The 57,671-nt window shown below is 39.8% G+C and carries 55 protein-coding genes and 1 tRNA gene; 29 read left to right on the top strand and 27 right to left on the bottom strand.

The window, feature by feature from the left end; all coding sequences use genetic code 11:
* Positions 1-307: 307 nt before the first annotated feature.
* Positions 308-757, bottom strand: coding sequence for a LexA family protein (locus LKX84_RS09210; RefSeq protein WP_228236876.1), 450 nt, complete (start codon positions 755-757; stop codon positions 308-310).
* Positions 754-2,013 carry a Y-family DNA polymerase gene (locus LKX84_RS09205; RefSeq protein WP_228236875.1) on the bottom strand — a complete coding sequence of 420 codons (1,260 nt, stop codon included), beginning with the start codon at positions 2,011-2,013 and terminating at the stop codon, positions 754-756. Before LKX84_RS09205 ends, LKX84_RS09210 begins: the two co-directional genes overlap by 4 nt.
* A gap of 48 nt (positions 2,014-2,061) precedes the next feature.
* On the opposite strand from LKX84_RS09205, the gene LKX84_RS09200 reads away from it, so the two are divergent.
* Complete coding sequence (locus LKX84_RS09200) at positions 2,062-2,430, top strand: DUF7009 family protein (RefSeq protein ID WP_228236874.1); 369 nt, start codon at positions 2,062-2,064, stop codon at positions 2,428-2,430.
* A gap of 9 nt (positions 2,431-2,439) precedes the next feature.
* Positions 2,440-4,740, top strand: coding sequence for an FdhF/YdeP family oxidoreductase (locus tag LKX84_RS09195; protein WP_228236873.1), 2,301 nt, complete (start codon positions 2,440-2,442; stop codon positions 4,738-4,740).
* A gap of 4 nt (positions 4,741-4,744) precedes the next feature.
* Here the strand turns inward: LKX84_RS09195 and LKX84_RS09190 are convergent, their stop codons facing one another.
* Entirely contained in the window at positions 4,745-5,923 is a 1,179-nt protein-coding gene (locus tag LKX84_RS09190; RefSeq protein WP_228236872.1) for an acyl-CoA dehydrogenase family protein, read from the bottom strand.
* 145 nt (positions 5,924-6,068) lie between these two features.
* Positions 6,069-6,779, bottom strand: coding sequence for a tRNA1(Val) (adenine(37)-N6)-methyltransferase (locus LKX84_RS09185; RefSeq protein WP_228236871.1), 711 nt, complete (start codon positions 6,777-6,779; stop codon positions 6,069-6,071).
* Positions 6,780-6,992: 213 nt separating this feature from the next.
* Between LKX84_RS09185 and LKX84_RS09180 the strand changes: the two genes are divergently transcribed.
* Positions 6,993-7,568, top strand: coding sequence for an OmpW family outer membrane protein (locus LKX84_RS09180; RefSeq protein WP_228236870.1), 576 nt, complete (start codon positions 6,993-6,995; stop codon positions 7,566-7,568).
* A 63-nt stretch (positions 7,569-7,631) separates the two neighbouring features.
* Here the strand turns inward: LKX84_RS09180 and LKX84_RS09175 are convergent, their stop codons facing one another.
* From LKX84_RS09175 to LKX84_RS09165, 3 genes are read right to left on the bottom strand one after another with little or no spacing between them, the layout of a single operon-like run.
* Positions 7,632-9,062, bottom strand: coding sequence for a sulfatase (locus tag LKX84_RS09175; RefSeq protein WP_228236869.1), 1,431 nt, complete (start codon positions 9,060-9,062; stop codon positions 7,632-7,634).
* 37 nt (positions 9,063-9,099) lie between these two features.
* Positions 9,100-9,630: a ribosome maturation factor RimM gene (rimM, locus tag LKX84_RS09170; RefSeq protein ID WP_119638449.1), complete on the bottom strand. Its 531-nt coding sequence runs from the start codon at positions 9,628-9,630 to the stop codon at positions 9,100-9,102.
* 12 nt (positions 9,631-9,642) lie between these two features.
* Positions 9,643-10,209 (bottom strand): 30S ribosomal protein S16, encoded by a 567-nt coding sequence (locus LKX84_RS09165; protein WP_228236868.1) that lies wholly within the window; start codon positions 10,207-10,209, stop codon positions 9,643-9,645.
* Between the two features lie 244 nt (positions 10,210-10,453).
* On the opposite strand from LKX84_RS09165, the gene dnaE reads away from it, so the two are divergent.
* The 4 genes from dnaE to LKX84_RS09145 all read left to right on the top strand — a co-directional run bounded on the left by dnaE (position 10,454) and on the right by LKX84_RS09145 (position 16,472).
* Positions 10,454-14,839: a DNA polymerase III subunit alpha gene (dnaE, locus tag LKX84_RS09160; RefSeq protein WP_228236867.1), complete on the top strand. Its 4,386-nt coding sequence runs from the start codon at positions 10,454-10,456 to the stop codon at positions 14,837-14,839.
* Between the two features lie 100 nt (positions 14,840-14,939).
* Positions 14,940-15,257, top strand: coding sequence for a thioredoxin (gene trxA, locus LKX84_RS09155; protein WP_228236866.1), 318 nt, complete (start codon positions 14,940-14,942; stop codon positions 15,255-15,257).
* 81 nt (positions 15,258-15,338) lie between these two features.
* Positions 15,339-16,268, top strand: a complete 930-nt coding sequence (locus LKX84_RS09150) for a DUF58 domain-containing protein (protein WP_228236865.1) — start codon at positions 15,339-15,341, stop codon at positions 16,266-16,268.
* Positions 16,269-16,395: 127 nt separating this feature from the next.
* Positions 16,396-16,472, top strand: a tRNA-Asp gene (locus tag LKX84_RS09145).
* A 215-nt stretch (positions 16,473-16,687) separates the two neighbouring features.
* Here LKX84_RS09145 and LKX84_RS09140 read toward each other — a convergent pair.
* A complete protein-coding gene (locus LKX84_RS09140) occupies positions 16,688-17,065 on the bottom strand; it encodes a hypothetical protein (protein WP_228236864.1) in 378 nt (125 codons plus the stop codon).
* Between the two features lie 179 nt (positions 17,066-17,244).
* On the opposite strand from LKX84_RS09140, the gene LKX84_RS09135 reads away from it, so the two are divergent.
* The 7 genes from LKX84_RS09135 to LKX84_RS09105 all read left to right on the top strand — a co-directional run bounded on the left by LKX84_RS09135 (position 17,245) and on the right by LKX84_RS09105 (position 25,879).
* Complete coding sequence (locus LKX84_RS09135; RefSeq protein ID WP_228236863.1) at positions 17,245-17,547, top strand: hypothetical protein; 303 nt, start codon at positions 17,245-17,247, stop codon at positions 17,545-17,547.
* The gene (locus LKX84_RS09130) at positions 17,544-18,008 is read left to right on the top strand and encodes an HNH endonuclease (protein ID WP_228236862.1); all 465 of its coding nucleotides are present in this window, start codon (positions 17,544-17,546) and stop codon (positions 18,006-18,008) included. The genes LKX84_RS09135 and LKX84_RS09130 overlap by 4 nt, the downstream gene beginning before the upstream one ends.
* 828 nt (positions 18,009-18,836) lie before the next feature.
* Positions 18,837-20,486 carry a helix-turn-helix domain-containing protein gene (locus tag LKX84_RS09125; protein WP_228236861.1) on the top strand — a complete coding sequence of 550 codons (1,650 nt, stop codon included), beginning with the start codon at positions 18,837-18,839 and terminating at the stop codon, positions 20,484-20,486.
* 76 nt (positions 20,487-20,562) lie between these two features.
* Positions 20,563-20,718, top strand: coding sequence for a hypothetical protein (locus tag LKX84_RS09120; protein WP_228236860.1), 156 nt, complete (start codon positions 20,563-20,565; stop codon positions 20,716-20,718).
* Positions 20,719-20,847: 129 nt separating this feature from the next.
* Entirely contained in the window at positions 20,848-22,389 is a 1,542-nt protein-coding gene (locus LKX84_RS09115; protein ID WP_228236859.1) for a S8 family serine peptidase, read from the top strand.
* 11 nt (positions 22,390-22,400) lie between these two features.
* Positions 22,401-24,584, top strand: a complete 2,184-nt coding sequence (locus LKX84_RS09110) for a peptidase domain-containing ABC transporter (RefSeq protein WP_228236858.1) — start codon at positions 22,401-22,403, stop codon at positions 24,582-24,584.
* Positions 24,585-24,598: 14 nt separating this feature from the next.
* On the top strand, positions 24,599-25,879 hold the full coding sequence (locus LKX84_RS09105) for an HlyD family efflux transporter periplasmic adaptor subunit (protein ID WP_228236857.1): 1,281 nt from the start codon (positions 24,599-24,601) through the stop codon (positions 25,877-25,879).
* Between the two features lie 171 nt (positions 25,880-26,050).
* Here LKX84_RS09105 and LKX84_RS09100 read toward each other — a convergent pair whose 3' ends face one another.
* Both LKX84_RS09100 and LKX84_RS09095 read right to left on the bottom strand, forming a co-directional pair.
* The gene (locus tag LKX84_RS09100) at positions 26,051-26,896 is read right to left on the bottom strand and encodes a thiopeptide-type bacteriocin biosynthesis protein (RefSeq protein WP_228236856.1); all 846 of its coding nucleotides are present in this window, start codon (positions 26,894-26,896) and stop codon (positions 26,051-26,053) included.
* A 10-nt stretch (positions 26,897-26,906) separates the two neighbouring features.
* Complete coding sequence (locus LKX84_RS09095) at positions 26,907-29,099, bottom strand: lantibiotic dehydratase family protein (RefSeq protein ID WP_228236855.1); 2,193 nt, start codon at positions 29,097-29,099, stop codon at positions 26,907-26,909.
* A 220-nt stretch (positions 29,100-29,319) separates the two neighbouring features.
* Between LKX84_RS09095 and LKX84_RS09090 the strand changes: the two genes are divergently transcribed.
* The 4 genes from LKX84_RS09090 (at position 29,320) to LKX84_RS09075 (ending at position 33,132) form a co-directional block, all read left to right on the top strand.
* Positions 29,320-29,838 (top strand): outer membrane beta-barrel protein, encoded by a 519-nt coding sequence (locus LKX84_RS09090; protein WP_228236854.1) that lies wholly within the window; start codon positions 29,320-29,322, stop codon positions 29,836-29,838.
* 218 nt (positions 29,839-30,056) lie between these two features.
* The gene (locus tag LKX84_RS09085; RefSeq protein WP_228236853.1) at positions 30,057-30,956 is read left to right on the top strand and encodes a hypothetical protein; all 900 of its coding nucleotides are present in this window, start codon (positions 30,057-30,059) and stop codon (positions 30,954-30,956) included.
* Between the two features lie 13 nt (positions 30,957-30,969).
* A complete protein-coding gene (locus LKX84_RS09080) occupies positions 30,970-32,547 on the top strand; it encodes a hypothetical protein (RefSeq protein ID WP_228236852.1) in 1,578 nt (525 codons plus the stop codon).
* An 18-nt stretch (positions 32,548-32,565) separates the two neighbouring features.
* Positions 32,566-33,132, top strand: coding sequence for a hypothetical protein (locus LKX84_RS09075; RefSeq protein WP_228236851.1), 567 nt, complete (start codon positions 32,566-32,568; stop codon positions 33,130-33,132).
* Between the two features lie 22 nt (positions 33,133-33,154).
* Here LKX84_RS09075 and LKX84_RS09070 read toward each other — a convergent pair whose 3' ends face one another.
* Both LKX84_RS09070 and LKX84_RS09065 read right to left on the bottom strand, forming a co-directional pair.
* Positions 33,155-33,775: a hypothetical protein gene (locus tag LKX84_RS09070; protein WP_228236850.1), complete on the bottom strand. Its 621-nt coding sequence runs from the start codon at positions 33,773-33,775 to the stop codon at positions 33,155-33,157.
* A 160-nt stretch (positions 33,776-33,935) separates the two neighbouring features.
* Positions 33,936-35,189, bottom strand: a complete 1,254-nt coding sequence (locus LKX84_RS09065; RefSeq protein ID WP_228236849.1) for a site-specific integrase — start codon at positions 35,187-35,189, stop codon at positions 33,936-33,938.
* A 324-nt stretch (positions 35,190-35,513) separates the two neighbouring features.
* Here LKX84_RS09065 and LKX84_RS09060 point away from each other — a divergent pair, with 324 nt between their 5' ends.
* Positions 35,514-36,326: an endonuclease/exonuclease/phosphatase family protein gene (locus tag LKX84_RS09060; protein ID WP_228236848.1), complete on the top strand. Its 813-nt coding sequence runs from the start codon at positions 35,514-35,516 to the stop codon at positions 36,324-36,326.
* Positions 36,327-36,333: 7 nt separating this feature from the next.
* Here the strand turns inward: LKX84_RS09060 and LKX84_RS09055 are convergent, their stop codons facing one another.
* From LKX84_RS09055 to LKX84_RS08995, 15 genes are all read right to left on the bottom strand, one after another.
* A complete protein-coding gene (locus LKX84_RS09055; RefSeq protein WP_228236847.1) occupies positions 36,334-37,761 on the bottom strand; it encodes a potassium channel family protein in 1,428 nt (475 codons plus the stop codon).
* Positions 37,762-37,824: 63 nt separating this feature from the next.
* A complete protein-coding gene (locus LKX84_RS18025) occupies positions 37,825-38,088 on the bottom strand; it encodes a DUF4236 domain-containing protein (protein ID WP_410548875.1) in 264 nt (87 codons plus the stop codon).
* 1 nt (position 38,089) lies between these two features.
* Positions 38,090-38,971 (bottom strand): hypothetical protein, encoded by an 882-nt coding sequence (locus LKX84_RS09050; RefSeq protein WP_228236846.1) that lies wholly within the window; start codon positions 38,969-38,971, stop codon positions 38,090-38,092.
* 37 nt (positions 38,972-39,008) lie between these two features.
* The gene (locus LKX84_RS09045; RefSeq protein ID WP_228236845.1) at positions 39,009-40,274 is read right to left on the bottom strand and encodes an ABC transporter permease; all 1,266 of its coding nucleotides are present in this window, start codon (positions 40,272-40,274) and stop codon (positions 39,009-39,011) included.
* 1 nt (position 40,275) lies between these two features.
* The gene (locus LKX84_RS09040) at positions 40,276-40,680 is read right to left on the bottom strand and encodes a hypothetical protein (RefSeq protein WP_228236844.1); all 405 of its coding nucleotides are present in this window, start codon (positions 40,678-40,680) and stop codon (positions 40,276-40,278) included.
* 10 nt (positions 40,681-40,690) lie between these two features.
* Positions 40,691-40,990, bottom strand: coding sequence for an excalibur calcium-binding domain-containing protein (locus LKX84_RS09035; RefSeq protein ID WP_228236843.1), 300 nt, complete (start codon positions 40,988-40,990; stop codon positions 40,691-40,693).
* Positions 40,991-41,182: 192 nt separating this feature from the next.
* The gene (locus LKX84_RS09030) at positions 41,183-41,410 is read right to left on the bottom strand and encodes a hypothetical protein (RefSeq protein ID WP_228236842.1); all 228 of its coding nucleotides are present in this window, start codon (positions 41,408-41,410) and stop codon (positions 41,183-41,185) included.
* The gene (locus LKX84_RS17995; RefSeq protein WP_317206468.1) at positions 41,400-42,071 is read right to left on the bottom strand and encodes a hypothetical protein; all 672 of its coding nucleotides are present in this window, start codon (positions 42,069-42,071) and stop codon (positions 41,400-41,402) included. Before LKX84_RS17995 ends, LKX84_RS09030 begins: the two co-directional genes overlap by 11 nt.
* Entirely contained in the window at positions 42,043-42,450 is a 408-nt protein-coding gene (locus LKX84_RS17990; protein WP_317206467.1) for a type I restriction endonuclease, read from the bottom strand. The genes LKX84_RS17995 and LKX84_RS17990 overlap by 29 nt, the downstream gene beginning before the upstream one ends.
* A gap of 4 nt (positions 42,451-42,454) precedes the next feature.
* Positions 42,455-42,724 (bottom strand): hypothetical protein, encoded by a 270-nt coding sequence (locus LKX84_RS09020; protein WP_228236841.1) that lies wholly within the window; start codon positions 42,722-42,724, stop codon positions 42,455-42,457.
* 8 nt (positions 42,725-42,732) lie between these two features.
* Positions 42,733-42,882, bottom strand: coding sequence for a hypothetical protein (locus LKX84_RS09015; RefSeq protein ID WP_228236840.1), 150 nt, complete (start codon positions 42,880-42,882; stop codon positions 42,733-42,735).
* Between the two features lie 114 nt (positions 42,883-42,996).
* Positions 42,997-43,377 (bottom strand): PEGA domain-containing protein, encoded by a 381-nt coding sequence (locus LKX84_RS09010; RefSeq protein ID WP_228236839.1) that lies wholly within the window; start codon positions 43,375-43,377, stop codon positions 42,997-42,999.
* Between the two features lie 105 nt (positions 43,378-43,482).
* Positions 43,483-44,148: a DNA-binding response regulator gene (locus LKX84_RS09005; protein ID WP_228236838.1), complete on the bottom strand. Its 666-nt coding sequence runs from the start codon at positions 44,146-44,148 to the stop codon at positions 43,483-43,485.
* Between the two features lie 14 nt (positions 44,149-44,162).
* Complete coding sequence (locus LKX84_RS09000; protein WP_228236837.1) at positions 44,163-45,866, bottom strand: tetratricopeptide repeat-containing sensor histidine kinase; 1,704 nt, start codon at positions 45,864-45,866, stop codon at positions 44,163-44,165.
* A 309-nt stretch (positions 45,867-46,175) separates the two neighbouring features.
* Positions 46,176-46,352 carry a hypothetical protein gene (locus tag LKX84_RS08995; RefSeq protein WP_228236836.1) on the bottom strand — a complete coding sequence of 59 codons (177 nt, stop codon included), beginning with the start codon at positions 46,350-46,352 and terminating at the stop codon, positions 46,176-46,178.
* A gap of 342 nt (positions 46,353-46,694) precedes the next feature.
* Between LKX84_RS08995 and LKX84_RS08990 the strand changes: the two genes are divergently transcribed.
* The 10 genes from LKX84_RS08990 to LKX84_RS08945 all read left to right on the top strand — a co-directional run.
* A complete protein-coding gene (locus LKX84_RS08990; RefSeq protein ID WP_228236835.1) occupies positions 46,695-47,606 on the top strand; it encodes a hypothetical protein in 912 nt (303 codons plus the stop codon).
* Positions 47,607-47,981: 375 nt separating this feature from the next.
* Positions 47,982-48,425 (top strand): GNAT family N-acetyltransferase, encoded by a 444-nt coding sequence (locus tag LKX84_RS08985; RefSeq protein WP_228236834.1) that lies wholly within the window; start codon positions 47,982-47,984, stop codon positions 48,423-48,425.
* A 9-nt stretch (positions 48,426-48,434) separates the two neighbouring features.
* Complete coding sequence (gene rpsU / locus LKX84_RS08980) at positions 48,435-48,632, top strand: 30S ribosomal protein S21 (protein ID WP_228236833.1); 198 nt, start codon at positions 48,435-48,437, stop codon at positions 48,630-48,632.
* A gap of 25 nt (positions 48,633-48,657) precedes the next feature.
* Entirely contained in the window at positions 48,658-48,849 is a 192-nt protein-coding gene (locus LKX84_RS08975) for a hypothetical protein (protein WP_228236832.1), read from the top strand.
* Between the two features lie 27 nt (positions 48,850-48,876).
* On the top strand, positions 48,877-49,683 hold the full coding sequence (gene proC, locus LKX84_RS08970) for a pyrroline-5-carboxylate reductase (RefSeq protein ID WP_228236831.1): 807 nt from the start codon (positions 48,877-48,879) through the stop codon (positions 49,681-49,683).
* Between the two features lie 3 nt (positions 49,684-49,686).
* Positions 49,687-50,457, top strand: coding sequence for a glutamate 5-kinase (gene proB, locus LKX84_RS08965; protein WP_228236830.1), 771 nt, complete (start codon positions 49,687-49,689; stop codon positions 50,455-50,457).
* A gap of 10 nt (positions 50,458-50,467) precedes the next feature.
* Entirely contained in the window at positions 50,468-51,667 is a 1,200-nt protein-coding gene (locus LKX84_RS08960; RefSeq protein WP_228236829.1) for a glutamate-5-semialdehyde dehydrogenase, read from the top strand.
* A 168-nt stretch (positions 51,668-51,835) separates the two neighbouring features.
* A complete protein-coding gene (locus LKX84_RS08955) occupies positions 51,836-52,168 on the top strand; it encodes a YegP family protein (RefSeq protein ID WP_228236828.1) in 333 nt (110 codons plus the stop codon).
* A 605-nt stretch (positions 52,169-52,773) separates the two neighbouring features.
* Positions 52,774-54,924 (top strand): DUF5723 family protein, encoded by a 2,151-nt coding sequence (locus LKX84_RS08950; RefSeq protein ID WP_228236827.1) that lies wholly within the window; start codon positions 52,774-52,776, stop codon positions 54,922-54,924.
* Between the two features lie 480 nt (positions 54,925-55,404).
* Positions 55,405-57,671 (top strand): hypothetical protein (locus tag LKX84_RS08945; RefSeq protein ID WP_228236826.1); only part of this gene is annotated, 2,267 nt, incomplete at its 3' end.

The following is a 57,671-nucleotide window of genomic DNA, read 5'->3' as shown; positions in this document are numbered from 1 at the left end:
TTTTTGAAATCAAGCCTTTTAAATTCAACGTCTATTGTCGGGTCGAGCGCAGTCGAGACCTCACAAAATTGCTGCTTTCAAAAACTATCTCTCAACTGCTCCTTCGACTGTGCTCAGGATGACAGCTCGAGATGACCCATGCCTATCCAACCTCAGAAAGCTATCCAAATATGATATTAGATTTCTCACATTCGTTCGAAATGACAAACCAATCTATGATTGTCAGTAACAAAATTCACTGTTTGTTTCATATACCTAACAACTCCAACGTCATTTCGAAAGAGCTTGCGACTGAGAAATCTATTGGCTATAGTGCTTTTATGACATAAGTGACCACTCCCCAAATCAATAAATCGCTATCCTTGGAGACTTTTATGGGTTTGTAATTTTCATTTTCGGGCATCAATGTGATGGCATTCTTTTCAATATGCAATCGTTTTACCGTGAATTCCCCATCCAAAAAGCAAACGGCTATTTTGCCATGCTCCGCCTCCAAGCTCCGATCTATGACCAAAAGATCTCCGTCATCGAGCCCAGCCCCGATCATCGATTTTCCACTCACCCTCGCATAGAAAGTGGACTCCTTATTTTTGATTAATGTATGATCAAGACTGATCCGCTTTTCCTTAAAATCATCCGCAGGGGAAGGAAACCCTGCAGAAACGGTATTATTGGACAGAGGAATGCCCATTTCCCCTTCCTCATCGGGAGAAAAAAAAGTGAGTGATTCTGTGTTTGTCGGTTTTTTAGGGGTCATTTCACCGTAATAATTTCATTGATGTTTGTGGTGTACCTTGGCGAAAGGTGTTCTTGACGCATTTTCCAGGTTCTTTCCAAATCTTGGTTGGCAATCTTCATCTTGTAACCCCCATACTTATCATTGATACCATCCATCACCTCCATGATCTTATGGTGCTTTGGATTTTCGGACAGAAATAAATCCAATTGCCTTGCACTGGTGGGCACCAAACCGGATACAATGACCCCTGCCCTCTTGTATTTGATTCCTGGCCTGAATATAGAAATCGCAGCCTTAACTGCATAGCTGCTTATGGTCAAGCTTGAATCCGTGGCATAAGGCAATGTAACAATAACACTGCTTCTGTCCTGTGGTTCGTCCTTTTTATGTCTGTCGCTTCTCAAAAGCACCACAATATGGTTGCAACTACTGCCCTGGTTCCGCAATTTTTCGGCACAGCTGCTGGCAAAGGTGGAGATACGCTCTTTGATATTTTCGATATCGGAATAGGTACTTTCAAAACTTCTTGTGGTAGCAATGGCCTTTTTGTCCCGGGTATCATCATCCAAATCCAACGTTGGGATGCCCTGCAAGTCCTTTTTCAACCTCAACCCTATGATCGCCATTTGTTTTCTCACCCATTCATCCGACAATTGGGTAAAGTCATAGGCGGTTTTTACGTTTTGGGTCTGTACCCGTTTTAAATTCCCATGCCCAATTCCCCAAACCGTCTCAATCTTGGTCCATTTTAGTGCTTTTATGCGTCTTTCTTCGGATTGAATCACATATACACCTCCTGTTTTGGACCTCAACTTTTTGGCAATTTTATTGGCAACCTTTGCCAAGGCTTTTGTGGGTGCTATTCCTATACTGATGGGAATTCCGGTACACTTTTGAACGGTTCGTTGGATTTCCCTTCCATAAGCCTCAAAATCATAACTCTTAAAACCATCAAACTTTAAAAAAGCTTCATCCACACTGTACACTTCCATGTCCGGGGTGAATGTGCCCAAAATGTTCATCACACGCGTACTCATGTCACCATACAAGGGATAATTGGAGGAAAAGATCTTGATACCATTGTCCTCACAGAACTTTCGATATTTGAAAGCCGGGGCACCCATCGGCAATCCTGCTTCTTTGGCTTCATCGCTGCGCGAAATGAAACAACCATCATTATTGGATAAAATAGCCACGGGAACGTTATTGAACTGAGGCTGAAAGGCCCGTTCACACGAAGCATAGAAGTTATTACAATCCACCAAGGCAAACATGCTCCAAAGTACTCGATTTTTCCTAAATTACATAGGAAATTTGTTGTAATGAAGATACGAATCAAAGGCAATTCAGTGCGTTTTCGATTGACCCAAAGTGAAGTGAAACTGTTATCCGAAATCGGATCGGTACAGGAAATCACCGAATTTGGCACACACGCTTTTCAATATCGGGTGCAGTTGATGAAAGGGATACAAAACCTTCAAGCGGCCTATGCCCACAACGAAATAGTGCTATCCATACCGGAAACGGAAGGCAGGGAATGGTTCCAAAAGGAGACCGTGGGTTTTGAACATGAAATGCCACTGTCCGAAGGGAAAAAACTCCATCTTCTCGTAGAAAAAGACTTTGCCTGTTTGGAAAACACTGCAGAAGACCAATCGGACAATTACCCCAACCCAAAATTGCAATGCTAAGCCCAACTCATGGATAAAGACATCAAACGGAACATTTCATTGACCGGCGACATTCGGTTCACTGGATTGAAACTTAAGGAACCCATGCATACCGCGGCCGGACTTTTGGGCGTAACCGAAGCGCTTCGGCATAGTTTTAAGGAAATGGGCATTGCCAAATCCATGAAGGCCCTGCTTGAAATGAACCAAGAGGACGGGTTTCGATGTCCGAGCTGCGCCTGGCCGGTTCCAGAACATCCCTCCAAAATTGCCGAATATTGTGAAAATGGGGCCAAGGCCTTGGCCGATGAAGCTACCAAAGAGCATATCGGAGCGGATTTTTTTGCCCAACATTCCGTAGAGGAGTTATCTAAACTTAGTGATTACGAACTGAACAAATTGGGAAGGGTCGTGGAACCCTTGGTACTAAAACCGGGCAGTATTTATTACGAGCCCATTGCTTGGCAAGAGGTTTTTGAGCTGATTTCCGATGAGCTGCACCAACTCAACGATCCCAACGAGGCCATTTTCTATACTTCCGGAAGATCCAGCAACGAGGCAGCCTTTATTTATGGCATGTTCGCAAGGGCATTTGGCACCAATAATATGCCGGATTGCTCCAATATGTGTCACGAATCATCTGGTGTGGCCCTTTCTGAAACCTTGGGAATCGGCAAAGGTTCCGTGACCTTGGATGACCTTTATGGCGCGGAAGTCATTTTAGTGGTGGGACAAAACCCTGGCACCAACCATCCCAGGATGCTATCGGCACTGGAAAAATGCAAACGCAACGGCGGGAAAATTGTCAGCATCAACCCCTTGGCCGAAACTGGTTTGGTCCATTTTAAAAATCCGCAGAGCGTATCGGACATGTTAGGGAGTGGACAGGCCATGGCAGACATCCATTTGCCTGTTAAGATCAATGAGGATATCGCCTTGGCCAAACTCATTTTGAAAAAATTGGTCGCCTTGGATGCCAAAACCCATCATGTGCTAGATCATGAATTCATTGTGGACCATGTGGATGGGTATGATGCACTTTTAGAGGATCTGGCCATATATGACATGGAATCCTTGCAGCGAAGAACCGGGGTTTCCATGCGTAAAATTGACCATGTAGTACAATTGTTGGCAAAAAAATCGAAAATCATCGTTTGTTGGGCCATGGGGCTTACCCAACACAAAAATGCAGTGCAGTGCATTCAGGAATACGTGAACATTCTATTGCTGAAGGGGTCCATTGGAAAACCATTTGCAGGTACTTGCCCCGTACGTGGACACAGTAACGTACAAGGTGATCGCTCCGTGGGCATCATGCACTATGTGAACAAAACCCTGAACGAAAAAATACGCGAACACCTTCAATTTGAACCGCCAACAGAACCTGGTTACGATACCGTGAAAGCCATAGAGGCCATGCATGAAAATATGGCGAAAGTATTTTTTTGCTTGGGAGGCAATTTTTTAATGGCAGCTTCGGATACGCAATATACAGCCGAAGCCCTTCAAAATTGCAGCTTAACGGTACAGGTCAGCACCAAACTGAACCGCAGTCATTTGGTCACCGGTAAAACTGCCCTGTTGTTACCCACTTTCGGACGATCGGAAAAGGACGAAAAAAACGGCTCTCTTCAATTTTTGACCATGGAAAGCAGCACGGGCAAGGTGCGCCAAAGCAAGGGATTGTTGAAACCAGCTTCGGAACACATCAAAAGTGAACCTGAAATCATCGCCTTGTTGGCCCACACCTATTTCCGGGGCAACCATTCCGTGGATTGGTTTGCCATGGGTCAGGATTACAATCTCATCCGAAGTTATATAGACAAAGTGGTGAAGGGTTTTGACAACACAAGCGAACGCTCCAAAGGTTTTGGCTATTACCTGCCCAACAATGTGAGGGAACGCAATTTTCGAATGTTGCCCAACGGAAAGGCCCAACTCACCTTCAACACCTTACCGGACCATCAGCTCCAAAAGGATGAATTGTTGTTGATGACGATTCGGTCACATGACCAATTCAATACCACAATTTACGGTCTGAACGACCGCTATCGCGGCATCCACAATGAACGCCGGGTTGTTTTCATGAACCAGAAGGATATGGACAAGAGAAAATTGCAAAAACTGGATGTGGTCAACCTGCATAGCCTTTACGATGGCATCAAACGCACGGCTGAACAATTCTTGGTCATCCCTTACGACATTCCCAAAGGGAACATGGCTGCTTATTTCCCGGAAACGAACATGCTGGTGCCCTACAACCATTTTGCGGACAAGAGTCACACCCCGATCAGTAAATCCATCAGGGTTACCGTGGAAAAAGTAACCTAACCTGTTATTTGAAAGCCGGAATTCCAGTAATATCGGCCCCTGTGATCAACAGATGGATGTCGTGGGTACCTTCATAAGTAATTACACTTTCGAGGTTCATCATGTGGCGCATGATGCTGTATTCGCCTGTGATACCCATACCGCCCAACATCTGTCTTGCCTCACGGGCAATCTTGATGGCCATTTCCACATTGTTCCGCTTGGCCATAGAAATTTGGGCCGTTGTAGCCTTTCCTTCATTCTTTAATTGCCCCAAACGAAACGCCAACAATTGGGCTTTGGTGATTTCCGTAATCATTTCGGCCAATTTTTTCTGCTGCAGTTGAAAGGCTGCGATGGGTTTCCCGAACTGAATGCGCTCCTTGGCATAACGAAGGGCGGTATCATAACAATCCATGGCAGCACCAATGGCTCCCCAAGCAATGCCATATCGGGCGGAATCCAAACAACCCAGTGGGGCACCGAGACCTGATTTCCCCGGAAGTAAATTTTCCTTGGGCACTTTTACATTATCGAATATCAATTCTCCTGTGGCGGATGCCCTTAACGACCATTTGTTGTGGGTTTCCGGAGTGAAAAAACCTTCCATACCACGTTCCACGATCAAACCGTGGATCCTTCCTTCTTCATTCTTGGCCCAAACCACTGCAACATCGGCAAAGGGCGAATTGGAAATCCAGAGTTTGGCACCGTTCAAAAGGTAATGGTCGCCCATATCCTTGAACTTGGTTTCCATTCCGCCGGGATTGGAACCATGATTGGGTTCGGTAAGTCCGAAGCAGCCCATCCATTCACCAGAAGCCAGTTTGGGCAGATACTTTTGCCTTTGCTCTTCGGAACCGTAGGCATAAATGGGATACATGACCAAAGAGGATTGAACAGAAGCCGTGGAGCGCACCCCACTATCGCCACGCTCAATTTCCTGCATGATCAATCCGTAACTGATCTGATCTAAACCAGCACCTCCGTATTGTTCGGGAATGTATGGACCAAAAGCACCGATTTCTGCTAAACCGCCAATAATCTGTTTGGGGAACTCCGCCTTTTGGGCAAATTCCTCAATGATGGGGGATATGTCCCTTTTTACCCACTGTCGGGCCGCATCGCGGACCAGTTTGTGTTCTTCGGAAAAAAGATCATCGAGATTGTAATAATCCGGGGCTTCAAATAAATCGGGCTTCATATGTGCAAATTTTATTTGTCATTCCTGCAAAAACAGGGATCTTAATTTTATTGTGAGTTCTGTATTATGCTTCGACTCCACTCAGCATCCTTGCGGAATGTCCGCCAAATATACTGACGAAATATAACATTTCATTTCAGTATTGTTACATTTTTAAATAAAATGCTTCGGTCAGTTTAATGTATGCATCCGTATACTGATGGCGTTCCGTTTCAATGATAAGTTCATCAATTCGTACTTCCACTTTTTCAAAACCGAACTCCATCAAACTTCTTTTGTATTCCACTTGTGCATTTCCTTTTACCCTTGTGATGCGTTGTGGATACAAATGATTTTTATTAGCCAATTCCAATAAATTCGATTCTTCCTTGAAGGGAACAATGACCGAAAACCGACCTTGTTCCGAAAGGAGTTTGGCAACCCCCTCTACCAATTCATCAAATGGGAGGGAACTGTTCTGTCTGGCATAGTCTCTTGAAACAACTCCGCTACTCATTTCTTCGGCATAAAAAGGAGGATTGGAAACAATAAGATCGTATTCATCTTCAATCTCATCCACAAATTCATCAAAACCGGCATGGTAGCAAAACAATCGATCTGCCCAAGGCGATCCTTCAAAATTGGTCACACACTGTTCATAAGCAGCTTCATCCAATTCAATGGCATCAATGGTTTCTGCAACCGAACGCTGGGCGAGTTGTAATGCAATCAAACCCGTACCGGCACCAACATCCAAAATGGTTTCTGGCTGATGTTCCAAAGAGGTCCAAGCCCCCAAAAGCACACCATCCGTACCTACTTTCATGGCGCATTGATCTTGATAAACCGTGAATTCTTTAAACTGAAATGGCTTCATTTTACCAAAGGTACTTTTTCTTCCTTTAAAGAAATAGAGTCTCTTAGTAATTGAAGTACACATATCAATTCAAACCTTGGTTTGATAAATTCACATGTCCCTTCCATAAGATCTAAGGTGTTTTCTTTAATCGATTAAGGTTATTTCGCAACCCAAGTAGACAAGGAAAAACCTTGTCCAAATCATTTACCAATCTTGAACACACTATTTATTATGAAAAAAATCATTTTTGCCATCATCGCTTTGGTTTCCATGAGCCAATTGAGCCACGCACAGGAACAAGGAAAATTCAGGGTCGGAATGGATTTGGGTTATGCCATGCCCGATGGAGGAGGCGGAGTCCTGATTGCCTTGGAACCCAAGTACAATATTGCCGACAACATGAACATAGGTCTGCGATTTGAATCTGCCGCTATGGCCAAAAACATTACTGAAAGTGGTATTTCTGTAGAAGCAGAACTGGCAGCCAGTATGTCCTATTCTGCCACTTTTGACTATTACTTCAACTCTGGAAGTTCTTCTTTTGCACCCTTTTTGGGAGCTGGTGCAGGTTATAATTCCTTGGCCAATGCAAAATTGGATATTGGCGGGGTTGGATCAGGCGAAGTTAAGGTCGACGGCAAATTTGGAGGGCTTGTAAGAGCTGGTTTTGAAGCAGGAAAGTTCCGACTGGCCGCAACATACAACTTAATTGGAAAGACCGATTTTGGTGATGGGGTTGAACAGAAGAACTCCTATTTTGGAATTTCATTGGGCTTCTACGTTGGCGGTGGCAAATGGAAAAAATAAAACTTTCATAATTCTTAAAACAGAAAGGGGCGGGATTGCCCCTTTTTAATTTCCTGAAAATTATTATCGTTGTAACCTTCCCGGTTCCCTAGTTTCCACACCCTTCATATCTTTAAGCGAGTCGCCCAATCTATACCTCATGTTATTGGCCAATTTTTCAATTTCAGCAACAACATCTGGATTTTGAGTAGCCACATTATTGGTCTCGCTGATATCGTTTTCCAAATCGTATAATTCGATTTCTTTCATGTCCACCATCCGATATTCCCCTGGAATACCATCCTTGCCCGGTTCCTGATCTTCCATAGTGCGATATCGATGTGGAAAATATAATTTCCATTTACCGTATCGTACCCCGAACATTTCATTCACACGATAATAAAAAAAGTAAGCTTCCTGTACGGGTTCATTCTGTTCCCCGGTCAAAATTTTCCAAACACTTTTACCATCAATAGTCTGTTTCGGAAGCGAAGCTTGGGTAAGTTCTGCCAGTGTTGGCAATAGATCAATAGCCATCATAGGGACATCAATCACCCTACCCCCTGCTAATTTTTTGGGATATTTGATGATGCAGGGTTCCCGTTGTCCACCTTCCCAAGCCGTACCTTTACCTTCTCGAAGAGGTAAAGCACTTCCTGCGTGATTGCCATACGACAACCAAGGTCCATTATCGGAAGTAAAGATGACCAACGTGTTTTCCTCCAATCCGTTATCTTTTAATGCCTTCATGATCTGGCCAACCGACCAATCGATTTCCATGATTACATCACCATACAAGCCTCTTTCCGATTTTCCCTTGAATTTTTCCGAAACAAACAACGGTACATGTGGTTGTGGATGAGGCACATACAAGAAGAACGGTTTGTCCTTATTCCTATTGATGAAATCCACGCTTCGTTCTGTGATCTGAGTGGTTAATTGCGATTGCTCTTCAAGTGTGTCAATGACCGTTTCATTTTCATAAAGAGGTAAATCAGGAAAGTTGAAGTATTTGCCCTGTTCCGGATGATTGGGCCACATATCATTGGAATAAGGGATGCCGAACCATTCATCGAACCCATGGCGGGTAGGCAAAAATTGTTCATGGTGACCCAAATGCCATTTTCCATAGATTGCCGTAGCATACCCTTTTTTCTTCAGCATTTCGGCAATGGTGGTTTCCGAGGCATTGATCCCATGGGTGTTATCGGGACCCAACGCATTGTGGATGCCTATTCGATTGGGGTAGCATCCTGTTAAAATCCCTGCCCTGGAAGCGGAACAGACAGCCTGTGCAGCATAATAACTGGTCAACTGAAGTCCTTCGGCGGCCATTTGGTCCAGGTTTGGTGTCTTGATGTTTGGGGAGCCAAAGATCCCAACATCCTGATACCCTTGGTCATCAGTAAAGATCAATATAATATTGGGAGGGGTATCTTGCTTTTCAATTTGTGGCTTGTCTTCGCCAACAAGTCCCATACCAAAAAGTATGGCCAGAACAATAAATCGGTACATGAAGAAAGGTTTTGATAAATATAGCCAAAAAGCTTATTTACTCACCCAGGTATAGGTCCACCAATCCTTCGGGTGTCTTCACATGGATGGTTTTGTTCTTACGATCCACTTTAGTGATGATTTCATCGCTGATGGGAATCAGGAGTTCCTTGCCATCCTTTACCGCCTCAAATAGTTCTTGGGAAGCATTGTCATTAATGGATTGGATTACGCCTATATTCCCATGTACTTCATCCATCAAAGTAAAACCGATTACCTCGTGAAAATAAAACTTGTCCCCGGATAAGGGCGGCAAAAGTGAAAGTGGCAGGAACAATTCGCAGCCAATGATCTTGTCCGCTGAGGATTCATCCTTCACCTCTTCAAAGTCGATGCGGAGCAGATCGGATTTGTGCAGTCGACAGCGGTCAATAAAAAATGGAACCAGATTGTTTCCCAAAGAAACAAATACTGATTCCATATTTTCGTAGATATCGGGTTCATCGGTATCCAATTTAACCAACACCTCACCCTTAAAACTATATTTTGAAACGATTTTGCCCAGGTAGAAGCAATCTTCCTTGCGCATCGTTCTTTAGTCTTATTCTTCTTCTTTGGAAGCTTCTTCAGCAGCAGGAGCCTCAGCAGTTTCTTCAACTGGAGCTTCTTCGGTAGCTACTTCTGCAGTTTCCTCGGCAACTTCTTCCACTACTTCTTCAACAGGAGCGGCAGCAGCGATCCTTTTTTCGTTGGCTTCTTTCTCAGCTTCCAAAGCTTTGGCCTTGGCATCAGCATCTGCTTTGCTCAAACCATCTTTTTTAGCTTGGATCTTGTTGGTTTTATCATCCAACCAAGCATTGAATTTTTCCTCAACTTGCTCTTCGGTCAATGCTCCTTTACGAACACCGCCCAACAAGTGGTGCTTCAACAAAACTCCTTTGTAAGAAAGGATAGCTCTAGCGGTATCAGTAGGTTGTGCACCATTCTGCAACCATTTTACGGAACTATCTACATCCAAATCGATGGTAGCAGGATTGGTGTTTGGGTTGTAAGTTCCCAATTTGGCCAAAAATTTACCGTCTCTTTTTGATCTTGAATCTGCGGCAACCACCCAATAAAATGGTTTACCTTTTTTACCGTGTCTCTGAAGTCTAATTCTAACTGGCATATCACATTAATTTGTAGGGTGCCCGACCCTGGTTATTAATTCTTTAGTTTTTCAAAATGTCATTTCCGAGAAATCGGAAATCAACTGCTTGTCTGTTAAGCGGGTGCAAATATACTCCAAATCTTTTAACCTACAACTCCCTTCCTATTTTTTATTGGTTGATAAATCGTAAAAACTCTATTTTACCGAATAGGCCATCTTCCGTATTTTTATCCATTGCTTTTTTGACCCATACCGATAGCCTATGTATTTGATCTTTGATACGGAAACCACCGGTTTGCCCAAACGTTGGGATGCCCCCATTACCGATACCGATAACTGGCCCCGTTGTGTGCAGATTGCCTGGCAATTGCACGACGAGCTTGGTAATTTGGTGGAGCACCAAGATTTCCTGATCAAGCCCGATGGATTCAACATTCCCTACGAATCGGAGCAGATTCACGGCATTTCCACCGCACTGGCAGAAGAACAGGGCGTTCCTTTGGAAGAGGTTTTGGTCAAATTTAACCAGGCGTTGTCCCGAACCAAATTTGTGGTGGGTCAAAATGTGGACTTCGATGTCAACATTATGGGATGCGAGTTCCACCGATACCAAGTGGACAGCCCTTTGACCACATTACCGGTTCTGGACACCTGTACCGAACATACCGCCGAACTCTGCAAGATTCCTGGGGGTCGAGGAGGTAAGTTCAAACTGCCCACCTTGACCGAGCTTCATGAATTTCTCTTTGGAGAACCCTTTGCCGAGGCCCACAATGCAACCGCCGACGTGGAGGCCACCACCCGTTGTTTTCTGGAATTGGTCAGAAAAAGACAGTTTTCCGCCAACGAACTGGATGTGCAACCCGATTATTTTGAGCGATTCTCCGAGACCAATCCACAGGAGATCGAACTCATCGGCCTAAAGCACATCAACTTAAAAGCGGCTTCCAAAAAAATTGCGGATGCCCTTTGGGCAAAAGATACCGGGGAAATTTCCGCAGAAGAAATCCAGGAGAACATCGAAACACTGGAAGATGCCCCGTTTGCACACTTGCACAACCATTCCCAGTTTTCGGTGCTCCAGTCCACCATCAATATAAAAGATTTGGTAAAGGCCACAGCTGATAATGGCATGCCTGCCGTTGCCCTTACCGACCATGCCAACATGATGGGCGCCTTTCACTTTGTGAAAGAAATCATGGCCCACAACAAAGGTGTAAAGGACCGCAACAAGGAACGGGAGGAGAAAGGAGAAATACCTGCAGAACAAGAGATCACCCCAATCGTGGGTTGCGAATTTTATGTTTGTGAGGACCATACCAATAAAAATGTAAAGGACTACGGTTACCAGATCGTGTTGTTGGCCAAGAACAAAAAAGGCTATCACAACCTCGCCAAAATGTCGTCTATTGCGTATACGGATGGCTTCTATTACGTGCCCCGAATCGATAAAAAAATCGTGGAGCAATACAAGGAAAACGTGATTGCCCTTACCGGAAACCTTTATGGCGAAGTGCCCAACAAAATATTGAACGTTGGCGAAAAGCAGGCCGAGGAAGCCCTCTTGTGGTGGAAGGAACAATTCGGTGACGACCTGTATGTGGAGCTTATGCGCCACGGTCAGGAAGACGAGGATCGGGTAAACCAAGTACTGGTGCAATTGGCCAAGGACCATAATGTAAAAATGGTAGCCACTAACAATACCTATTATTGTGCGAAGGATGATGCCGAGGCCCATGACATTCTGCTTTGCGTGAAGGATGGCGAAAAACGTTCCACCCCTATCGGTCGTGGACGTGGGTACCGTTACGGTCTGCCCAATCAGGAATATTATTTCAAGTCTTCGGGCGAGATGAAGGAAATCTTCAAAGATATTCCCGAGGCCATTTTGAACATCCATGAACTGGTGGACAAAGTGGAACCTTATGATCTGGCAAGCGATATCCTGCTTCCCAAATTCGACATTCCAGAGGAATTCAAGGTGCAGGAAGATGAGGAAGATGGAGGCAAACGCGGGGAAAATGCTTATTTGAGACATATTACTTATCAAGGGGCCGAAAGACGTTACGGGGAGATTTCACCTGAAATCAGCGAACGCATCGATTTTGAGTTGGAGACCATCAAAAACTCAGGGTACCCCGGTTATTTCTTGATTGTGGAGGACTTTATCCGCGAAGCACGGAACATGGATGTTTCGGTGGGTCCGGGAAGGGGTTCTGCCGCGGGATCGGTGGTGGCCTATTGTTTGGGCATCACCAACATTGACCCGTTGAAGTACGACCTTCTTTTTGAGCGCTTCTTGAATCCGGATAGGGTATCCATGCCCGATATCGATATCGACTTTGATGACGAAGGACGGGGTCGTGTGATGGAATACGTGATCAACAAATATGGTTCCAACCAGGTGGCGCAGATCATCACCTATGGCACCATGGCCGCCAAATCGTCCATCAGGGATACGGCAAGGGTTTTGGACCTGCCATTGAGCGATGCGGATCGTATCGCCAAGTTGATTCCCAACATGTCCAAACTCAACAAGATTTTTGGGGTTGAAGAAGCCGAGCTGAAGAAAAAGTTCCGTTCCGAAGAAATGGAAAAAGTCAACGAATTGTTGAACATTTCCGAAAGCGAGGATTTGGAAGGTCAGACCGTGAACATGGCACGGGTGTTGGAAGGATCCCTTCGGAATACAGGAATACATGCCTGCGGGGTTATCATCACACCGGACGATATTACCAACTTCGTACCCGTTTCCACGGCCAAGGACTCCGACCTTTACGTAACGCAGTTTGATAACTCCGTGGTGGAAAGTGCCGGCCTCCTCAAAATGGATTTCTTGGGATTGAAGACCTTGACGTTGATCAAGGACACGGTGAAAATCGTAAAGGCCAGAACAGGAATCGAACTCATTCCCGATGATTTTCCGTTGGATGACGAGAAGACGTATGAACTTTTCCAGCGAGGCGACACCGTAGGGATATTCCAATACGAATCCCCTGGGATGCAGAAACACATGAAAAACCTGAAACCCACAGTTTTTGATGACCTTATCGCCATGAACGCCCTTTATAGACCCGGGCCCATGGAATACATCCCAAGTTTTATTGCCCGCAAACATGGTGACGAAGAGATTACCTATGACCTCGCCGACATGGAGGAATACCTCAAAGAAACCTATGGAATCACAGTCTACCAGGAGCAGGTGATGTTGCTTTCCCAAAAGTTGGCCGGGTTCTCCAAAGGTGATGCCGACGTTTTGCGAAAGGCGATGGGAAAAAAGATATTTGCCCTGCTTCAAAAATTAAAACCCCAGTTTTTGGATGGTGGTGAAAAGAACGGACACCCAAGGGATGTATTGGAGAAAATCTGGAAGGATTGGGAAGCATTTGCATCTTATGCCTTCAACAAGAGCCACTCTACCTGTTATGCGTACATCGCCTACCAAACGGCCTACCTGAAGGCTCACTACCCTGCCGAATATATGGCCGCGGTACTGTCCAACAACATGAACGACATTAAACAGGTAACCTTCTTTATGGAAGAATGTAAGCGGATGGGATTGCAGGTTTTAGGTCCAGATGTGAACGAATCCTACTATAAATTCGCGGTGAATAAGGACAATGCCGTGCGTTTTGGGATGGGCGCCATAAAAGGTGTGGGGCGTTCCGCCGTGGAGACCATTGTGGAAAACCGTAAAAAAGACGGGGCATACCGTTCCATTTTCGATTTAGCCAAACGGGTTGATCTTCGTTCTGCCAATAAAAAAGCTTTTGAAAACCTGGCCTTGGCAGGTGGATTCGATTCCTTTTCCAATACACACCGGGCCCAGTATTTTCATGATGACGGGGATGGCATCACCTTTTTGGAGAAGGCAGTGAGGTATGGTTCCAAATTCCAAGAGAACGAAAACTCTTCCCAAGTAAGCCTATTTGGGGATGCCAGCGAAGTACAAATACCCGAACCCATTGTTCCCCCTTGTGAGGAATGGGGTACCATGGAAAAACTCAGAAGGGAAAAAGAAGTGGTGGGCATCTATATTTCTGGGCATCCTTTGGATGATTTCAAAAAAGAGATCACCGCATTTTGCAATGCCGATGTCTCCGCATTTTCCAATATGGAAGCCCATGTAAACCGTGAACTTTCCGTGGCCGGGGTCATTACCGATGTGCAACATAGGGTCTCCAAAAACGGCAAGGGCTGGGGGCTTTTCACTTTGGAAGATTATAACGAAAGCTACGAGTTCCGGATTTTTGGGGAGGAATACCTCAAGTTCCGTCATTTTCTGATGATCAATTCCTTTGTATACATCAAAGCATTGGTTAGGGAAGGTTGGGTAAACCGCGATACCGGAAAAAAAGGCGAACCACGACTTCAGTTCAACGATTTTAAACAGCTGCAGGATGTGATGGATGCATTTGCCAAAAAGTTGACCATCAAACTGGACCTGGACCGTTTACAGGAACAACGCATTAAGGCATTGAAAGACACCTTGAAATTATACAAAGGCGAGCATCCCCTCAACTTTGAAATCTATGAGATGGAAGAGGAAATCAAACTCAAACTATCAAGCAGAAAACAAAAGGTAAAGATCAACAGTGAGCTACTTTCAGAATTGGAAGCGCATGAAATTCATTATCAGCTCAATTGACCATAACAAATACAAATAGCACCATAATTAAAACGAATGCTCTCACCGTAAGGTAGATGCACAATTATTGACTAACTTTGCATAACAAAAAATAAATAAAATGGCACTAGAAATAACAGATGCAAGTTTTGACGAAGTGGTTTTGAAAAGTGACAAACCTGTTCTTGTCGATTTTTGGGCAGCTTGGTGCGGTCCATGTAGAATGGTAGGCCCGATCATTGAGGAAGTAAGTCAAGAATACGAGGGCAAAGCGGTTGTTGGCAAAGTGGATGTAGATGCACACCAACAGTTTGCTGCCAAATACGGTGTTCGTAACATTCCAACTGTTCTTGTTTTCAAGGATGGAGAAGTGATCAATCGTCAAGTAGGGGTTTCTCCAAAGAAAGTCTACACAGACGCTATTGAAGCGGCATTGTAAAAAGTGCCCACGATCATATTTTAAAAAAGGTTTGGCTTTTGCCAAGCCTTTTTTATTTTATCTTGTCGGAAGAATAGGAACATGGACGTACGATCGGAACTTCATAAGGCTCAACTCTTTAACCATCTGGAACTTTTGGCCAACCAGATTGTGGAAGGATTCATCAGTGGGATCCATAAAAGTCCGTTCCATGGATTTTCTGCCGAGTTTGCCGAGCATAAAATTTACAATTCGGGCGAAAGTACCAAGCACATCGACTGGAAACTCTATGCCAAAACGGACCGATTGTACACCAAACGGTATGAGGACGAGACCAACCTGAGGTGCCACATGATCTTGGACAACTCGGTCTCCATGTACTATCCCGAAGTAAAACAACTTACCTTGGACAACCTCAACAAAATTGGTTTTGGGGTGTTGTCCATTGCCGCGTTGATGCAACTCTTGAAAAAGCAACGGGATGCGGTGGGTCTGAGCATCTATTCCGACACCTATGATTTTTATGCTTCGGAAAAGAACAGCGAGCGGCATTTTCAGATGTTGTATTCCAAATTGAACGAGGTAGCGGCCACCAAAAGGGACTCGCAATCCACTAAAACATATACTTTTTTACATCAGATTGCCGAGAAAATCCACAGAAGGAGCATGATCTTTCTTTTTACGGATATGTTCCAAACTGAGACCGAAGAGGAAAAACTTTTTGAGGCCCTACGTCATCTGAAATATAACAAGCATGCAGTAGCCCTGTTCCATTTGATGGACCATGAGCATGAAATCAATTTTGATTTTAGAAACGCACCGAAACGTTTTGTGGATGTGGAAACCGGGCAACAAATTGATCTGTATGCCGAAACCATTCAAAAAGCATACTCCGAAAAAGTATTGCAGTACCAGCAGGAATTGAAGCTGAAATGCGCCCAATACAAAATCAAATATGTGGAAGTGGACGTTCGGGGCGATTTTTCACAAGTACTGAATTCGTTCATGATCGAAAGGCAAAAATTTGTTTGATCACATTTTTAAAAAAATGTTTTGTCGAATCCGAAATGAGAATGTATATTTGCACTCGCTTTAAAAAAGCAATCTGAACAAGATTTGAATCCGACTGTTGTCGGAGTCTTTAAAAGATAAAATCATTGGTCTGGTAGTTCAGTTGGTTAGAATACCTGCCTGTCACGCAGGGGGTCGCGGGTTCGAGTCCCGTCCAGACCGCCAGTAAAATCAAGCCCTCACAGATGTGGGGGCTTTTTTATTTTCAAAAATTGCATACTTTGTGCATAGTTTTTGTTCTCCTGCTAAACTTTAACACTTTTTAACCCAAAAAGCACCTATCTTAATTGATTGTACTGACTTTTGTGACAAATGACATAAGTCAAATCCTAATCTCTCTAATACAACTTTCCACCTGATTAACCTTTTTGAAACTTTAGCTAATCTTCTGAAAAGTTTTTATAGAACTTGTAGAATTCCTCATCTAAGTCCTCAATCATCTGCTTTGACAGATTTTCTTCTAAATCATCAAGCATCAATCCAATTTCATACTTGCTATTTAAATTCCCATTGGTTTCTATAGCCAGATAGTAAGGGTAACCTTCGTCAATTCCACTTTGTATTAGATTTATTCGTTCATCCCCAAATTCATCTCTGTTCACGGTAAAAAAAGATTCCCTTTCTGACAACCTTGCACTTCCATTGTTTCCTAATTGACAACTTCCATTTTCATATTGTTCTAAAAGTAACTTTAGACTAAAATCTTTAACAACTGCTGCAAGTTCATTGAATCCTCGCATTTTCTCTTTAAGTCTCATCCGTTTTCTATGTTTAAAAATCCATTAATTGTACCATTGTCAAAAATGAATTGATTGTACAATATTTGCAACATCCGATTTGATTAAATTTTCAGTTTTCAATTGTTTTCATGGCTTACCATGTAGATTATAGTAAGTTAAACATTTCTAAATACTTTTAAGATAGCAACACAACGATAATGACAGACTGGGACATTATACATACAAAAGCATTGAAATGCTATGAATCTAATACTGTTTGGCCATCTTTAGGTGGGAACGTGGAATACAAAGTTGGGAAAATTACCCCCACCAAGATTAGTATGATTCGTCTCAATGGTGGCAACGATGAGGACATAAATAAGGTTGGAGTAAATAGGGCTATTGCAAGACTACGAGAGCTGGGAGAAGTGCCTCAACAAGAATTGATGGGAGACGTAATAAGACAAACCGCATTAGTATTCTTCCATCCCTCGGTTCGCTTTAATAAAAAAAAGGCGTGATATTTTGGCAGGACTCAAAGGTTAACTCAGAGGATGTCTTAAATTTCATAAACGAAGCGAATGACGACGAGCTTGAAAAAGTTATTATCGAAGCTAATAAAAGGAAAAATCAGAGTAGATTTAAGAATAATCTGATCTTGGCCTTTGATGGAAGATGCGCTATATCGCAAACATCGGTAAATAACGTTTTGGAGGGCTGTCACATAATTCCCCATTCTGAGTCCGGAAAAAATTCAACAACTAACGGTATTCTGCTCAGAAGTGATATCCATAAACTTTTCGATCTGGGCTTGATATTAATCCACCCAAAGTATCTGCGAATTGCCGTAGACGATTCACTTAAACAGAGTGAATATTACGAACTTCACAATCAGAAAATTAAAGTGTCCCTTGGTGAGCGTTGGATTAAAAATTTGGCTAAAAAATGGGAAAAACATTCTTGTGAGAGGAATGATGAATAAAGTTAGGGGTTTTCAAAATCAACCCCCTGAACTAAACTCTAGTGCCAACAATTTCTGGCCAGAATTCCTCTCGCAAAAGTTAAATCTTCAAATGACCACAATTTTCGTTGATTACCTCTTCTAAGTTAAAAGTTGTGGCGGCTTTCGTCTTTTGAACTTGATTCGTATTACCACAGGACCAAAGCAACTCAAATATTCTTTTTGACTCGGTTGTTTCAATTAACATTCCCCATGAATAGCCATCTTCATGTGTGTTAAAGGATAATTCTTTAATGCCTAGTTTTTGTAGTTCAAATCTAAACTTCTCTATTCTTTTAAAGGCATCCGTTGGGGTTCCGTCATCTGACTTATATCCATCATTACCAAAAACAGCAACAATATTTGGACACCACCTTACTGCACCTCAGTTTTCATAGAGGTTAGCGCTGACTTACAAGCGTTCAACCCATTTGAAGCATTTTGAACAATAGTACCTTCATAAGATTCCAGATCTTTAATGTCTTTTTCGAAGTTCTTTAAAAGTTTTGTGTAAATCATGTCAGTAAATCTTAAGGTTGTAGGGTTGACGATTCTTTAGAGTCATTTAACTATAAATTTTCTATAAATCAAGATATCTTGTTTTCTTCAGAACTACTATTGTTATATACTAATATTCAGTGAATTAAAATTCACATTCGTTGAATTTGCACTAAAAAATAAAAGAAGATTGCTGTAAAAGCAATCCTTTTGTTACAAAAGGTGTGTATAATTCTTATTTTTAGATTCTATCAACAAACAACATTGGCAATCAAGAAATTAAAATATCTCTTCTTTCTTCATATATGTGTTATGAGCTATGGTCAGGATGGTACTGATAGCCTTAAACAATTGAATGAACTAACGTCAATCTATCAGAAGTATATTGAGAATGAGGATAATTTTGAAATTGCTAAAAAACATGCTCTCAATTTTAAGAAAAAAGCGGAGGAATTAAAGGTCGATGAGTATATCTGCTATGGGTACTATTACCTTGCAAATTCAAGTGATGAAATCAATAAAATCCAATACTTAGATTCAATTATTTATTATTCCAGTAAAAATCTATCCCAAGAACCCTCTCAACAATTTCCAGAGCTAGCTTATCGGGCCAAAGCCGATTGGTATTATAAAAAAAGAAAGTTTAGTAAATCACTGGATGTCCTTCTAGAAGGTTTGAATGTAGCCACTAAAAACAATAAGCCCTATTATATCAATGATTTCAATTTTACGGTAGGATTGATTAAATCCGAGAGACTAGAACAAGAAAAAGATGCTTTAACAATATTTAGAACAGTATATCAATACTATGATAAGAAAGATGATAAAGAAAATGAAAAAGGCGAGTATTTTTCTTCCTTATTTGCTCTAGCTGATATAAATAGGAAACTCGGAATAAATGACTCTGCAACATTTTATAACACATTAGGCTTCAAGAATGCCCAAAAATTAGGGGATACATTTTTCACAAATTATTTTTCTTACAATGAAGGGTTGAATCAATCTTATGTTGGGCATTCTGAAATAGCTATTGATAGCTTATTGCATACCCTTGAATTTTTGAAAGAACATGGTGATATAGCCAATTTGGGATTGGCACACTATTATTTGGGAAAGTCATATTTGGCAACGCAGAATTTGAACAAAGGTCTATTTCATTTCACTAAAATGGATTCAATCTTCCAAGCAGATCATATTTTTAATATAGAACAAAGGGCAGGGTTTGAATATCTTGTCAACTTCCATAAATCAAAAGGTGATAAAATAAAACAGTTAGAGGCGATTGAAACTCTTGTAAAATTGGATAGTATATATATGAATCAATACAAGGGTATCAGAGACCTAATGGACTTGAGGTTTGATAGATTAAGTCTCTTGAAAGAAAGAGATACGTTATTAGACACATTGGATGAACAAAAATTAAAATCAAAAAAGACAATTTATTTTTCGGCAGTAATTGGAGTTCTCTTATTGTCAAGTACACTGGTCTACTATAAAAAGCAGAGAACCTACAAATTGCGGTTTAATGAAATCATGAGTACCGGCCATGTTGAAGAAGCAGCCAAAGAATTTGATAATACTGAAGAAATTGGGGTTCCCGATAAAATTGTAGAACAGATATTAGCCAATCTATCAATGTTTGAAAAAGAAGAAGGGTATCTAAACCCAAAAATGAACACTCATATTCTTGCTGAGATGTTAGGCACAAATTCAAAATATCTTTCCAAGGTTATCAACCAACATAAGGGACAGAGCATAATAATTTATATAAATAACCTCAGAATAGATTATGCTGTCAAAAGGTTAAAAGAAGACTCTCAATTTCGAAATTATACAATTAAAGCAATAGCTGAAGAAGTAGGTTTCAATAATCCTAATTCTTTTTCAAGTGCCTTTGAAAAAAGAACAAAATTAAAGCCGTCTTATTTTGTTAAACGGATTTTGGATTCCTCAAATTCATAGAATCTGAGTTTGTTCAATTATACACACCTTATTCATTTTTTATAGTTTAGAACGATAACAATTAAAATCAAATCAAATGAAGAACGAAAAGAAAAAATTAAGTTTGGATAATTTTACCGTTGCAAGATTGGAAGAAACAGAAAAAATCCACGGAGGCGGTGGAGGTGATGGAGGAGGTGACACTGTGAAAACAGGGGGCGTGAGTAAAGCTTGTTTTCCTCCAAAAAAATAAAATTAGTTTACCAATTAATCTGAGCCTTGGATTTGTACCAAGGCTCTCTTTTTAACTATGAGATATATTGTATTGATTCTTGTGTTCATTTGTAGCTGTCACGCTCAAAAAAATAAATCCAATGAAGAAATGGAAACAATTGAATATTGGCATTTCTCTGAATTTGGCAAAGATTCAATTGCTGGAATTAGTGTTAATTCTATTTCAAACAAACAATACCATTTACCCGAGAATAATAAAGTCATTATCGCATTAATAGACTCAGATGTAGATATAAGCCACAATTATCTAAGAGATAAAATATGGATAAATAAAAAGGAAATAGAGCACAATAAGAGGGATGACGATGGCAATGGATACATTGACGATATACATGGGTGGAATTTCCTTGGGTTTGAAAACCAGAAAATAGCAAAGTATGCCAATAATACCTCTGTCAGGTTCATAAAGAAGTTTAAAGACAAATATGATGAGCTAAGCAAAAAAGATAAGGGCTTATCACCTTCCGAGCAAGAGTTCATGGAGACATACAATAACGCCGTAACAACCAGAGAAGAAGAAAAAGAGGAGCTTCTTGAAAATGAAGACTATGTGGTTTGGTATGAAAGTTCTTTAGCATCTTCTGATAGCCTTCTTGCGACTTATGGCATAAAAAAGCCATACAATCTCCGTGTATTGGATAGCTTATTCAATGAGGTTTATACCATCGGGAATGATGAAAACCGTGGAAGACTGGTTTATTTCACATTGGATAATCTTAAAAACAATCGAATCAATGATTATAAAAACTCCATAAAATATGCCGAGCAAGGGAGGAAATATGAATTAAATGAAAATCTTGATGAGAAACCAGATTTTGTCATTGGCGAAAGAAAAATAAGTTCAGAAGAATACGGCTCCAACCGAGTCAATTTGAACATAGAGAATGAAAACCATGGCACTGAAATGGCCGGGGCCATTACCAAGACTTTTAAAATGGTCAATCGTAAAATTACCAATACTGACTCTGGCTTGGAATTAATGATTATTCCCATATTTCCAGAAATTGGGGCCGAGGATGAGGATGATTTGGCAAAGGCAATTAGATATGCGGTGGATAACGGCGCCAATGTAATCAATTACAGTTCCACACTAAATTTTTTAATTAAACCCAATACCGTTTATAAAGCGATAAAATATGCAGAAAAGAATAACGTACTGGTTGTTACTACAGCAGGAAACTCTGGATATGATTTAGATAAGGTTATGACACATCCTCGTGAAGAATATGGAGATTATAAACTATCAAATCTTATTATGGTGGGAGCGATAGATTCAAAACTTGGACCAAACATGAAGCCTTTGTGGGCCAGTTACGGGAAAAATACTGTTGATTTATTTGCTCCTGGAACAGATTTTTTAACGACAATTCCTAATAATGGATATGGGGAAACTTCCGGAAGTTCAATTTCAGGAGCTATTGTATCTAGTATTGCCGCCGCCATTAAGCTGAACTTTCCCAAACTATCCGCCCAAGAAATAAAAACAGCAATTATTGATTCAACCTCAAAATATGAGGGGGAAGTAAATTTAGATGAGGATGGTACAACAAAAAAGCCATTTAAAGAAATGAGTAAATCTGGAGGAATTCTCAATGCTGCCAAAGCATTAGAACTGGCCTCACAAAAATAACTTCTTGGCCTATGAGGGTTCATTTTCCTCATTTTTTACAAAGAGATAATAAAGACTGTGGCCCTGCGTGCCTAAAAATTATTGCAAAGTTTTATGATAAGGACTTCCCCTTAGATTATTTAAATACCATTAGCGAAACAACCAGGGCGGGTACCAATCTAAGTTTTTTAGGGAAAGCAGCAGAGGAAATGGGTTTTAAATCCCTAGCTATAAAAATCTCTATAGATGAACTTAAAGAAGCTCCCTTACCTTGTATTCTACATTGGAACCAGAATCATTTTGTGGTTCTTTTCAAAATCATAAAGGGAAAATTTTACATCTCAAACCCAGCAACTAGAATAGAAATTTTTAATGAAGAAGACTTCATCCATAATTGGATAGGCCATTATAAATCCAATAGTTTTCAAAAAGGAGTTTGTTTGTTATTGGAACCCACATCAAAGCTTGAAAGTCATAAACATTCGAAAGAAAACATAAATGGATGGAATTTCATATACCCTTATCTGAAAAGACAGCGTAAGATTATTTTTCAATTAATTGTCGGTTTATTTGGTGCAAGCCTTATTCAATTGGCATTTCCTTTTTTAACCCAAAACTTAGTAGATGTTGGCATCAAAAACCAAGACTTAAATTTCATTTACCTCATACTATTGGCCCAAGTATTTTTGTTCTTGGGCAAGACAATTATAGAGGTCGTGAGAGGTTGGCTACTTCTACATATAGCGACAAGGTTAAATATCTCCTTGCTTTCAGAATTTGTCATAAAACTTATGAATCTGCCACTGGCTTATTTTGACAAAAAGCAGTCTGGTGATGTTTTAAGAAGAATCAAGGACCATCAGAGAATTGAAGTGTTGCTGAAAAACTCTTCCTTAAATGCACTATTCTCAACAGTTACTTTTGTCGTTTTTGGAGTGGTTTTAGCCATTTATAGCTTTAAAATATTCCTTGTTTTTATAATAGGAACAGCAATATACTTCATTTACCTATTATCTTTTTTAAACAAAAGGAGAAGACTTGATGATGCAAAATTCAAGGAGGAAACAGCAGAGCACATTAAACTTTTGGAAATTGTTGGCGGTATGCAAGAAACTAAGCTAAACAATGCTGAAATCTATAAAAGGAAAGGATGGGAATTTATTCAAGCCCGAATTTTTAATTTAAAAACAAAATCTCTTTTACTTACCCAGTATCAATTGGTAGGATCTGATTTTATCAATGAATTAAAAAATATCATTGTGACAGTCCTTGCAGCCAAATTGGTTATCGACGGAGAAATTACATTGGGTATGATGCTGGCCATAAGCTTTATTGTGGGACAACTGAACACACCGGTATCACAATTCATCGAATTCATCCTAAACCTTCAGGATGCGAAAATTTCCGTTTCACGGATTTTGGAAATCCACAACATGGATGACGAAACTACCACTAATGAAAGTAGAATTTCACAAATACCCACCAAAGGGAGTTTGTACTTAGACAAAGTGTCGTTTCGGTATCTGGGCACAAATAGGTTTGTAATCAATGATCTTTCAATCGAAGTGGAGAATGGAAAAGTGACCGCAATAGTAGGTAAAAGTGGTAGCGGAAAGACAACCCTTATGAAACTTTTGCTGCAATACTATGAGCCCACATCTGGGATAGTCAATATTGCGAAGACTAATTTGAATTTGATTGCCCAAGATAAGTGGAGAGCAAAATGTGGAGTGGTAATGCAGGAAGGGTACATTTATGATGATACTATAGCAAGAAACATTGCATTGGGGCATGAGGTAATTGACACAAAAAAGCTGGATTATGCCATTGAAATGGCTCAAATTAGAGAATTCATTGAAAGCTTACCATTAAATGCCAATACCAAAATCGGTGGGAATGGACTCGGAATCAGCACGGGACAGAAGCAACGTATTCTAATTGCTAGAGCCATATATAAAGATCCCAGTTTTTTATTTCTGGATGAGGCAACTTCCTCACTTGATGCAAATAGTGAAAAGTTGATTATGCACAATTTGGAAAAATTCTATCAAAATAGAACAGTGGTCATAATTGCTCATAGACTTAGTACTGTACAGAATGCCGATAAGATAATCGTTTTGGATGAAGGAAAGTTATGTGAACAAGGCACACATAAGGAACTAATATCAATGAAGGGAGAGTATTATAAATTGATAAAAAATCAACTAGAACTTTAAACTGCCTTTAAGTAATGGAGGATCATAAAGAATTCATTTCAGAAGATATTCAAACTCTAATGAAGAAAACACCTTCATGGACTTTAAGGCGGGGCAATACCATTACGGTTCTTGTCCTGATCCTTCTGTTGAACCTGACCTGGATTATCAAGTACCCAGACGTAATTAAGGGAAAAGCTTTGATAACTACCTCAATCCCTCCAGAGAAACATTTTTCAAGAGTTTTTGGAAAAATAGACACCTTATTGGTCAAGAACCATGATGAAGTTTCAGCAGGTGATATTATTGCAATCTTACAAAGCACTGCCAATTACAAAGATATTCTTCTCCTTCAATCTATATTGGATACATTCAATATCCATAATCAGGATTTTTCTTCAATACTTGGTTCTTTGTCAATTGCAGATTTAGGGAGTCTGGAAATAGCCTATGCGGATTTTGAAAACAGCCTTTTGGATTATGAAATGAACTCTTTATACGCACCTGGGAATACCAAAATACAGGCTAAAGGAAGCTCGATTATTGATATTGAAAATAAACTTTTTGCCCTCCAATTACAAAAAAGTCAACAACAAGAAGAAACTGAATTTTTCAAAAAGAATATTGACCGATATTCTAATTTGTATCAAAAAGGAGTTGTCTCGCTTTCAGAATATGAATCAAAACAAATTGAGTATTTAAATTCCAAAAAAAGATTAGCCAACATCATATCTGACATAAATGAAACCAAAGAATTTAGAAATAACGCCAAAGTTGATTTTATTGACTCTGACTTTTCTTTGAAAAGACAGGATAAACTCCTAAGAAACAATCTTTTTCAAGCCTATAATAAACTAAGGGCTTCCATTTTAGAATGGAAAAGAAATTATATTATAACATCCACTATGGATGGGACAGTTAGCCTTAATAACTTTTGGAGCTCAAATAAGACCGTAAACAAAGGGGATTTGGTGTGTGTAATTCTTCCCAATAACACAGAATATCTGATAAGAATAAAAACATTGGAAAGAGGTCTTGGTAAAATAAAAGAAGGCTATAAGGTGAATATTGATTTACACAATTATCCAGCATATGAAAATGGATATTTACTTTGTGAAGTATCAAATATCCCTGTTTTTCCGGAAGAAGATGGAAGTTATGTCATCAATGCCATTCCTATTAATGGGCTATCCACAACATATAAAAAGAAAATAATTTTCACCCAAGAAATGAAAGGTAATGCTGAAATAATAACAAACAAAACAAGTTTGGCCGAAAGGCTATTTTTTTCCATGAAAAGCCTCAAGAAATATTAGAATCATGGCACTAATCAGAAAAAATTATCATTTAGACAATAAGGATTTGACTGAGTTGAAAAATTTGAACAAAAAATTAGGAACAAAAAAATCAATGGCCTTTCACATAAGGACAGCTATAAAGGAATATAACAAACGTCTTAGAAGAAGACTTGAAAGTTGATTTACTGGTCACTTTCGTAATATGGCCTGTTTCGATTTCAAGGCTCTTAAAAGAAAATCATAACAGATAAATTCCTGTTCCCTATTTCTGTTTGAAAACAACCGATTTAAACTCATGTGTATCAAGCTAGATTGTATTTGTACTTTGGTTGTATAATCAAAATCTAAAGAATTGTAGTCCATTAGTTTCTTTGTTAAAGAACTAAGATAGGTACTATCTACGGGGTTAAAGTTGTCAATCACTTGCTTAACGTAATTACTGAGTTCCCTATATTTTCTGTCAATCTCAATCTTTAAATCTTTTTTGAGTTCAAATTCGTCAACAAAAGCATCTCTAATTTCCTCCATGAATTGAATTTTTTCTCTTAGGCCTGGATAAAAAACATTTAGGTAAAAAAACATTAGATAAACACCAGATTTCCATTCAAAATCTTTGGTTCTGAAGTTTGGATTTTTCAGAATGGAGACATTTATTTCACTATCAATAAAAAAAACTTCTTCTGCTAATTGCATGGCTTTCCCCCCATACCTATCCACTTCCCTTTTATATGTACTTATCCCAACATCCCAAATAACCTCTTGGCTAAATGGTTGCGAAAAGCATTTGTTCATGGCCGATACGACTTCATTTACTTTTAAAGAATCTGATAATTCCAGCCTTACTCTTAAATGGAATTCAGGGTCATTGTATCTTATGAAAAACCACTTTTCAATAATTTCTTCCTGTTTGAGTATTTCTATAGTGGGATAAAAATGGTCGCACAAAAACTCATTGGCCTTTTGAATGCCAATATATAGCTGATAGTAAACCCATTTGTCCCCGGGTAATAAGATTTTTTGAACTTTATGAATCATATCCAGGCTACTATGTCTTTTTGATATAGGTAACTATAATTTCATTGGCATGTTTCAACGTCCCATTTCTATAATGGTATGAGTCAAACAAAAATTCATGAAGAATTATGGTGGATTGGTTTCCAATTAGCTGAATAAAATATTTCAGGCAATCTATATTTTCAAGATTTACAAGAATTTCATTTTCTCCTTGAATGAGTGACACAAGCTTAGGTATCTTCAATTTTTTTCTAACCTTTCTCATTTCCACAATAAGGTTTTCAGGAACGGGATTCACTCCAAATAAATTGCTCAAAAACTCATTTTCAAACTGCCACCTGGCAGGTGATATGATTATTCCTTGATATGTTATTCTAGGAATGAAAGGAAAAATATTCCCAAGAAAAGACAAATCAGGAGAAAGGTTATTGTTGGTATTTTGTCCCTGTAAATCACATAAGAACATATAAACAGGTAAAGTGCTCGACTCAAAATTATGTGCATTGCTCAAGTGAGGCACTATTTCCTTGTTTAGTCTATCGGACATTAAAATTAAAGTACCGTCTCTCAAGAAAATCGATATATCATCCAATAGAATACTGTTTTTCTTATGGGGTGGTGATAGAATAGGTATTTCATATCGTCTAAGATTTGGCTTCATCAAAATATTAGCCAATCTACCTTCTGGTACATGAACAAGTTCTGCACCAATCTTAACCTGATCCATGGTCTCTTCTTTTTCTGAAATTTCATTGACAAGATTAGCAAAGTCCCTATTTCCCAAGGCAAAACGACTCATTAAATTTGTACCTGAAGACCCCCCAAGACTCTTTAATCGAACAAAGGGAGTCTTGTCTCCTTCTATTATTTCGAATATTCCCGAAAAAGTATTTGGAAGGTTTTCAAATGCATTCTCATCAATATCAAAGTCAGAGTCCTTAAGTACAATTTCATTTTCATTATTTTGAAGGGCCAACGCTATTTTTCTTGATAGCACTAAATCAATAGTGTTTAAGTCTATGTTGGCTTTTTGTTGGCTTTTTTTGAAATTTATACCCTCCAAAATTTCTGTGATTCCCAATGTATCCTTAACAGATAAGTAATCAATACCATAATCTGGATCAATCACTTTTAAGAGCTTTTCTTTTTGTGAACCATATCTTTTATTGAACTGTTTTTTGAAATGCTCTAATCGCGGATTTTTATGTCCATCATTTAGAACTCTTAGAATCTTCAACGCTTTTAGAAAAGGCTGTTTGTATGACAGTGGTAAATAAAAGTCATTGGCTTGATAAGAATTAATATGAAATAAATTTTTCCCCTCCATTTTGTACCCTAGCTTATTTATATCATTGATTATATCCTTGTATTTCGAGATTTCATTGATTCTTTCTAAATCAATCTTTTTCAAAGAATCGAGAACCTTTTCTATTGTTTCAGCTTTTTTATTCTCTCCTAGCTTTCTTAATAAAACAACTAAATTATGCACATAGTCATTATCTAACCTAGGCGGAGACAATTCACTTAAAAGGAGCTTTGCTTGTACAAGTTCATCGATGAATTCTTTTGCCTCCAATGGTGAAATGTTATTATCAATAATCGATTCGGTCAAGTCAGAAAGATATGCCCCATGTCTTGCAGTCTCCAATACTTTTGAAAGCTCAGGGATTTTAGAGACCTCTTCAATAACAAATTGATTCTTTTCCGCTTCTCTAGTTTGCTTTATATATCTATACTTTCCTTGGAAAGCCACAATAGTATCATTGGTATAAAATTTAATGGGTGACCAAAAATCCAATGAATCATTAATATCTGCCACAATATTCTCAATGAGTGCTGAACTGAGATAGGTTTTTCTCATTCCATTTTGAAATCCATTTATTTTTATTGATTTATTAAAACTTTGCACCCTACAGCCTGCTAAAAGCCCAAATGGTGTTGGTCTTACAGACAATCTTGCCAAATACTTAAGAATCGACAGTTTTATTCTTTCGAATTTCCTTGAGGTTTCTAAATCACCTTTTTCCCATTTTTCAATATGCTCCCAAAAAGTAGGAGATGCGATGAAAATAGATTCTCTTATTGCCGTTTTCGCAAGGATTTTTTTTATGCAACTATCACTTATTTGGTTTGACGATATCAGGTCTATAAATAAGCTAACGGGCATTTGAGGCTCTCTCAAAACAAAAGAGTCAAGAATATCGTAGTTCTGTTGATTGGGCATCGGCAATGTACATCTTGATAATAGAAACTAATTGATAACAAATTAGCCCAATTTCAATCAAAAGGGGGTATAGGCCTACAAATTCTATGAAATTAAGGCAGGTTCTTGCTACAAATTCTTAGAATTTGAAGTGCAACTGTCCAAATCTGTATCATTAAATGTAGCTGGACATTTAGTTTTGGGAAGGATAAATTTAAATGACCTTAACCTTCTATTAAGTATGAAATCTAAAAAATTAACCTTAACAATTATTGTTTTTAGCGTAGCATTTTGCTGTTATTCCCAAAATGCAACATTTGGCGTTTCAGGTGGATTATTAAACGGGTCTGGAAAAGTTAAAGATGACAGTTCAAGTGCATCTTCATCTGATACCGGTTTCTATCTTGGATTGTACTCTAAAATCTATCTCAATGAAAAAATAAGTCTAATTCCTGAGGCTGATTATGGAAATTTGAACGATAGCAGTTTTGGTTTTCTGTCAGCCAGATTAGGGTACTACATAGCCCCTAAATTCTATTTTCAAGGAGGGCCACAAATAACGTATTTATTTGACGCATTAACAGACGACGTTTCCAAAACCGGCTTGGATGTTTCTTTAGGATTGGGATATGAAATTACAGACAAATTTCATGTACAAGCAAGATATTCGTTTGAAGTTTCAAATAGGGTGAAAAACACAGAAACAGACCTTACCGCTAAACTTAATTGGCTTCACATAGGTATAGGGTATTCCTTTTGAAGAGGTTATAAGTCGGATTGAGGTTCAATAGAGTAGAGCGGCTCATTTTCCAACTAAAAATCCACATCACCCTTTTATAGCAAAGCAACACAATTATCAATGTTGGGAAAACATTGAGGAGGAATATTATGTCTAATTCTAAACCACTAGCCAATGAAATAAACCCATTGAAATTCAATCTCAAAACAATTAATCCTAATTCCAAATTAAAACGAAAAATGAGAAAAAACTATTTAATCGCATTCGTGTCAATTCTGATGACTTTTGGATGCACTAAGGATGATACTAGTTCCTCGGAATCATCCCAGAATAATCTCCCATTTTCTAGTCTTGGTTTCAAAGTAGAGGTTAAAAATGATATGCTATCATTTCCAACTAGGGAAGACTACGATTCCGCATTGGAATTTTTAGGCCCTAAAGATCCAAAAGGGTTTGAAACTTGGGAAAAGGAAATCGGTTTTCAATCGATGAGAAGTCTTCATAATATAGAAGAACTTGAAAGCAGAGGTATTCAAGATAATCTTTTAGCTACCTTATTGAATTCGGATGGAATGATAGAAATCAATCAGAATATCTTCCAAATTGATATTCCAAATGATTTGGTATCAGTATTGAGTACTGAAAATTTTATTGGTAAATCTTCCTTTAAAGTTTTGACCGAAAAGACCAGAACATTCAGCACTAATGACAATGTACTTGACATTCTAGAAGGAAAAGAGGAAACCAATAGTTCTGTTCAACGTAGTAGCTACTGCAGTACCAATAAAGTGGATTGGGATGATTCTACTGGCTATCTGTCCGCAAAAGTTGTATATCAGAAGGCAGGTATTTTAAATTCTCTCCAAAGCAAAATACAACAATCCAGCGTCAACATTTTCAATCTAGGATTGAGAACTAATGGAACAAATAACTTTTGGGTAAATAAAACTAGTAGCGGCACAATTGGGCCTTATGAAACGGCTTTTTTCCTTGCCGAAACCAAAAGTTATAGGCCCTACTATTCCAGTAGAAGGTTAAAGGATTATCGATTCTCAATTGAATTTTTTGCTCAAGATAAACACTATCAGGGAACCTCAGCCGGGATGATTACTAAAACCCTAACAATAATCTGTAATTAAACAATAAATAAAAATGAAATCAAAAATCTTATTATTCAGTTTTATAGTTTCTTCACTATCAATTATTTCTTGTTCAAAGGAGCAAACCGAAATTTTAAGTGAGGAAAACTCTACTATAGAAGCAGTAGAAGTCCAAGTGGTCAACAACAAATTGAAATTCGACAACGAAGAATCTTTGGCAACCTTTTTAGGACAGACAGAAGATAAAAAATTCAGTCAGAAATTAGAAAAGCTAAATAAAACAGGATTCAGCTCATTGAGACCTGTATTTGATTTAGATGATGATATTGCCATTGACAATTATCTGGCCATGAAAAAATCACGAATCGCAAAGAAAGGATTTCTATATAGTCTGAAAGACGATTCAGAGGAAATAGACCTTGAAGACGAATTGGTTAGTGATCCAAGTTTTGCATCAGTCTTAAATGAAGACCGTGAAATATATGTTGGAGACAATTACTATGTATATACTACCATGGGATTATATTTCTGTAAAATAGAAAATGAGCAATATTTGAAAGATTATTTATCAAATTTATCTTCTAAGATTACCAATAGGTCTCAGGTTTCAAGAACTGGCTGTGAACAATATTACAAAAGTTCCATTTCTGCCAAAGCCACGGGAGAATTATCTTTGAGCCCAGTCCAAGGAACTGTTACCTCTGTAGATTCTGTAATTTCTGTTTATGAAACCTGTGGAGGGGGTTCAACCGGAGGCTCCACTGGAGGTTCATCTGGAGGTTCATCTGGAGGTTCAACTACAAGTACTACTATCCCTTTGCTTGTCCCACAAAGTTTTGGGGTTTGTGCTTACAGTGAGGACAGTATATTCCAGCAAATTTTTGGGAACACAGTAAAATGCAATGATTATCATGACAGTGACCATAGAATCCAGACCAAAGTGTGGAATGAGAATTATCTGATATGGTCTTCCGTAGGAGCCTCTGCAAAATATCAAAAAAAGCGCTTGGTTGGATGGTCAGAATCCTCTACTTCGGATGGGGTCAGATTAGGAATAAATCATGCAATCTATACATATAAAACCAACATAAGTCCGTATAATGCTATCGATCCTAAAAGAGTAATTTTTAAATACAAGGGAGTAAATTATGACATGTATGGCAATGTTGTACCCAAATATCCTATAAACTCCTCAGCATGGCCATTCCCTCAAAACGAAACTTTGGGTGCCATAGAAATTTACATATTTGGTGATGACCAGTATTGGCCACTTACCGGAAAAGACGCAAACAAATCTATCAATCAATTGTTAAGTCAAGCTAGAAGTGCAATATCAGGACTATCAAATGACATGACTCAAGACAAAGTTGGTGTACAAATTGTCAAATTTCTTCCTTCTTCTTTTGAGATTACCCAAACTGACATTTTACTAAAACATAGTTCACAAGCCAAAAAAATATTTGATTTTAATTTCTTACTAAAATTTAATTCCAGTTCATCAGGCTGGTATAGTACGGTAACAGATCAATTAAATGCCAAGAAATATGAAAAGATTGAAATTGATATGTATGGAGCAGCTCTTAGAAATAATGTCTGGAAAGGAAAACGGATACAAGGTAAAGTAGACTAACTTTAATAGATTTGTAAAATGAGACGTCAATTTTTTGCTTCAATATTTGTGCTTGTGTTGTCAGTTAGTTCTATTTTGGCACAGGACGACGATGATTTGGGCGTAGGAAATATTTTCAGGGTGAACTTCATAAATCCAGCACTTGAATATGAGCTAAAAATTGGAGGTTTTTCTGTATTGTCTGCTGCCGGAGGTATAGGGTATAGTGGTTCTTATAGAGAACTGGAAGTTCAAGGGGCCAACGGCTTCGCTTATATCATCAGTCCTTTTTTAGATATTCAACATAAATGGTTCTATAATAGAACCAAACGTGCAGCAAGCGGTAAGTACATTGGTTACAACTCTGGAAATTACTTTTCTTTAAGAGGAATTTCAAGATTCGGCTCCATAGCCGAAAATGTCACCAGAACGGATAATGTGGATTTTGCAATAGGGCCTACTTGGGGATTGCAAAGGTCAAATAGTAAATTACATTTTCTTTTTGACATTGGCCCCCAATACTACACTGACACAGTCGGTAATTCTGGGTTTTTTCCTATTATGATTCAGATAAATATTGGATTAAACTTATCCTATAATAAATGAAAATGAATGAGAGGGGCCTTCGTTAAGAGCCCCTCTTATTTATGCTATTCTTCTTATATTTTTCAATTAATTTTCTTGCTCCCACAAGCATTGCGGTATGAGAACTCGTAGAAATACTTGGGACTCTATTTCTATTGTCAAAATGAGAACCTTGATCGACTACTTTTCCATTGACCTGGGAAGATGAAATAAGTACCCCATTGTTCAAATCATAAATCAGAATTGAAACAGAAGCCTCATTACTTGCATAATAACTAGGATCATTGGACGGAACTGATATGGTACCTGCCCCATCGCCAATTATATTTCCCTTTACATTTATTAAATAATCACTATCTGTTGACTCCCTTAAGGCCATCATTTCTTCTTTTGATAAATCAAATGCAATCTTAGGAGGTATTAATCTATTCATTCTTAAATCATTGATTTCCAACAGTGAGTCTCCCAGAATTTCCTTAAAATGTTTCCTTGCAGTTGTATAAAGTTCAGCATCAAAAATCTCAGAATTAGATTTTGACCTATTTAAAATCCAAGTTCCCTTACTAAAATCCAAGTACTTACCCGTATCAAAAAAGTATGTGTATTTGGGTGTCTTACAAGACAAGACAAAAAACAATAGTAAAAGGTAGGTAAGCTGTTTCATTTTAAAGGTTTTTTTGTTCAAGCAAATTAAAAGCATCATATATTATGCCATATTCTATCATGGTGAGAAAACAGATTTTATATATTTTCACACAGTAAAGTAAACATTTTCAAGTACCACTAATGAAAAATGTGAAGCAATTTGTTATCAAATACTATGTTCAAGAGACAATCATTTCATTTGCCTCATCCAGAACCTTATCTTCAAAATCCTTGAGATAGATTTCAGTAGTCCTTATTGATGAGTGTCCAAGACCCTCACTAATAATTTCAGTTGGTATCCCCATATATTTGGCGATTGTGGCCCATGAATGACGTATGTAATAGGTGGTAAAATCACCTTCAATTCCAGCATCCCTTGCAATGACCTTGAGACGTTCATTCATTCTCCTTCTCTGGGACTTGTACTTTTGGTAATGTTTAGAACTTCCGTCATAATTGGTTGGGAACAAAAAATCTGATGGTTCCTTATCTTTCAAATAGTAATCCAGAATATCCTGTAATCCTTCCGTAATCTTGACGGAAAAGGGATTTCCTGTCTTGCTTCTTCCATAATATAACCGACCATTGTTTATGTCCCCTACCTTTGTTTTCACCAAATCGATAAAGTTCATGCCTCTACAATAAAACATGACCAAAGCATAATTCTTGGTATGCCAGAGCGGAGATCCCATTTTATAATCCAATTCTTTGATATTATCCAATTTATCTTTGCCAACTGTCCTTTTCTTGGTCCTTGAACTAGATGGTATTTTGTAATGTTCAAAAGTATTCTTAATCGGTTTGAATTGATCTTCATCAATAGCACTATTATAAATAGCCCTAACTGCCCTCAAATAAATACTGATGGTGTTTTTACCATTTCCCTTGCCAAGATGATATGCTTCAAAATCTTTTAAAAAGGAAATAGTAATGTCATATAGCATTACATCTTCTCCGTTATTGAATTTTTTCAAAGCCTCAATCCCATCTTGATACCACTTTGCGGTCCCTGGACTGTCGGAATTTTGCTTTCGCATAATCAATATCTCTCCCCAGCTCGAAATTGAAATTTGGTTATCCACTTTCTTCCTAACCTCAGAATCAAATTCACTGTCCCATTTTTCCTTAATCAACTTTATCAGTTCTTGGACATCCAATCTATCAATACTGTTGCCAAGTTCTTTGACCAATTCCTTTGCTCTGAAAATCCTTTCTACCAATTCTTGGGCAATTTCTTCACAATCTATTTCCCTATTGGCAGTTGCTGATTTTTTAAATCTTAAATTTTTGGTATCCCAACCTTCAATAGAGGTATAATAACCTGAACGGATAAGACTCTGCTTTTTATGAAAAATTCGAAAAACAATGGGATATAAGCCATCTTTATTCCTTACATTCTTTCTAGTGTCCAAAGCCAATCTGATAAGTGCCATTTTTTTCCTTTGAAATGAACTTTAAGATACGAAAATTGTGCATACTTTGTGCATAGTTTTTGTTGTTTTCAAATGATTTCAATTGAATCGAAAATTAATTATATTATTGATTTTCAATATTTTATATGTTTTTGAATTTTCACAAAAACAGTAAAAAACCGCCTGTCACGCAGGGGGTCGCGGGTTCGAGTCCCGTCCAGACCGCAAAAAGCTCCGAGAAATCGGGGCTTTTGTGTTTTATATCCACACCTTATTTCTTACGGAAATCTGTAAACTGTTTGGAAGATTTTGATCTAATTTAGAGAACCAATCAAAATCAACCCCATGCTCAAAAGAATAGCGCTATCCATTCTACTCTTTTTGCATTTTCTTGCATTTGCCCAACAAACTGAAATCAAATTGGTTTCCTGGAACATCAAGGACTTTGGCAAGACCAAGAACAGCGAGGAATTGAATACCATTGCGGAAATTGTAAGGGATGCTGATATTTTGGCGATACAAGAGGTGGTGGCCGGATTTGGAGGTGCCCAAGCCGTGGCTAAACTTACGGACATCCTCAACCGAAAAGGCGCTAAATGGGACTATGTGATCAGTGATCCCACCCACAGTCCCAAATATGCCACGGAACGGTATGCCATCGTTTGGAAGACCCATCGCATCAAGATCAAGAACAGGGGTTGGCTCATTTCTGAACTGGATTCCCAAATTGACAGGGAACCCTTTTTGCTGCATTTTTATATAGAAGGGAAGCAGTTCACGGTAGTCGATTATCATTCCAGGCCCTACAACAAAGATCCGGAAAGCGAGATCAAGGCCCTTTCCAAATATGTCTTGGATTACCTAAAAACTCCAGTACTGATTGCCGGGGATTTTAATGTGGATGAAAAAATGCCGGTTTTCAACGCCTTGAAAAAATCAGGGTACCGAACGGCCATTACCAACCAAAAGACGACTCTAAAATGGACTTGCGAACGAACCGATTATCTCAACTATGCCATCGACAATATTTTTTATTCCAAGGATATCCACAAAGTGGAAGGAAGCATCATCGACTTTGTACGCTTTTGTGAAGAACTCGAAAATGCGCGGAAATTATCAGACCATTTGCCGGTGTTTTTGAGGTTTAGGTTGAAATAAAGCTTTCCTAAGATAAATAGACCAACCGATAATTATCATCCACCAACATATCATTTTTTGGAGATAGTACCGATTCATTTTGATGGTCAATGACTCCTAAAAGAGTTTCATTTTTTTCCAACAAAAACAGCTTTATATCCTTGATCATTGCAGGAACAGGAAGTCCTAATTCGGTAGGTTTTAAACTTTTTACCCGCTCCCCACCCTCTCCAAAGAGTTGATAGAACAAATTGGATACATTCGGATGGCCTATGCAGGTTGAAATGATTTTGGCATCGATCAACTCCTTGAACAGGATTTCATCACCCATAATCTTGTCCTTAATAATCTCTGCGTTGACCTCATCATTTATTTCGGCAATGGTATGGGTCTCCGGGGCCTCCTTTTCAATATGAAAAACGGTCATTACTGTTCTCAGGTCTACGTCCCGAATGGTATCATGCTCATTGAATTCCGCAAAGACAACGGCAAATTTGGCCTGCTTTATTTGTACCAATTTCAAAGTATTGTAATCCGTATAGTCTGCATTTACGTAGATGAGCCCATCCTTATCTGCGATGGTTTTTTGAGTAATGAGGACAATCTTATTGCAATACCTTTTGTCCCTAAGCAAGTCTTGTATAACCTTTTCCGCGGATTTGGTGTAACCACATATTACAATGTGGTTCTTGATGTTCAGTCGGGATATTTTCCCTGAAGTGATGGCATTCATGACCAAAGTGATTTTATTGAGGATAATCGAGATAAAAAAGCCAAAAATGGCCATGTTGAAAATCAGTAAGAGAATGGACAAAAGCTTGCCAAAGATTGTCTTGGGAGTAGTATCTGCCAATTCGATCAATTTAAGGGAGTACCAAAAGGAGTCGGTAAAACTGTAAAACGCTTCGTTGTTCTGATTGTGTTCCACGCTATACAAGCCAAAACTCAACACCAATAGAATAAAGAGCGTTACCGAAAAAAAGATATAGAACATCCGGTTGTGCTCCCTCATACCTTGGAGAATGATATGGAGTTTGTCTATTTCGCGAAATATTTTGAAGGCCCTTACCAACCGGAACAATCTTAGGAAACGTAAAAGACGTAGAAGGCGGAAAGCCCTGAAAAATCCCAACGACGGCAAAATGGCCAATAGATCGATCATGGATGTTGGTCTGGCCATCCAGAAAAGTTTTTGCCTTAATGCAAAAAACAGGCCTTTGGTGCGGTAATCATTCCTAAAATCCGAGCAAATATAGAACCGGATGCCATACTCAACAATAAAGAACAAGAGCACAATCTTGTCCACATATTCCAAACCTTTGGAAAGGTACCGCTGTTCATTTTGAAAAAAGATCAATACAATGGAAAGCAGGATCATTAATGCAATAAAGACATCCAACAGGTATTTTTTTGGATTTTCCTCATCCAAGAACCAATATCTAAAAAACTGTTTCATGGCTTCCCGATAATACCCCACATTTTAATTGCAACCACACCTCCCTTACAATTTAAAAATCAATCAAGCTTTGTTTGATAGCATGGATGAACATGAGATTATGCCTACCATTGCCAACATAAATAGTAAAACCACCAAACACCCGCTATTTTTTGATTTTGAAAAGGTTTTACGATAGGTCAGACCTGGGATCCCGGTCCTAATGGAATATCCTTTTGAGCTTAGGCTGCCCCGCTTTCCACGAACGCCGGGTGTAATTCCAGACTTACTGATATGGACGCCAAAACCTTTGCCTAAATTGACACGTTTATTAAATCTGAAGGACATGCTACTTTTTTAAGATGAAATCCTGAATAATCTTGTCCATGTGCGTTGGTAAGTCGGCTTGTTTGACCTCATAGTTCTTTACCTTCATTTCATCAAACCACTTTCTCCAATAAGTCCTAATAACATCTTCTTCGTAGGGACTGCCCTTAACCGGATTGATTCCCAATACCAGCACTTCCAGGTTAGATAAATCTTTTTCAGGTACAATGAATCCGAAATCCTTTTCATCCATTCGCTTTTGCCAATCTGACTTGTTTAAACCGTTCATCTTAATAGATTGAGGGATTATATAACTTGTCCGGTTACCTTGTTCCATCTTTGCATCTTTATGGTAGATGTACCCATCGGTTAAAATCACCAATATGTTTCTATACCCTTCATCAATGCAATAATCATCCACCTTATTTTTAAAAAAGCCCCAAATGTTGGACCCCACATAATGATTGTCCTCTATGGCCGAGTTATAAATAAGCCTTGAAATGTTTCCATATTTCTCTGGAACTTTTAAAATACTGTCCTTGTTTACATTTTGCCTAGTAAAATGGGTCTTGAGCTGGCCAATTTTTCTATTAAGGGATTGGTCAGATGGTTCGGGATCTATAAAAACCTGAATCTTGTCGTTAATTTTAATGACCTTTTTGTTCAACACATGCCACTCAAAGCTTTTGGCCACCGATTCCAGATAACCAATATCCCTCAAATAAAATTCCATGGCAGGTGAAGGGTATTTTTTTGGGTTTATCCTATCGGATAGATCGATCAAAATACTAATGTTCAGATTGTCGTTTGAAGAAGTTTTGATGACAGGAACAGGTATTGTTTCTTCTTCCACTACCTCAGCTTTTGGATCTTGTTTACAGGATTGCAAATTGAAAATCATCATAGATAACAAGACAGTTCTAATTATGTTCTTCATAAGATCAGTTTATAAGTTTGTACAGCCTTCCTTCATAGCTTTCATCGGCAATTTCATGCTCTTCCAGATGTTTCCTTTCTTCTTCCCTGCAATTGGCCAATAACTCGTCCCTTCTCTTTAGGGAATCAAAATTGTCCGCTATGGCCAAAAACCAACCTTTTACATACTCGGCATGATAGGTGAGATACTGTTTGTTGGAAAATATGAACCCGTCTATGGTCCTTTGCAAATCATTAATTTTTCCTTCTATCCCGGAAATCTCCTCTTTAATGGGATTGATCTTTGCTATCAGCTTGTTGATTTCCTGCTGGGCGTTCTCAATATCTTCCCTTCTAGATCGGATAAAGGATTTTATCTTATCGAAATTATCGTACTCTTTCATGATAAAATCGAACACCAACCCCCAAATGATATAGACCACGAAACCAGCAAAGATGATACCCCAAAACTCAGCTTTTGTAAAAGCTATCTTTATATCAAATGGTGGGGAAGTCAACGTCTTTTCAATATCATAAATCTTCTTTTCGATTTGATAAGCTAGAATGGAATCGAATATAAAAGTGACCACGAATAAGGTTCCTATCTTTACATAGGACAGCCAATTCTTGTGCTTTTGGAACATGTGGATCAAATACCCCAATCCCATGAAGGCAAATGGTATGGTCGCTACGAAAACACCCTCCAACCATCCATCCGCAATTGCTTTTGAAAGGGCATTGGCATCAAATATTGCAGCAGCTAATTCATCGTCCGGATCAAAGGTTTTAAAAAAGGCCGAGTAGGAAGCCGAGATATAGAAAACCAACAAATAGAAGGTAATCGGGATCAAAACAATCAACCCTAGATAGAACTGTGCTTTGGGTTTTTTGTCCACATCCTCCACATATTTTTCGGGATTGTGCTTTACATCGGCAATCTCAGATTTGAACTGTTGTATTTTCTCTTCCAACTTACCAATGGTCTCTTCCAAAATTACCTTGGCCGTCTTCCGTTTCTTCAATTCTATTTCATACTTGCTCCTTTCTTGAACATAGGGTTCCTTTAGGGACTTTTGAAGTCTTTCATCTTCTCTGCACCTTCCTTTGTAGTCCATATATACATCCTGTAAACAGGCTTTAAAGACCATATGGTTGCCCTCGGCCTGTTTGGATGAGCCATAGCCGCTTTCAAAAAAGGTGAGCTTTATTTTTTTGACATCTTCCTCCTTGTCTTGTACTACTTCGGGTTCTGGATTTTTCTTAATTGAGAATATTTTTTTTAATGGACTCATATCAATCGTTCATCAGGTTCATCAATTGCTTTTTGGAAACATTCTGTTTGGCATTTTCCAGTAGAAAATCACATATGTCCTCTACATTTTCTTCCAAAAAGCCAAATTTTAGGCAATACTTCTTCAGTGTATTGACCTCATCTTCAGTGGCCACCCCATCGGCCCAAATCATAAGTGCCAGATCATATAGATATTCAATCTTATCTTCCAATTCTTCCGGTATGGTGGAATCCTGGGAAGGGTTCAGCAACACCTCATTCAATTGTTCTTGGCCTACTCCCCTCTCTTCTGCAAACCGATAGAGCATTTGAAGTTCCAACACATCAAAATTGTCATCGGTGAAAGCCATTTGATAAAGTCTTAAAAAATGACTTTTTAACTCTAGCGAAATATTCTTTTTATCCATGGTTGATTTTTTAGTTTTCACAGGCTATCCCGTCCTTGTCCCTATCCAAATTGGAATAACAGGTCTTATTGCCATCAAATGTTGATTGCGCCTCTGCTTGGGAGGCAAAATCGGAGCAGTTTTTCTTGGCGCAAGGTGATTCGCTATCGCTGGTACACGACAAAGAGAGTACGAGCATCAGAAAAAGAATTAGCAGTCCCAAACACCCTCCTTTACCACTTTTACTTTTGAAACCTCTTGTTCTTTTATTTACAAAATGGCCTTGGACGTAGGTGCCATCTTTTTTGTAGTAACCCCTTCGGTAACCCATATTTATCGGTTTTAATGGTTGGCATCCCAAACCTAACCCCATTACAATACAATCCCTTACAGAATTCCGTAATGCAAAAAAGTGGTGGAAAAGTTTGTCAGTTCGAGCGCAGTCGAGAACGAGTATGGGTAGAGAGTTCCGACCACATCTCGACTGCGCTCGATGTGACAATAGCAAAAAGAAAAAAAGGTTTCAGTCCTCCCAGCCACAAAGGGTGCGGCCCATTTCCTTGGCCTTGGCCAACGTGACTTCGTTGATTTTGGTGGAACAGTTGGAAAGTCCCCTACAGTTTTTGCGATAGTGGTACTTTTTGCTTCCTTTCCCCATACAGATGTAGACATTGGTATCCGAATTGACCGACACATCGAAACTCATGAGCGCAAAAAAAAGAATGGGAAACCATAGCATCCTAATCCTCATAATACCCGACCGTTTTCAGCAACTCTTCTTCAAATTGGTAGATATCATCCACGGTCGCGATCAGATGTCTGGTCTCTTCCTTGTGCTCGTCCATAATCCCGAGATATTTGTTCCCTCCATTCAAATGGAGGCGGAAAAGCGGCTTTCGATTGTTGTCATCCAACAGAATCCCGAAATAGGATTGGGTATCCCGATGCACAATACGATGGATCGGGAGCTTTCTCCGCAAAATGGCCACCACGATCCGATAGCCTTCCAGTTCCTCCTCCGTAGTGTTCACCTTACTCATCTTTTCGGGTTCGTTGTGCTCTTCTTGTTGTTTTTCAGATTCTTTGTCCAGAGCTGCGTTCAAGCGATCGTTCACCTTTTCACTAATGGTCTGGATAAAGGCCTTGCTTACCAAATCAGTGAACTCCCCCATCACCTTTTCAGTAAGCCGGCCCGTATAAATCCGTGATGCGAACAACCTGACAAAATCATACGAGGGAGCTTGCAGTTCTTCAGCAATCAATTTCTTTATTTCCTTGGTGTACTTTAAGGAACTGGCATTGTCCACAATCTCATCCACATTGAAATGGGACTTGTGGAACTTGGCAATCTCGTTGATGGTATTTTCCTTTAATTGGGTAATATCAAACTCCAAAAAGGGTTTTTCGTCCATCTTGTTGGCTGCCTCCAAATCCGTGTAAAACTGGTATTCGATGCCATTTGGTGAGGAGCGCGAATCGGGTTTTGGTGGTATGGAAATAGCGAAACAATTGGGAATTGTGTGCCACCAGTTTCTCCTTCCAGTTTTTACATTCGATAATGATGATAGGCTCCCCGTTCTGAAAAATGGCATAGTCCACCTTCTCCCCTTTTTTAAGGCCAAGGTCGGCGGTGAATTCCGGTACCACTTCGGTGGGATTGAAGGTATCATACCCCAATAGGTTGATGAACGGTAACACAAAGGCATGCTTGGTGGATTCTTCGGTATCGATCTGTCCTTTGAGCTTGGCGACTTTTTCGGCAAGGGTCTTAAGTTGGTTTTGGAGTTCCACGATGCTACATATTTTGTTTCAACCAATCACTGCAATTTTTACTTAGGTTGCTTGAAGCCCAATGTCCTGTTAATCCAACAACCAAAAGCTCATCATCATTATCTATATAATTTAAAAGGATATCCCTTAGCTGAGCACAAGTATAATTGGATTTAATAATCCAAACCGACTCTAAACAATGCCACCAAGTACCTATCTTTTTTATTTCGTCAATTAATGGCTGATAGTTTTGAATTGGAGCATGCAGGTCGTAAGTGATCAAAAAAGTTCCCATATCAAACATTAATTTTTACATCCATTTTTATCACAAGTAATACTCTCACTTGTATTTGTCCAGTGATCTGGATGCTCTGTAGTGTCAAAACCACATCCAGTAGTACCTCCTTTATAACCTTTGTGAACTTCTCCTGTTGGTGTATGTTTAACTGCCATAATATTGCTTTATTAGATTTAATACTTCCCAAACCTAACCCCATTAAAAAACAATCCCTTACAGAAATCTGTAAGGGACCAAAAATTTTGAACTGATTTATAAAAATGGACACTCTAATTTTGTTCTTCCAATACCGCATTCACTGCATCTTGGTCCAGTTTGTTCCAATTGCCCGTGGCTGCATCCACAATTACTGGAATAATACCACCAAGGACATCAAGTACAATCCAACCAGCGCCCACTTTTGTATTCACAACCCGACTGACGCTTTGGTAACCCTCTTTTCTAAACTCGATGGTATAGGACTTGTCCGCTTTCAAGTTCAATTCAACAGGGGTGGTTCCCATTTTAAAACCGTTCACATAAACTTCTGCTCCTCGCGGTTCGGAACCAATGGCCAAGGCATGGGATTTTTTTCCAAATAAGGTTGCACAACTATTAAAGGCCAATAACATAAAAACACATACAGAAAGGGTCAAAGTAATTTTTCTCATTTTTAAAATGTTTAGGTTTTTGCCAAACCTACCATCATAAAAAACCAATGCCTTACAGAAATCTGTATGGGATAAAGATTTATTCAAATAAATAACGGGGAACGATCAGATTTTATCCTTTCGGATAAGCTTGGCCAGCAAGTGATTGGTGTTCTTGGCCCCGAATTCATCGAACAGTTTGCTCACCCTTTTATCAATGGTGCTCTCGCTATTGGGCGTGATGTTTAGCTGTTTGAGCCTTTCCGAAATTTCCTTTTTGGTAAGGCCGTCGGCCAGGTCTTTCAGAATCAGGATATCGAACTCGTCCAGTTCAAACACATTGTCGGAAACGTTCAGGCTGATCTGTGGCGACACAAAGGTGCGGTTATGGTACACCTCCTGTATGGCCTTCACCAGTTCCGACATACCATGGCGACCTTTGCAGACGTAGGCGTTTATGTTTTCTTCCTTAAAAAAGGTGTTCACCTTTGCAGGATTGTCCTCCATGGAATTGATGATGATCTTTAGATCGGGCTGCATTTCCCTTGCGGCCCGAATGAGTTCCAGGCCCGAGGTGAGCTTGCAATCCACATGGTCCTTTTTAAAAAAGAGATCGGTGATGAGCAATTCGAAGGGTTCGTTTTGCGACAGGGCCACTTTGAGGCGGTTATAGGCTTTGTCGCAATACAGCTCTTCTTGGATGACGGGGATGTTACATTGGGTGCGAAGCGTGTCCACAATACCTTGGTTGGTATCTTGGAAATCTTCGGCGATCAGAACTTTTTTGAACATAGTAGGTAACTGTTTTACTTCGGAATTTGGATGTGGGCCTTAAAGCCCTCACCCTTTACAGAATCAAATGTAATGGTTCCCCCTATGGCCTGGATACGCTTTTCCGTATTCCGAAGCCCATTCTTGGATTGGAGCTCTTTTTTAGTGGCCCCCGCCCCATTATCAAGGTAATCCACAACCAGCATTTTGGAGCTGTCCTCAAAGCCAATGGTGACCAGGGAGGCCTTACTATGTCTGTCCATATTGATCATGAGTTCCTGCAATACTTTGTACAGTACCGTTTTCAACAAAGGTGTGAGGCCATCCCAATCAATTTCCCCGTTTCCTGAAAGATAAAGTTTCGCATTTTCCGGTGTCCTGAAACGGAGCATCTCCAAAAATTCCTCTTTAAAATGGGTGCCGGTATCCACTTCATTGATTTCCCTTGAAAAGTTGCGGCTTTGGCCATAGAGTTGTTCCAACTTGTCCAATATCTTGGAGGTTTCGGTATCGCTTTGTACCATGAGCATGACTTGGTTGAGCCCCGCGCCAAAATCATCGTGGAGACGTCGTGACATTTCGGCTTCTGTTTCCAAGGTGGCTTCCAATTTTGCTGTTTTGTTTTCTTGGGCGAGTCGTCGTGTACGTTGCTTAAGATAGTAAACCACAAAGCCCAATGTAAGCAAGAGCAGGGCCAACCCAAAAAAGGATACTATTTTTTGATTGCGTTGCCGGGTCACTTCCAATTCTTTTTCCGCATTTTCCTTTTCCAATCGCAAGCTTTTTTCCTGGATTACCTGATTTTCATATTTGAAATGGGCGAACTGGGTCTTTACATTTGTTTCCTGTGCATAAAGACTATCCTGCAAAAAGATACGCCGGTCCCGTATCTGCACATTGGCAGGTTCCAAAACCATCATAAATCTCAATGCATCCACTTCTGCACGTGGCATTTTTATGCTTTTGGATAGAAGGATTACGGTATCCAAATACGCTTTGGCCATTTGGGGTTTGTCTTGGGAATGGAACTCTCCCAAGTGGGTATAACTGGCAATCAGTCCTCTATTGTCTTTTGCTGTTTTACGAATTCTCAAAGCACCCAAAAAGGGTTCTTCGCTCTTTTCTTTTTCTGAAAGCCATTGGGCATAGGCCAAATTATCCAACACGCGGGCATATTGTGCCGAGGTCTTTTCCAAAGAAGAATCCAAGCTTATTCTTTGAAGGATTTCAATTGCATCCTCATATTTTTCATCATCAATATAGGTGGCAGCTAAATTGTTTTCAAACCCCAGTTTTGCTTCAATAGAACCTGCTTTCTCAATTGCCAGTTGAAAGTATTTGACGGCATCTTCAAAATTTAACAATTTTCGATGGTCCGTGGCCAACAAGTTGTAACTCCGAGCCAATTCCCCATCATTTTTTTGCTGTTTTAAAAATGGCAAAGCCTCTGTCAACGTTTCCTTGCTGCCATAAAAATCATTATGGTTTTTTTGAATGGTGCCCATACTCAATAAAATTCTACCCACCCAAGAACTGTCTTTACTTTCTGAATAATAGTTCTTGGATAAACTATAACGATTAAAAGCACTATCTGGCAATGAGGCCACACGATCAAAATAATATCCCATTAAATGATGTTGTCGTGCCAATATTGGAATATCATTGAGTTGTGATGCCTTTTGAAGTAGTATTTTATCATGTATGTATAAACTGTCATACTCACCCAAGGAATAGGTCAAGCGACATTTTTGATAAAGGATATTGACATAAAGCGTGTCTTTCTCCAAATTTCTTTCATAAGAAAGAGCTTTATTAATGGCCTTCTTTTGATTTAATGGAGTAAGTGTTTTATCAAAGGAACGCTTATAATAAAACAAAGCACTATCCCTTGCTTTCTTGTTTGTAATAGCTGAATTTTCTCCAGAAAATCTACAAGAAGCAAATAAAACGGTAAAGGCCAAAAAGAAAAACCTTTTTAAGAACATGAGGTTTGTTTAAGCAAAAAGAGCCACACCCTAAAGTATGGCTCAAATTAGTGAAAATAATGTTTACTGATCTCCTTCACCTGGAGGCGGAGGCGGAGGTGGAGGCGGGGGATCTTCATCATCCCCTTCCGTGGCTACCGTGTGGTAGAGCATCTCGGTGTCCGCTACGTCATCTTGGGTACAAGAAAACAGGAACATATTTAAAATAACGGCCAATAAGGCCAAATACACTTTTTTCATCGTTTGAAATTTTAAGGTTGAACAAAAGGGTGGCCGTCCGGGGTTTTCCCAGAATTGTTCAATTAGCTTTTCAGCCACCCGTGCGTGTTGGAGTTCTCCTTTGTTTTTGGAAAGTGGAAACTGTAAGCGGTAGATCTGGCTACTTTCCAACGGGCCAAATACCGGCCGCTTACAGAATCCCGTAAAAATGAATTTTCTAGAAAGGCTATGTTAGCAAGGCATAGCGGAATTCATTTCTAGGTGTAAAATTATTGGCACACAACGGCTATCTTTATAGGTGATTCCAAGAATTCCAATGATTCCAAAGAATTCCAGAAAAATCCAAGAAATTCCAACCCGACCATGGAACCAAAGACGAGCAAAAGCTATCAAGAGGAAGTTTTAAGGAAATATAAAAGGGAAAAAGGTGGGGAAATGAGGGGTTATCTCGCAGAGCCAACGAGAAGTCAAATTAGGGATGCCTGTATCTATTTATTCAATAGAAGGAAAGAGAAATATGACGATTACATTTTGAATCGGTTCTTTCAATTCAAAAGTGATGAGAATAAGCTAAGAGAAATTCAAAATTTTGGCGATGGGAGATTTAGGTCAATTGAAAAATTTCTAAAGGGAGAAGTAAAAAAGACAAGTACCAAAAACATTAATCTGATAAGTTGGCTTATCGATTTCCATCCCAGACCTTATGAAGAATATTCAAAATCCGAGAATTCAAATTTTGTTCAAAAAATAACCAAACAAGATACTGGTGCTGAAACCCCACCCAAAAAACCTTTTACAATATCCGAACAACCTCCCCCACCCCTAGAAAAAAAGAAAAGACGAAGACTAATCATTACCATCAGCATTGCTTTTGGAGCCACTTTATTGACCATATTTGCTTTAAATAATCCATTTTATGATTCCAATTCACCTCCCTATGAAAACCAATGCATGGCCTGGGCAGATACTGTTTATATAAAGGTTGACTGTGACATGCAGCCATTCTCCGAATTCGGAACCAAGGTGGAGCCGCTTGATGCCTCTAGGCTAAATAATCTTAAAAAAGTGGAGGTTAACATGGCTACCACTTTTTTTGCAGAGGACGGCAAACCCATGATCTGGTATTCTAAAAACAAGGAAGGAGTAATAGAATTTTTCACAGCTCCCGGTCTACATCCCATAACCGGGGAAACCTTAAAAAAAATCACCCCCTACATTATTGAGACCTATGTGCCGGTACATATTCAACAATCCGATTCTTTCTTAAAAGAATAACCCATTTCATGGATTTTCTTCCGCATGTCATCAATGTAAAAGACACTACCTTTTTCTATAATCCTGTACTCCAACAAACGTTATAAAAAACATAAACCCCAGCAAAATTGGGATTTACGGACCATATGCCCTATCTTTGCATTGATGAAAATCAAACTCCACGAGAGAAAAAATAGCAGGATCCTTAGTTTTGAATATCTGGTTTTTCGTAACCAACCGGACAAGTTCATCCCACCCACCTTTTAATTAACCGCCCATTTTCGGGTACCGTTGCGATGTAGGACAACCCTATGATTTATGGTCGTTCAACAACGTCGTCGCCTTATTGTTTCCTGTTAACCCAAATTCAAAATCGCTATCGTACAACAAAAGATCATGGTAATCAAAACCTATGATGCCTATACTCGGCTTTCCACCATGGAGGCCAACCGGTTCACCAACTTTCTTTTTGAGCACCAAGAGGGAAAAAAAGCCACAAAATTGGCCATTAGAAAAGCCATTCAGTATTCCACCAAGGACATACCTGGTTTGGGTGGCTATGTATTTTCCATCGAAGAAAAGGAGGAAATATTAGGACTGGCCGTGGTGAACAAAACGGGCATGGGTGATTACATCCCGGAAAACTTTTTGGTGTTCTTCGTGGTGCACCGAAACCATAGGAACCTAGGCATTGAACAAAAATTGTTGGAATACACCCTCCAATATTGCAAAGGCGATGTGGCCGTGCACATCACCAGTGAAAACCAATGCCCCAACCAACACTTTTTTGAAGAATACGGGTTTCAAGTGACCCACATCGAAATGAGATTGAACCGTTAAACACAACATATGCTAAAAATTGAAGTAAAACCTGGAGAAAGTATCGAACGTGCCCTAAAGCGCTACAAAAGAAAATATAGGAATACCAAACGCTTGGAGCAGATTCGGGAACGACAGGAATTCACCAAAAAATCGGTGGAAAAAAGAAAAACAAAGAAAAAAGCACAGTACAAAGAAAAATTCCTGAACGAACAGGAAAACAGTTAAACACAAACCTATTATCAACAACAAAATGAGACTTTCAAAGATTAAAAGGGAAACCAAATATGAAAAACGCTACAGTGTTACCATGGGTGAACTAACAACACAGGTCACCTACATCAAAAGGTACATTTTGGGCTTGCCCGTGCGCACTTTGCACAAATACCGTGAAACCTACTACGGCAAGGTCAAGGACTGCAAAGACTGTGAAATAACCGCGTAAACAAGTAAACCCTTTTAACAAAAAACAATGAAAGTATTAGTTATAGGAGCAGGTAACATGGGGCTTACCTATGCCACCGGCATGTCCAGATCCAAACTGCTGAAAAAGCGGAACATTATGGTTTTGGACAAATCAAAAGAGAAATTGGAAGAAGTGGACAAGATTGCCCATTTTGATGCCATGGAACGTTTGGAAGATTGTGTTCCCAAGGCGGATATCATCTTTCTGGCCGTAAAACCGTACCATGCAGAAGACCTTTTCAAACGGATGAAACATCTGGTAAACCCGGAACAACTGTTCATTTCCATTATGGCCGGGGTTACCATTAAATACATACAGGAAGCTTTGGGCATTCTAAAAGTGGTTAGGGCCATGCCCAACCTCCCCGCCCAAGTGGGCCAGGGACTCACAAGCTATGTTTCTGCGGAGGAAGTGTCCCGACTGGAACTTTTTATGGTAGAAGGTCTTTTGGACACCACTGGGAAATCCCTTCGGGTAAAAAGTGAAAAATATATCGATGCCTCTACCGGAATCTCAGGGAGTGGCCCTGCTTATGTATTCTATTTTATGCAGAGCATGATGGAAGCAGCCCTACAAATGGGCTTTTCCGAAAATGTCTCCAAAGTATTGGTGAGCCAGACCTTTACCGGGGCCGTGGAACTTTTCAACCAGAACAACCTGACCCCCGACTCATGGATGGAGCGTGTGGCCTCCAAAGGAGGAACCACCCGTGCCGCCTTGGATTCCATGCAGGACAACAATGTGAACGAATTGATAAAAGAAGCTGCCTTTGCAGCCTTTAACCGTGCCGTGGAACTCGGCGAAGAATACTAAAACATGTATAAAGAACTCGTGGTCATAAAGGTAGGAACCAATGTGATGACCAATAAAGATAACAGGATCGTGAGGCCCGTGCTCAATCGATTGGTACAGCAGATTGCCGAATTGTACGAGCGGGATATCATAACCATTTTGGTCTCCTCTGGATCGGTAATTGCTGGTAAAGAGGTTTTGGGGAAGGCCAAGATCAAGGACAAGACCCAGCGCAGACAGGTGTATTCGGCCATCGGACAGCCTAGGATGATGCGTCATTATTACAACATTTTTAGTGATTATGGAATGAAATGCGCCCAGGTGCTACCCACCAAAAGGGATTTTAACCCCGGGATACACCGTGATAATATGATCAGTTGTATTGAAGGGCTGCTTTCTGAAGGAGTGGTGCCCATTGCCAATGAGGATGATGCCGTTTCTGTGGCCATGTCCATGTTTTCGGATAATGATGAGTTGGCCACTCTGTTGGCCCAGTTGATGAATGCCGATAAACTGATCCTGATGACGGATATTGATGGTCTGTATGATGGTCATCCAGAATTGGAAGATTCCAAGGTGATTGAAAAAGTACAGCCAAAAGAAGATCTCGACAAATATATCAAGGAGGGGAACAAGGCCGAAGGTGAAGGCCGCGGCGGAATGGGCTCCAAGTTGAACTTTGCCCAGATTGCAGCGGCGAACAACATCCCGTCCTACATCGTGAACGGGAAAAAGGAAAATGTAATTATAGATATCGTAGAAGGAAAAAAAGTGGGAACAGAAGTTTCCCTTTAAAATGAAGAACATGAAATTATTGAATACAGCATTAAAAAACAACGTTTTACAAGATATGGAGCACATCCTGAATCAAAACCGGGAAACATTGCTCCAAGCCAACCAAAAGGATTTGGATGCCTTTGACCGGGACGATCAGGCCCTTTATGACCGTTTGGTAGTGGATCAGAAAAAAATTGATCAAATGATCAACGCGGTTCGCGAAGTTCGAAATCAAGAAGACCCAGTTAACCAAGAAATTTCAACAAGAAATTTGGATAACGGGCTTAAGATCATCAACAAAACGGCCCCGTTTGGGACCATCATGATCATTTACGAATCCAGGCCCGATGTGACCATTGAAGCCGCCGTACTCGCTTTCAAAGCCAACAATAAAATTATGTTGAAGGGCGGTAAGGAAGCTTATCACAGTAACAAGGCTTTGGTAAAATTTTGGCATCAAGCTTTGGCTAAAAATAATCTACCATCAGATTTTATCCAATTCATGGATATGGACCGAGCACAGACCCAAGCCTTTTTGAAGAACCCCGACCAACAACTTGATCTGATCGTACCCCGAGGTGGGGAGCGGCTCATCCATTTTGTGAAGGAACATGCCAAATGCGCTGTTTTGGTCAGTGGCCGAGGAAACAATTTCCTATTCGTCCATAAAGAGGCTGATTGGCAAAAAAGCTTGGAGGTCATCTTGAATGCCAAGACCCATAAAATTTCAGCCTGTAATGCGTTGGATAAAATCTTGATCGATACCCGAATTGAAAATTACGAAGGTAAACTCAAGGAATTGAGACAACACCTAATGGACAATAAAGTTTCCATTGTAGTGGATAAAATGGTCAAGGAGACTTTGAAAAATGAAGAAATAATTTCGGATGAAGCCATTTGGAAGGAAGAGTTCTTGGCTATGAAATGTGTCATCGGAGCTGTGGACAATTTGGATACTGCCATACAAAAGATCAATAAAAACTCCGGCGGACATTCGGCCACCATCATGACACAGAACAACAACGTGGCCCAAACCTTTATGGAGAATGTGGACTGTGCAGCCGTGTACCAGAATGCATCTACCCGGTTTACCGATGGCGGTCAAATGGGAGTCGGGGCCGAACTGGCCATCAGCACGGACAAATTACACCACCGCGGACCCTTGGGACTAAAGCAATTGGTCACGAACAAATACTATGTATTTGGGGATGGACAAATCAGGCTCTAGAACTGATAGAACAATAGGGATTGAGCTTTAAACACCTCCTTTTTTGAGGTGATTTGGACTTGTTTACTTCAAAACGGCACAAAGCGTTATCTTATTGGCAATTTTTCAATGTTTTATTCGTCAATTTTTAAGAAATTATCTAGATTTATTACTCAAAACAAATAAAGTATGGGAAAATTTGAAATCAAAACAGATAAATCTGGAAAGTTCAGGTTTAATTTGAAGGCTGGCAATGGCCAGGTTATTTTGAGCAGCGAAGCATATAATTCCAAATCTGCCTGCGAAAATGGTATTGAATCGGTAAAGAAAAACTCTCAGGACGATGGAAAGTTCGAGAGAAAGACCGCCAAGGATGGAAGCCCTTATTTTAACCTAAAAGCTTCCAATGGCCAGGTTATTGGAGCCAGTGAAATGTATTCCAGCACTGCGGCCATGGAAAATGGAATCGCTTCCGTTAAGAAAAATGCCCCTGACGCTTCGGTCGTTGATATTTCCGCTTGATCCAAAGACAAAAAACTCAACTAAACAGCCTAAACAGGCTGTTTTTTTATGCCCAAATTTCTGGTGAATCCCCAAAAAATGTCCTTCCCAAAAATAATTTCAAAATAGATCACCAAACCAAATAGGCCATTCATTGGTTCAAATGGGTCATTCATTAATCCATTTGTTCCCATCCCATTTTTTGAATTTATGTTTGTCATGCAATTACGCGTTAAAGCTCATTGAGAAAGCAAGATCAATTTTTAACGCATGCACATATAGCAATGCACTTTTTGAGACTGTTGGTCATAAAAGTGTTTAGTTTAGTTGAGGTTTCCGTTACGCCAAGGGATTTGAATCAAATCCCTTGGTTGTAATGGTTTTTAGCGTTCTCCGTGCCTTTCCGTTTCATTCCATTAATCATTTCAATTTTAGTACAAGTACCATGAATAGGGTCATTGCGTGATTTCAAGAAAACCCGATAAACCCAATCGCTCCATTCATCAACTCAAAAAGCCCTTCCGTTTATTTACCCTTCTAAGCTCCCTGAATTTATCCTCTCTTTGGCCCGATTTTAAGCTTTTCAATAACCCATGCCCATCATTGGGCCAAAAACAATTTTAACCATGCTATCAAAAAATACCTTGCTGGGCCTAGTGTTGTTACTTTCCATACACTTGCTCAAAGCACAATCTTATGAAGGCCTGCTAACGGACAACTACAGTGGTGTTCATGGCATTCTTTCCAACCCGGCCAATATTGCCGACTCAAGATTAAAACTGGATGTTAACCTGATCGGGGTCAGTGCCTTTTTTGGGAACAACTATTTGGGACTGAACATGAGCGATGCCTTCAAAGATTTTGGCAAAACCTTCGATGAAGCAAAGACCACTCCCAAAACCAATAACTTTTTGGCTTCAAATTTAGATATCCTTGGTCCTTCGGTCATGTTCAACCTTACCGAGAAAAGTTCTGTGGCACTCTACACCAGGGCCCGTCTTCTACTAAATGTGGACAACATTAACGGAGCATCCATAGACAAGGAAGGTGGATTTAATGAGGATGAAGACTTTTTCATCAACGAAGGCGATATTTCGGGTGAAATCAATCTTTGGACAGAGATAGGTGCCTCCTATGCTCGTGTACTATATGATGGTGGCGAGCATTTCCTTAAAGGTGGGGCAACCCTAAAATATCTATCCGGAATTCATCATGCCTACATTCGGGGAACAGATGTTACCGTAGACTATGATGCTGCCACAAGGAATGTTACCACCACAGGGCAACTAACCTACGGGAATGACGCTTTGGGTAGTGAAGGTGATGGATTGGGTGATCTTTTCACTTTCGGACGGTCAACAGGCTTCGGAGGAGATTTGGGTTTTGTGTATGAATGGAGACCCAACCACCAAGACTATAAGCTTACCGATGCCGGTGGCAATACCTATCTGAACAAAGGGGTGAACAAATACAAATTGAAGATCGGGGCTTCCATCACCGATATTGGAAAAATCAACAACAAAAAAGGGGAAGAAGAAACCTATGATTTGAACAAGACCCAAAGTATCGACGATTTTGACGGTATGGACCTTGAAGACGGGCTTAGAAACAATTTCGACACCACAGGTCCGGTACATGAATCTGCGGATACGGGCTTACCTACCGCATTGCATGCAAACGTGGACTATTATGTCGGCTCCAAATTTTATTTGAACCTGAACTCGGATGTAAACTTGCAAGGCAAGCACAAGATCAATTCCAATCACATTCGTAGTGAAATTGCCCTGACCCCCAGATTGGAAACGGCTTGGATCAGCATCTATTCCCCTATCAGCGTTATGCAAGAAGTGGGGTTCCGATGGGGTGTTGGGCTTAGGGCCGGACCATTTTATGTGGGTTCAGGTTCTGCATTGACCGCATTGTTCGGGGATTCATCAAAATCTTTGGATGCCTATGCAGGAATCAAAGTACCCATCTATCAAAACAAGTTAAAGGATAAAGATGGCGATGGACTTAAGGATGACGTTGATGAATGTCCTGATACACCTGGTCCTATCGAGAACAATGGATGTCCATGGAAAGACACGGATGGCGATGGTATTTTGGACAAGGACGATGATTGTCCAAACGAAGCTGGGCCAAAAGAAAACAACGGTTGCCCATGGAAGGATTCTGACGGTGATGGCGTTCTCGATAAGGATGATGACTGCCCTAACACTCCTGGTCTGGTTGAATTCAACGGATGTCCTGATACCGATGGGGACGGCATTATCGATCAAAACGATCGTTGCCCTAACCAACCTGGAAGCAAGGAAAACAAAGGATGCCCAGATACAGATGGCGATACTTTGGTGGATTTGGATGATGAATGTCCAACCGTGGCAGGACCAGTAAACAACAAAGGTTGTCCTGAAGTCACCGTTGCAGTTCAAAAGCAATTGAACGATTACGCCAAGACTATTCTTTTTGATACCGGTAAGGCCACTATTAAACCAGAATCGGTTTCCGTGATGGTGGATATCATCCAGATCCTGAATGAATATCCGAACGCCAAATTCACGGTAGAAGGTCATACCGATAGTGTCGGCAGCAACGAAAGCAACCAAAAGCTTTCTGAAGCAAGGGCCAATTCGGTTCGGGATTTCTTGATCAACGAAGGTATTGCCGGGGCTAGGTTGACTGCCATTGGTTATGGTGAAGAAAAGCCGATTGCTTCCAACACCACTAATATGGGAAGAAAACAGAACCGAAGAGTAGAGATCAATTTGATAAAATAACCATACCGCTGTAATTCATTTATCGGTTTAGAGCACAAGGTTTGGTGTATCTAGTGTCTTCTTTTATTACAGCTATGGTTGGGCCGCCAGGAAATCTTGGCGGCCCTTTTATTTTTGGATGATCTGTGCCTTATCAATACCGGTAAGTAAAAACCTACACCTATAACAACTTCATATTCAATTCATTTAAGGTTCCATAAATCCATTTCCTTATTCCGTCAATTCTAAACCAGCATAGGTTAATCCATCCTCAAGGGGTTGATGGATAGTCCCTTATTTTATACTTACCAAATCCATTTCTTGCCCAAACCTCACGCAAGAAACCTTCAAAACTTAACTGCTATGATTAAATTTTTACTACTTACTATTTCATCAAAATCCTTTCCCCAAAAAAAAGAGCACTTAAAAAGGTTGACCCATAAAATTCATTGGATCACAATTTGTTGCTTATGGCTATGCCTTATTTTATCAAGCCCAATATTGAAAGCTCAAGAATTGGATACTTGGTTTACCGCGGGTAAGGCAGTAAACTTACCACATCTCCCAGATTTTGGAGGACCTCTATGGGACCCCTTGCCCTTGCCTCCTCCAGACAATACCCCAGTGAATATCTGGTATGATATTGTAGATTTTGTCCATCAAGATGCAGTTCCTCATCCGAATCCGGCCGATTATCCAGTTGATTTTAGTTATCCATATGGCAATCCACCAGGATATCTCATTCCTACAGGATCAATTCCTGGATTGCCAATTCTAAAAAGGAACAGTACGGACAATATAAACTTTAACCCTGTTGTCAGGTTTGATGGAAGTGGGAATGGCCAAGCACTCCATTTTCGTTCAAATTCTACAGCCAACATGGCTGTTTTCATAGTATTTAAGGCATTAGGGGCCGGAAATTCCTCAGCCACACAAAGATTATTGTTCGGTGGGGAAGTGGATAATTATCATACATCAGGTAATGTAAACCAATGGCGTACCAATCTTTCTGTAGGAATTGCCAATAACAATAGATTCTCCATCGGCCGGACAAGGTTCGCTGATCCTTCGCCATTTTTTCAGGCAGGTAACATCGATTTATTGGGGTTGCCCACAATAGGTGTTTTGTCCCGTCGCACCTCTGGAGTTAATGAGCTCATGACCACTTTTGTGAATGGTGCAAAGGATATCGACGTTTCCCGGAATGTAACCCTTGCAACCAACCAATTGTTTTTTTATAATAGGTTGGGCAAACATTTCAACAGTAATGACCAAAACCGAAACCTTTCCGGTGACATAGCCGAAGTTTTGTTGGTAGATGGCACTTTGAACAACACATCCATCCAAATAATTGAAAGTTATCTTGCTGTAAAATATGGCATAACACTTTTCAATGGAAATCAATTGGGTAGCATTGTCGGCAACGACACCTATAATTATCTTGCCACGGATGGAACAGTTATTTGGCAAGCAGAAGCTATTTACAAACATGACATAGCAGGTATTGGTGTAGATTTTTATCGTGATAGTGGATCTTTAAAATTAAGATTCAATATAGATCAACGAATTTCTAAAAGTGTCAATGCAGATGCCATAGTAACAATCTCAACCAATTCAGATTTTACCACAGACAACCTAAACTTATCAAGAACTGCCATCGATGGTGGGGCTCCTTCCTATACCTATAACTATCTCTTGTGGGGTAACGATGATGGAAATATCAACGAAATTGTCACTGAGCTTCCTGTAGGCATAACCAGTAGGATTGAAAGGGAATGGCGTGTTCAAATGCGCCGTTCCTCAGGACTAAGTCCTATAAGTGGTGTAAGCGTCCGTATCAATTTAAATGGCTCGGATATTTTGTCCCATGGGGAATGTGGCCTAAAACTACTTATTGACACAGATGAGGATGGCGATTTCACCACTGGTCCCATCACCATGATAGATGCCACGAGTGTAGATGCATTTGGCTTTGCCTATTTTGATGGAGTCAATTTTGACCATAGAGATGTTTTTACCGTTGGTTTTGGCGACACAACTCCACCCACTGCCAGTAACCCGGCAACAATAACCGTATGTGATACAACCCCGGACCCAGACCCATTAGTAGTTTTAGATGAAGATGATAATTGTGCAGTGGATACGGTTACCTATATGGGAGAAACCAGTGATGGAAATACCAACCCCGAAACAATCACTAGAACCTATAGGATTACCGATACATCAGGCAACTTTACCGATGTTCAACAACAAATTTTGGTGTACACTACACCTACTATTGATGATATTCCAGACCAAACAGCCTGTGATTCCTATACATTACCTATAATAACAGGTACCAACCTAAGTGGCAATCAAGCCTATTATGACCTCCCTGGCGGTCCATCAGGAGGAGGTAATCAATATGCAGAAAATACTGCAATTTCTTCCGACATCACTTTGTTCATTTATGATGAAACCGGGAGTGTACCCAATTGTTTTGCAGAAGAAAGCTTTTTCATTGATATAACCAATCAACTGGAAGCAGGCGTTGATAGTTCGATTGATTTCTGTGAAACCGGAGGAGCCAACACTAACCTATTCGCCGCACTTGGACCTACGGCAGATGTCGGAGGAACATGGACAGATGATGATTCCTCCGGTGTAATCCTTTTGGATCCAACAAATGTAGATTTCTCATCCATCACAGCAGGAAACTATCATTTCACATACAGCTTTCCTCCTATCGGTGGATGTTTAGCAGATTCCGCACAGGTCACCGTCACCGT

Source organism: Allomuricauda sp. M10 (assembly GCF_020782875.1).
In the GTDB taxonomy this organism is placed as follows: domain Bacteria; phylum Bacteroidota; class Bacteroidia; order Flavobacteriales; family Flavobacteriaceae; genus Flagellimonas.
This window is presented reverse-complemented; position numbering and strand designations above follow the sequence as displayed.

What these genes read in the sequence shown, in the direction of transcription:
- LKX84_RS09210 (WP_228236876.1), bottom strand. Translation starts at nt 757, where the DNA reads ATGACCCCTAAAAAACCGACAAACACAGAATCACTCACTTTTTTTTCT.
- LKX84_RS09205 (WP_228236875.1), bottom strand. Translation starts at nt 2,013, where the DNA reads ATGTTTGCCTTGGTGGATTGTAATAACTTCTATGCTTCGTGTGAACGG.
- LKX84_RS09200 (WP_228236874.1), top strand. Translation starts at nt 2,062, where the DNA reads ATGAAGATACGAATCAAAGGCAATTCAGTGCGTTTTCGATTGACCCAA.
- LKX84_RS09195 (WP_228236873.1), top strand. Translation starts at nt 2,440, where the DNA reads ATGGATAAAGACATCAAACGGAACATTTCATTGACCGGCGACATTCGG.
- LKX84_RS09190 (WP_228236872.1), bottom strand. Translation starts at nt 5,923, where the DNA reads ATGAAGCCCGATTTATTTGAAGCCCCGGATTATTACAATCTCGATGAT.
- LKX84_RS09185 (WP_228236871.1), bottom strand. Translation starts at nt 6,779, where the DNA reads ATGAAGCCATTTCAGTTTAAAGAATTCACGGTTTATCAAGATCAATGC.
- LKX84_RS09180 (WP_228236870.1), top strand. Translation starts at nt 6,993, where the DNA reads ATGAAAAAAATCATTTTTGCCATCATCGCTTTGGTTTCCATGAGCCAA.
- LKX84_RS09175 (WP_228236869.1), bottom strand. Translation starts at nt 9,062, where the DNA reads ATGTACCGATTTATTGTTCTGGCCATACTTTTTGGTATGGGACTTGTT.
- rimM (WP_119638449.1), bottom strand. Translation starts at nt 9,630, where the DNA reads ATGCGCAAGGAAGATTGCTTCTACCTGGGCAAAATCGTTTCAAAATAT.
- LKX84_RS09165 (WP_228236868.1), bottom strand. Translation starts at nt 10,209, where the DNA reads ATGCCAGTTAGAATTAGACTTCAGAGACACGGTAAAAAAGGTAAACCA.
- dnaE (WP_228236867.1), top strand. Translation starts at nt 10,454, where the DNA reads ATGTATTTGATCTTTGATACGGAAACCACCGGTTTGCCCAAACGTTGG.
- trxA (WP_228236866.1), top strand. Translation starts at nt 14,940, where the DNA reads ATGGCACTAGAAATAACAGATGCAAGTTTTGACGAAGTGGTTTTGAAA.
- LKX84_RS09150 (WP_228236865.1), top strand. Translation starts at nt 15,339, where the DNA reads ATGGACGTACGATCGGAACTTCATAAGGCTCAACTCTTTAACCATCTG.
- LKX84_RS09140 (WP_228236864.1), bottom strand. Translation starts at nt 17,065, where the DNA reads ATGAGACTTAAAGAGAAAATGCGAGGATTCAATGAACTTGCAGCAGTT.
- LKX84_RS09135 (WP_228236863.1), top strand. Translation starts at nt 17,245, where the DNA reads ATGACAGACTGGGACATTATACATACAAAAGCATTGAAATGCTATGAA.
- LKX84_RS09125 (WP_228236861.1), top strand. Translation starts at nt 18,837, where the DNA reads ATGAGCTATGGTCAGGATGGTACTGATAGCCTTAAACAATTGAATGAA.
- LKX84_RS09120 (WP_228236860.1), top strand. Translation starts at nt 20,563, where the DNA reads ATGAAGAACGAAAAGAAAAAATTAAGTTTGGATAATTTTACCGTTGCA.
- LKX84_RS09115 (WP_228236859.1), top strand. Translation starts at nt 20,848, where the DNA reads ATGGAAACAATTGAATATTGGCATTTCTCTGAATTTGGCAAAGATTCA.
- LKX84_RS09110 (WP_228236858.1), top strand. Translation starts at nt 22,401, where the DNA reads ATGAGGGTTCATTTTCCTCATTTTTTACAAAGAGATAATAAAGACTGT.
- LKX84_RS09105 (WP_228236857.1), top strand. Translation starts at nt 24,599, where the DNA reads ATGGAGGATCATAAAGAATTCATTTCAGAAGATATTCAAACTCTAATG.
- LKX84_RS09100 (WP_228236856.1), bottom strand. Translation starts at nt 26,896, where the DNA reads ATGATTCATAAAGTTCAAAAAATCTTATTACCCGGGGACAAATGGGTT.
- LKX84_RS09095 (WP_228236855.1), bottom strand. Translation starts at nt 29,099, where the DNA reads ATGCCCAATCAACAGAACTACGATATTCTTGACTCTTTTGTTTTGAGA.
- LKX84_RS09090 (WP_228236854.1), top strand. Translation starts at nt 29,320, where the DNA reads ATGAAATCTAAAAAATTAACCTTAACAATTATTGTTTTTAGCGTAGCA.
- LKX84_RS09085 (WP_228236853.1), top strand. Translation starts at nt 30,057, where the DNA reads ATGAGAAAAAACTATTTAATCGCATTCGTGTCAATTCTGATGACTTTT.
- LKX84_RS09080 (WP_228236852.1), top strand. Translation starts at nt 30,970, where the DNA reads ATGAAATCAAAAATCTTATTATTCAGTTTTATAGTTTCTTCACTATCA.
- LKX84_RS09075 (WP_228236851.1), top strand. Translation starts at nt 32,566, where the DNA reads ATGAGACGTCAATTTTTTGCTTCAATATTTGTGCTTGTGTTGTCAGTT.
- LKX84_RS09070 (WP_228236850.1), bottom strand. Translation starts at nt 33,775, where the DNA reads ATGAAACAGCTTACCTACCTTTTACTATTGTTTTTTGTCTTGTCTTGT.
- LKX84_RS09065 (WP_228236849.1), bottom strand. Translation starts at nt 35,189, where the DNA reads ATGGCACTTATCAGATTGGCTTTGGACACTAGAAAGAATGTAAGGAAT.
- LKX84_RS09060 (WP_228236848.1), top strand. Translation starts at nt 35,514, where the DNA reads ATGCTCAAAAGAATAGCGCTATCCATTCTACTCTTTTTGCATTTTCTT.
- LKX84_RS09055 (WP_228236847.1), bottom strand. Translation starts at nt 37,761, where the DNA reads ATGAAACAGTTTTTTAGATATTGGTTCTTGGATGAGGAAAATCCAAAA.
- LKX84_RS18025 (WP_410548875.1), bottom strand. Translation starts at nt 38,088, where the DNA reads ATGTCCTTCAGATTTAATAAACGTGTCAATTTAGGCAAAGGTTTTGGC.
- LKX84_RS09050 (WP_228236846.1), bottom strand. Translation starts at nt 38,971, where the DNA reads ATGATGATTTTCAATTTGCAATCCTGTAAACAAGATCCAAAAGCTGAG.
- LKX84_RS09045 (WP_228236845.1), bottom strand. Translation starts at nt 40,274, where the DNA reads ATGAGTCCATTAAAAAAAATATTCTCAATTAAGAAAAATCCAGAACCC.
- LKX84_RS09040 (WP_228236844.1), bottom strand. Translation starts at nt 40,680, where the DNA reads ATGGATAAAAAGAATATTTCGCTAGAGTTAAAAAGTCATTTTTTAAGA.
- LKX84_RS09035 (WP_228236843.1), bottom strand. Translation starts at nt 40,990, where the DNA reads ATGGGTTACCGAAGGGGTTACTACAAAAAAGATGGCACCTACGTCCAA.
- LKX84_RS09030 (WP_228236842.1), bottom strand. Translation starts at nt 41,410, where the DNA reads ATGAGGATTAGGATGCTATGGTTTCCCATTCTTTTTTTTGCGCTCATG.
- LKX84_RS17995 (WP_317206468.1), bottom strand. Translation starts at nt 42,071, where the DNA reads ATGGACGAAAAACCCTTTTTGGAGTTTGATATTACCCAATTAAAGGAA.
- LKX84_RS09020 (WP_228236841.1), bottom strand. Translation starts at nt 42,724, where the DNA reads ATGGGAACTTTTTTGATCACTTACGACCTGCATGCTCCAATTCAAAAC.
- LKX84_RS09015 (WP_228236840.1), bottom strand. Translation starts at nt 42,882, where the DNA reads ATGGCAGTTAAACATACACCAACAGGAGAAGTTCACAAAGGTTATAAA.
- LKX84_RS09010 (WP_228236839.1), bottom strand. Translation starts at nt 43,377, where the DNA reads ATGAGAAAAATTACTTTGACCCTTTCTGTATGTGTTTTTATGTTATTG.
- LKX84_RS09005 (WP_228236838.1), bottom strand. Translation starts at nt 44,148, where the DNA reads ATGTTCAAAAAAGTTCTGATCGCCGAAGATTTCCAAGATACCAACCAA.
- LKX84_RS08995 (WP_228236836.1), bottom strand. Translation starts at nt 46,352, where the DNA reads ATGAAAAAAGTGTATTTGGCCTTATTGGCCGTTATTTTAAATATGTTC.
- LKX84_RS08990 (WP_228236835.1), top strand. Translation starts at nt 46,695, where the DNA reads ATGGAACCAAAGACGAGCAAAAGCTATCAAGAGGAAGTTTTAAGGAAA.
- LKX84_RS08985 (WP_228236834.1), top strand. Translation starts at nt 47,982, where the DNA reads ATGGTAATCAAAACCTATGATGCCTATACTCGGCTTTCCACCATGGAG.
- rpsU (WP_228236833.1), top strand. Translation starts at nt 48,435, where the DNA reads ATGCTAAAAATTGAAGTAAAACCTGGAGAAAGTATCGAACGTGCCCTA.
- LKX84_RS08975 (WP_228236832.1), top strand. Translation starts at nt 48,658, where the DNA reads ATGAGACTTTCAAAGATTAAAAGGGAAACCAAATATGAAAAACGCTAC.
- proC (WP_228236831.1), top strand. Translation starts at nt 48,877, where the DNA reads ATGAAAGTATTAGTTATAGGAGCAGGTAACATGGGGCTTACCTATGCC.
- proB (WP_228236830.1), top strand. Translation starts at nt 49,687, where the DNA reads ATGTATAAAGAACTCGTGGTCATAAAGGTAGGAACCAATGTGATGACC.
- LKX84_RS08960 (WP_228236829.1), top strand. Translation starts at nt 50,468, where the DNA reads ATGAAATTATTGAATACAGCATTAAAAAACAACGTTTTACAAGATATG.
- LKX84_RS08955 (WP_228236828.1), top strand. Translation starts at nt 51,836, where the DNA reads ATGGGAAAATTTGAAATCAAAACAGATAAATCTGGAAAGTTCAGGTTT.
- LKX84_RS08950 (WP_228236827.1), top strand. Translation starts at nt 52,774, where the DNA reads ATGCTATCAAAAAATACCTTGCTGGGCCTAGTGTTGTTACTTTCCATA.